We start from the raw sequence: 56607 nt of genomic DNA on the forward strand, positions 1-56607 counted from the left end.
GCGGCATGCCGACGGTCAGCCGCCGGCCCAGGTCGTAGATCGTGACGCCGGCCTGCACGGCGTCGAGCAGGCGGTCGGCGGTTCTGGCAGTGGTGCCCACGGGGTTCCTCGCGTTTCGGCTGTCGGCGTCGTCAGGCGACGACGCCACGGGCTTTCAGGTCGGCGATCTCGGCCGGGTCGCAGCCGAGCTCCTCGACGAGCAGGGCGTCGGTGTCGGCGCCGGGGGAGCGGCCGGTGAAGCGGATCCGGCCCGGCGTCTCCGACATCCGCCACATGACGTTGTGCATCCGCATCGGGCCCAGGTCCGGGTCGTCGACCTTCGTGATCATCTCGGTGGCCTGCACGTGCGGGTCCTCGACGATGTCCTTGGCGCTGTAGACCGGTGCGACGGCGGCGCCGGCCTCGGCGAAGGCCGCGGCCACCTCGTCGCGGGTCCGCTCACCGATCCACGACCCGACGTACTCGTCGAGCAGGTCCGCGTGCGCCACCCGGCCGACGCCGGTACGGAACCACGGCTCGTCGATCACCTCCGGGTGGCCCACCAGCCGCAGCACCCGCTCGGCGATCGCCTGGGCGCTGGTGGAGATGGCGACCCACGAGCCGTCCTTGGTCTGGTACGTGTTGCGGGGCGCGTTGTTCGTCGACCGGTTGCCCTGCCGCTGCTCCACCACGCCGAGCTGGTCGTAGACGGTGGGACCCGGGCCGACGGCGGTCATGATCGGCTCCAGCAGGCTCATGTCGATCACCTGGCCCCGGCCGCCGGAGCGCTCCCGGTGCCACAGCGCCATCATCACCGCCGAGGAGGTGGCGATGCCGCAGATGCTGTCGGCCAGCCCGAACGCGGGCAGCGTCGGCGGGCCGTCGGCCGTGCCGGTCAGGTGGGCGAACCCGCTCATCGCCTCGGCCAGCGTGCCGAACCCGGCGCGGGAGGCGTACGGGCCGGTCTGCCCGAAGCCGGTGATCCGGGCGATCACCAGGCCGGGGTTGACCCGGTGCAGCTCCTCCGGGCCGATGCCCCAGCGCTCCAGCGTGCCCGGGCGGAAGTTCTCCACCAGCACGTCGGCCCGCTCGGCCAGCCGCAGCAGCAGCGCCGCGCCGTCCGGCGCGGACAGGTTCAGCCCGATCAGCCGCTTGTTGCGGGAGATCTCCTTCCACCACAGGGGATGGCCGTCCTTGGTCTTGCCGTGGCCGCGCATGCTGTCACCCATGGTCGGGTGCTCGATCTTCACCACGTCGGCGCCGTAGTCGCCGAGGATCTGACAGCACAGCGGTCCGGCGAGGATCGTCGAGACGTCCAGCACGCGCAGGCCCGTCAGGGGTCCGTCACTCACCTGTTCCACCTCCCCAGTTCTGTTCCTGACCCGTCCGTCCGGCGGCACGTTGCGCCGGCGGCCGGAAACCCAGTTCGGCGGATATCTCCGCCGCCGCCGCGGCGACCAGCGCGCCGTGCGCGGCGCAGACCTCCGGGGTGAACCGGTTCTGCGGCCCGCACAGCGAGATCGAGCCGAACACCTGCCCGGTCGCGTAGCGCACCGGCGCGGCCACGCTGCCCGCGCCGTTCTGCCGCTCGCCCATGCTCACCGCGTACCCCTGGCGGCGGACCCGGCCCAGCTCGGACCGCAGCTTCGCGGTGGAGGTGATGGTGGCCGAGGTGACCGCGTCCAGCGGGTGGTGGTCGAGGTAGTCCTCGATCTCCGCGTCCGGCAGCGCCGCGAGGATCGCCTTCGACGACGACCCGGAGTGCAGCGCGTGGCTGGTGCCCAGGGACACCGACATGCGTACCTCGTGCGGCGAGAGCACCTGGTCGATGTAGACGCGGGTCCAGCCCTGCCGCACCGACAGCGTCGCGGTCTCGCCGCTGTCGCGCACCAGCCGGACCAGGTACCGGCGGGCGATGTCCGGCACGTCCAGCGCGCGCAGCGCGGCCAGTCCCACCGCCAGCGCGCCGCTGCCCAGCCGGTACCGCTTGGTCTCCTCGTTGAAGGTGAGGAAGCTGTCGGCCACCAGTTCCTTGAGGATCCGGTGCGCGACCGCCTTGGGCAGTCCCAGCTCCCGCGCGATCGTCGACACGCCGAGGGTCTCCGGCGCCCGTTCGGCGATGATGTTGACGATGTCGAGGGCGCGTCCGAGGCCGGAGCGGGTCCGGCCGGCGGTGGCGCTCTCGACAACCGCTGTGGTGATCATCTTCTCTCCTCCACTGTCGACGTAGGGCGGGATCGCCGGGCCTCAGGCGGGCGCGACCGGAGTCTTCCCGGGCGGCAGGCCGTCCGGCTGCCGGGGTCGCTCCCGCGCGATCACCAGTGCCACCGAGGCGAGCACCACGGCGCCGGCGAGCACCTGACGTCCGGACAACGACTCATCCAGCACCATCATGCCGAGCAGGACCGCCACCACCGGGTTGACGTACGCGTAGGTGGACGCGAGCTGGATCGGCGCGTTGCGCAGCAGCCACGTGTAGACGCTGAAGCCGACCACCGTGGACACGAGCATCAGGTAGGTCCACGCCAGCCAGGACCGCCCCGTCACGTCGGCCAGGCGGAACCCGCTCAGCTCACCGCTGACCACGCTGGCCACCGCCACCGCGAGACCGCCCACGAGCATCTGCCAGCCGGTGCCGACCAGGTGGTCGGCCGGCATGCGCAGCCGCTGCGACAGCGTCGAGCCCAGCGCCCACACCATCGTGGAGAGCACCACCAGCAGCATCCCGCCGAGGTGCCACCCCTGCGTCGGCACCGCGAACAGCAGCGCCAGCCCGACCACACCGCCGAGGACGCCCACGGCCGCCAGCGGGGACGGCCGCGGACCGACCACCAGCCGCAGCACCAGCACCCACAGCGGCATCCCGGCCACCAGCAGCGAGGTCAGACCCGTCGGCACGTACAGCTGGCCCAGCGCCAGCAGCGCGCTGCCGGCGCCGACCATCAGCAGCCCGCTGGCACCCACCCCGGTCCACTGCCGCCGGGGCAGCAGCAGCCCCGCCGGTCCCCGCCACAGCGCCGCCACCGCGAACAGCAGCAGCGCCGCGGCCAGGAACCGGGCCGAGGTGGCCACCAGCGGCGGAATGCTGTCCAGGGCCACCCGGTTGCCCAGGTAGGTCGAGCCCCAGATCAGGTAGACCGCGCCGAGCCCGACGGCCAGGGCCATCGGGCCGGCGGGCCGCGGCGGATCCGCCGGGTGGCGGGCCGCCGCGGGCCGGGTCACGTCAGCGGTGTCCATTTACCCGGATCGCCACCGCGGTGTTGCCCCGGAGGGCGTTCGAGTACGGACACATCCGGTCGGCCAGCTCCACCGCGCGCTCCAGGTCGGCCTGCGGGCACTGCGGCGCGGACACGTCCAGCACCACGGCGATCGCGTACCGGCCGTCGTCGGTCTGCCCGAGGGAGACCGACGCGGTGACAGTCGTCGGGCCGGGCTTGACGCCGGCCTGGCGGGCGGCGACGGCGAGCGCGCTGTCGAAGCACGCGGCGTAGCCGGCGGCGAACAGCTCCTCCGGGTCGGTGCCGGGCGCGTCCGGGCCCCGCTGGGCGGGACGGGTCAGGTCGACCCGCAGCGACCCGGTCAGCGACCGGGCGCTTCCGCCCCGGCCGCCGGACACCTCCACCTTCGCGGTGTAGACGGTGTTCGCCGGTACGACCTTCGCCTCGGACGCCGGGGTGCCGACGTTCATGCCGGCACCTCCGTTCCCAGGTCCGCGTGCACCTGCGCGGCGACCGCGTCGGCGAACGCCTCCGGCTGCTCGTCGGCCACGAAGTCGGTGCCGCCGGGGATGGTGACCAGCTCGGCGCTGGGCAGCGCGGCCCGCACCTGCGGCGTCATCCGGTCCAGCAGGTCGTCGGCGCCGTGCAGCAGCACGATGGGCAGCGCGTCCAGGGCGGCCGTGTCGACGTGGTGGTCGAACACCGCCCGGTACGCGGTGGCGTAGTCCGGACCGGTCAGCAGGTACTCGGTGACCTGGCGGTTCGCCTCCTCCGGGGTCAGCGCCGGGTACAGGCCGTACACCCGGTCCCAGATCACCTTCAGGTGCCCGCCGTCGCGGTCCGGGGAGTAGCCGGGCGCGTACGACCGCTTCTTCTCCGCCCGCTCCTGCTCGTCGTAGAGCGGGATGCCCTGCAGGATCAGCCGGTGCACCCGCTCCGGCGCCGACATCATCGCCTGCGCGCCGACGATCGCGCCGGTGTGCTGCCCGAGCAGGTGCACCTTGGACAGCCCGAGGGCGTCGGCGAACTGCCACACGCCGGCCGCGTACTCGGGGATGGACCACGGGCGCGGCGGGGCGTCGGACATCCCGAAGCCCGGCGTGTCCGGGGCGATCACCCGCAGGCCGCGGCGGGCCAGCGGCTCGATGACCGCGTCGTAGGTGGCCGAGGAGAGCGGGGACTGGTGCAGGATCAGCAGCACCGGTGCGTCGGCGTCGCCGCCGTGCCGGTAGTGCACCTGACCCCACGGCACGTCGACGTAGGCGCGGCGGGCCACGCCGCGGGCCCGGGTCACTCGGCCACCGCCAGCGCCGCCATGACCTCGATGACGTGCTTGATGCCGGCCTTGTAGTCGTCCAGCCGGATGTTCTCGTTCGGGCCGTCCACACCGGAGTCCGCGCGGGAGACGCCGACGCCGACGATGGGCCGGTCGGCGATCACGCCCTGGTTGCCGATCCACTGCGTGTACGGCTCGATCACCGGCTCGGTGCCGTACACCCGGCGGGCCGCGTCCGCGACGAGCGCGACGAACGGGTCCCGGTGGTCGGTGAGGTTGGGCCGGCTGGTCGCCATCACCTCGATGCGCAGGTCACCGAAGCCGGTCGCGGCCAGGTGGTCGCGCACGCAGCCGAGGACGCGCTCCGGGTCCTGGCCCGGCACCAGCCGGATCTCCAGCTTCGCCGACGCGGTCGACGGGATGCCCAGCGTCACGTCGTCACGCATGTCGCCACCGGCGATGCCGGCCACCGTGAGCGTCGGCACGGTCCGGATGGCCACCGCCGCGGCCTGGTCGTCCAGGTCGCCGGTGAACCGGTCGACCTGGGCCCGCTTGCGCAGGAAGTCCCCGTCGAACGCCACCTTCTCCAGCAGCGCCCGCTCCTCGTCGGTCGGCGGCCGTGCGTCGTCGGCGAAGCCGGGGATCGTCACGGTGCCGTCGGGCCGCTGCAGCTGCGCCAGGGCGGCGGCCAGCCGGGCCGTGGCGGCCGGCAGCAGCGCGGTGTTCTGGCTGGTCAGGTCGCGCGGCAGGGTCTGCGCGGTGAGGCGCAGGTAGAGCACGCCCTTCTCGGCGAGCTTGAGCAGCAGCCGGTCCTCGCCGTCGAGCCAGGAGTTCTCCCACAGCGCCGCGTCGCTGGCGAGCCGGTCGGCGTGCGCCTGCACGAACGAGCCCAGACCCGGGCTGTGCAGCCACTTCTTGCCCTCGAAGATGATCCGGTTGGTCACCGGCGGGGTGAGCCCGGCGAGCTTCCAGGCCGCCGCCGCGTGGATGCGGGACATGATGACGCCCTTGTCGTCGGCCACGCCCCGGGCGTAGAGCCGGCCGTCGTGGATCTCCGCCGCGTAGGGCGGGCTGATCCAGTCGGCGTCGTCACCGGCCGGCTCGACCTCCACGTCGTAGTGCGTGAAGTGCAGCAGCGCCTTGTCGCCCTCGCCGGCCACCTCGGCCAGCACGTACGGGTACGACTGCTCCCACGGGATGATCTCGGCCTCGCCACCCCAGCGGCGGACCGATCCGGCGATGAACTCGGCGGTGGCCTCCATCTGCTCCGGCTCCTGGCGGCGGCTGCGGATGCGGCACAGCTGCTGGAGCTCCTCGACGAACTCGTCGAAGTGGGCGTCGACGGCCGCCAGCGCGGCCGCGGTATCCGGTTTGGGCATGGTGGTCCTCACAGAAGGGGTCGGAGAGGGGGAAGTCAGTGGATGGTGACGCCGCCGTCGACGAAGATCGTCTGGCCGGTGGTCATGGCGGCGGCGTCGCTCAGCAGATAGGCGACCGCGTTGGCGACGTCCTGCGGCTGCGCCATCCGGCCCAGCGGGATGCTCGCCATCTTGTCCGCGAGGTACGCCTCGTCGCCACGTACGTCGGAGGTCATGTCGGTGGGCACGATGGTCGGTCCGACGGCGTTGACCCGGATCCGGTCGGGCGCCCACTCCAGGGCCAGCACGCGCGCCATGTGCATCACGCCGGCCTTGCTCACGCAGTAGCCGAGCGTGTTCAGCACCGCGATGTGCCCGTTCGTGGAGCCGATGTTCACCACCGCGCCGCTCGTCTGCCGCAGCGCCGGGTACGCGGCCTGGCACATCCGGAACGTGCCGGTGAGGTTGACGTCCAGGACGTCGGTGAAGTCCTGTTCGGACATCGTGGCCGCCGGCCCGCGCCGGACGATCCCGGCGTTGTTCACCAGCAGGTCCAGGCGGCCGTGGGAGTCCAGGACCTCGTCCACCAGCGCGGCGCAGGAGCCGGCCGACCGGACGTCGACCCGGTGCCGGGTGTGCGCGCCGCCGGACAGCTCGGCCTCGCTCCAGTCGTCGAGCAGGTCGGCCTGGGCCACGGTGGCCCCGCGCTGCGCGAGCGTCGCCGCGATGCGGGCCCCGATGCCGCGGGCCGCCCCGGTCACCACTGCCACCCGGCCGTCGAACCGGTTCGGGTCGGTGTTCATGTCGCGTGTCCTGCCTTTCCGGTCCGGCCACCGGCCGGGCGGGCGTTGCGCACGCCCGACCGGTGCCCCCAACACGTGACGGCGGTCCCGTCCACTGCCGTCACGCGCCGATCACCTTCGTGTCCTCGGCCCAGAAGGCCAGCCGCTTCTGCAGCAGCCGGATCACGAAGTGCGCCACCAGACCCATCAGCGACAGCACCACCAGCACGGCGAACATGCCGGCGATGTCGAAGTTGTAGTTGGTCTGCAGCAGCAGGTAGCCCAGGCCCTCCTTGGCGCCGATGAACTCGCCGACGACCGCGCCGAGGATGGCGAAGACGATGCCGATGTCCAGGCCGGCGAAGATGAACGGCAGCGCGCTGGGCAGCCGCACCATCCGGAAGATCTGCGCCTTGCTCGCGCCGAACACCGTCAGCATCTGGATCTTGTCGGCGTCGGCCGCGCGCAGACCCTCGATGACGTTCACCAGCATCGGGAAGAACGAGATCACCGCGGCCATGACCACCTTGCTGGTCAGGCCGAAACCGAACCAGACCACGAACAGCGGGGCCAGGGCGACCTTGGGCACGGTCTGGAAGGCCACGATGTACGGCATCAGCGTGGCTTCGACGATCTTGATCTGGGAGATGAACGTGCCGAGCACCAGGGCGGCGCCGACGCCGATCACGAACCCGAGCAGCGCCTCCTGCGTGGTCACCCAGAAGTGACCCCAGAACTGGTCGTCGCCGAGCTGCTGCCACAGCGACTCGACCACGCTCGACGGCAGCGGCAGGACGTACTCGTCCACGCCGAGGAGCTGGACGCCGTACTCCCAGGCCAGCACGACCACGACGAAGACCGTCGGGACCAGCCAGAGCTGGGGCTTCTCCCGCAGGTCGAACTTGCGCCGGGCGGGCCGGGCGGACGGCGCCGGTGGCTGGGCCGGCTTGCGGACCAGGTTGCTTGTTGCCATGGCTGTCCCTCGTCAGTCGATTACGCCGGCGGCGTTGAAGTGTCGGCGGATCCGTTCCACATAGACCCCGGCCCGGTCGGACGACATGATGCCGAGCTCACGCGGCCGTTCCAGGTCGATGTCCATGACCTCGGCGATGCGGCCCGGCCGCGGGCTGAGCACCACCACCCGGTCGGAGAGGAAGACCGCCTCCGGGATGGAGTGCGTGACCAGCACGATCGTCTGGTTGCTCTCCTGCCAGATCCGCAGCAGCTCCACGTTCATGTACTCGCGGGTCATCGCGTCGAGCGCGCCGAACGGCTCGTCCATCAGCAGCACCGCCGGGTCGTGCACGAGCGCCCGGCAGATGCCGGCCCGCTGCTGCATACCGCCGCTGAGCTCGTGCGGGTACTTCTGCTCGAAGCCGTTGAGACCGACCATCTCGAGCAGTTGCTGCGCGCGTTCCCGGTGCCGGCGGGGATCCAGTCGCTGGATCTCCGCCGGCACCATCACGTTGTCGAAGATGGTGCGCCAGGGCAGCAGCGTCGGTGCCTGGAACACCATCCCGACCTCGGGAAGGGGCTTCGTCACGTCCCGCCCGGCGATCCGTACCGCGCCGCCGGTCTTCGGGCTGAGCCCGGCGAGGATCTTCAGCAAAGTGGTCTTGCCGCACCCGGACGGTCCCACGACCGAGATGAACTCGCCGCGACGTACCGTCAGGTTGATGTCGCTCAACGCCAGGGTCGGTGCCGACTTCCGGGGCCGGTACTCCTTGTCCAGCCCGTCGATCTCGATCCAGGAGTCTTCCGACACCGATGCCGGAGCCTGCGTCTGCGCCCGGCGGGCCGTCGCCTTGATGGCCATCGAAATCCCTTCCGCTGTCCGCTGCTAGGCGGTGTAGTTCGCGGCCTTGCTGAGCACCGCGGCCTTGTCGAAGTTGTTCGCGCCGGAGAGCAGGCTCGGGTCCCAGAGCTTCTTCAGGTCGACGTCACCGGAGATCTGGCCGGCCTCCTTGGTGTACGCCTGGGTCTTCGCCCACTCGTCGTCGCTGATCGCGCCCCAGTCACCGAACTGCTCCGGCTCGCCGCTGGCCGGCGTGGCCGTCTTCAGCCACGCGGCGAGGCTCTCGGTGTCCGCCTTGAGCCGCTCGTCGGCGGACTTGCCGGCGAGGATCTGCGGGAAGACCTTGTAGCCGATCTTCATGGCGGCCTCGGGGTTCTTGGCCGAGAAGAGCATCGCCTTGTACGCCGCGCGCAGGAACCGCTCGTACGAGTCCTTCTTGGCGTCGAAGTCACGGGCGCCGACGCTGAAGGTGAGCGACCGGATGCCGGTGAACACGTCCGGGTTGGTCAGGTACTTCAGCTGGGTGCCGGCGTTCTCGATGACCGCGTACGCCTGGGTGTAGAGCGCCAGCATGTCGACCTTGCCGTCGTTGAGCGCGGCGGCGGCCTGCGCGCCGACGCCCACCGGCAGCAGCTCGACGTCCTTGGCCGGGTCCAGCCCGGCGGCCTTGACGTAGGCGCGGGCGTACGGGGCCGAGCCGGAGGCAAGGCTGATCACGCCGATCTTCTTGCCGCGCAGGTCCGCGCCGCCGGTGATCGGGGAGTCCGGCTTCACCGCCATCACCCACGGCCAGTTCTGCACCAGGCCGCCGATGGCCTTGATCGGCACGTTCTTCTCCACCGCGCCGAGCGCCGAGCCGGCGTCGGCGGGGGTGATGTCGCCGCTGCCGGAGGCGACCGCCTGGAGGGCCGCGACCGAGCCGTCGGCGTTGATCGTCTCGACGGTCAACTTCTCCTCGGCGAAGTAGCCGAGTTCCTTGGCGACCGCGTAGACGGCCACCTCCTCCTTCGGGCCGATCACGGCCGAGGCGATGGCCATGGTCAGCTTCGCCTCCTTGCCCTCGCCGCCGGCCTCGTCGTCGGAGCCGCCGCCGCAGGCGGAGAGAACCAGCGTGGCGGCCAGCGCCGCCGGGAGCAGTGCCCACTTCCGTTTCATATGCACACACCTCGTCGTGAGTCGGGGGAGACCGCCTCCGCCGCCGTGGCGGCGGAGGCGGGGTATCAGGCGTCGCGGCGCGACGCGACAGTTGCCGTCAGGCGTCGCGCGGCGACGCCCCAGTGCCCTCAGGCGTCGCGCAGCGACGCGACCAGTGCCAGGTCGTTGTAGACGTGCTGCTCGACGATCAGCGCGCCGTCGAGCACGAACACGTCCGCGTAGCGGATGTCCTCGAACGGCGTGCCGTCGAGCCACTCCCCGTACAGCCGCCCGAGCGAGGTCACGGTGACCCGCCCGTTGTCGTCACCCACCAGGTAGCGGTCCCGGTGCTTGCGCACCCACCGGTAGGTCCCGGTCGAGGCGGCCGCCATCTCCCGCAGCGAGGAGTACTCCCGGCCGCCCGGGAAGACCAGCCGGGCCTGCGGCGCGAGGAACGCGCCGGCCTCGTCGAGCCGGCGGTCCTCACACAGCTGCAGGTAGCTGTCGATCAGCCCGGGCGCGTCCGGTGCGCTCATCAGCCGGTCTTCTCGCTCAGCGCCGCCTCCCACTGGTCCCGCAGCGGGTGCTCCGCGGGGCCGTGCTCGGTGAGGATGCGCATCAGGCGGGCCAGCAGCGCGTCCCGCTCGCGGTCGAGGACCTGCTGCTCCTCCTCGGTGGAGGCGAACCCGTCGACGGCGCCCTCGGTCAGCACGCCGGAACGGGTCAGCAGCGCCTCGACCACACGTACCCGCTGCCGGGTCACGTGCAGCTCGGTGGAGAGCTGCAGCACCAGGTCGAGCAGCTTGCCGACCTTGGGGTCTCCGAAGTAGTCGAACTCGGTGCTCATCACGCCTCCGGCTTGGTCGCGGCCAGTACGGCCCAGGGGAAGTGCCACTCGGGACGGTCGCCCCAGCCCTGCGGCTGGACGCCGTTGCGGCGCTCGTCGAACGGGGTCCACGACACGTCGGTCAGGCCCGCCTCGGCGCAGACCTCGATCAGGTCCGAGCCGAACAGGTCGTGGAAGAACGGCTCGTTGTTGCGCTCGGCGTGCTCGTAGACGGTGGCGTCGCGCAGCGGGTCGCCGGTGAGCATGAACTCCAGGAAGCGCAGCGAGCCGCCCGGCTTGAGCAGGCGCGCCGCCTCCACGATCGTTTCCCGGATCGCGGTGGCCGGCATCTCGTGCAGCACCATCGTGCCGGTGACCACGTCGCAGCTGCCCGACTCGATGCCGGTGGCCCGGCCGTCGGCCTGCCGGTAGTCGATCGCCAGCCCGGTCGCCTCGGCCTCGGCGTGGGCCAGCCGCAGACCCGGCGCGGCCAGGTCCACGCCGATCACCTGCGCGGTCGGGTACTTGGCGGGCAGCGGCCGGGTGCTCTTGCCGAAGCCGCATCCGATGTCCACGATCCGGGTCGCCGCGGGCAGCTCGGGCAGGGCGGTCTTGGCGAACAGCGTGTGGAACTTGTAGCCGTCGTTGTCGCGCAGCATGACGATGCGCGCCCCGAACTCGTACACGTAGGCCGACATGTCGTCGGAGAAGAAGCTGCCGGGCTGGATGTGGATGTCGTAGTCGGTGTACCAGTCGGGCAGTTCCAGGTCTGGGTTCAGCTCCAGCGAGCCCTTCGGCTGCTCGGGCACCGACGTCAGCTGGTCGGTCAGCTCCTCGCGGCGGCTGAGCACCGCGTCGCCGGCGACCTTCCACAGCATCTTCTGCTGCACCCGCTCCAGGTGGCTGAACCACGGGTAGAGCGGAAGGCCGCGCAGCACCTGGCTCGCGTCGCCGACCGTGGTGGCCGCCGCGCCGGTGGCGCCGTACTCCTCGCGCAGCGCCGGGTAGACGGTGTCCGCCCAGCGCTTGCGCAGGCCGAGGACGAAGTCCACGGCGGAACGCTCATCCAGGGTGAGGCGCTCCTCGATGTCCAGCATGCGTGTCTCCTCTTCAGGTGGGGGAGGACCGGTCCGCGGCGGGCCGCGACCGGGATGGACGGGTCAGTGGGCGTACCGCACGCGATCTGCGGACGCGGTGTCGTAGCGGCCGAGGAACGCACCCGCCATGCGTCCCTCGTAGACGGCCTCGAAGGCCGTGCGGGGGGCGTTCGCGTCGCCGACGACGTGGATCCGGGGACCGTCGGGCAGCGCGTCGAGCTGCCGGTACAACTCGTCGGCGGCCTGCGGCGAGCCGGCGTCGACGACTGTGGTGACGCCCTCGACGAGGGTGTCGGCGCCGGCGAGCGGACCGCCCAGGGCGACCGCGTCGGCGCCCGCCGGGCGCGCCGTGCGCATCGGGTGCACCGCGATCCCCAGGTCCGCGAAGCGCTTGAGCAGCGCCAGCCGCGAGTACGTGGTGATCTTGGCGCTCACCGAGGCGGTGGGGGAGACCAGGTGGACGCGGGCGCCGCGCCGGGCCAGCCCTTCGGCCACCGAGGCGGCAGCCCAGGTGCCCTCGTCGTCGAGCACGACGACGGCGCCGGTCGGCCGGAAGTCGGGGTCGGTCAGCGCGTCGACGGCCTGCCAGATGTCGATCACCGGCGGGCCGCCGGGCAGCTCCCGCCGGGTGGGCCGGGAGCCGGTGGCCAGGACGACGTCCTGGTAGCCGCCGGCCAGCACGTCCTCGACGCCGATGCGGTGGTCGAGGCGTACCGGGATGCCGGCGGCCTCGACGTCGCGGGCCAGGTCGCGGGTGAGCAGGCCGAGCCGCTCCCGTCCGGGTACGCGCGCGGCCAGTTCCACCTGCCCGCCGAGGTGCCCGCGCGCCTCGACCACCGACACCTGGTGCCCGGCCCGGTGGGCGGAGAGGGCGGCCTCCAGGCCGGCCGGGCCGCCACCGACGACGAGGACCTTCCGCGCGCCGGACGGTCCGGGCAGCTCCGGCCAGGCCTGCGCCCATTCCCGCTCGGCGCCGACCTCCGGGTTGACCACGCAGGAGATCGGCAGGCTGGTCTCCAGCCGGCCGATGCAGCCCTGGTTGCAGGCGAGGCAGGCGCGTACCTCGTGCTGGCGGCCCTGCTCGGCCTTGCGGACCAGGTGCGGGTCGGCGATGTGCGGGCGGGCCAGGCCGACCAGGTCGGCCTCGCCGGCGGCGACGAGCTCGGCGGCCTCCGGCAGGCTGTCCAGCCGGCACACCGCGAGCACCGGCAGGTCCGGGAACTCCTGCTTGAACAGCGCCGCGTGGTGCCGGAACGGGGCGTGGCCGAAGCTCATGTCCGCCATCTGCGTCGCGAGCGACCAGCTGCCGTGGTAGGCGGAGTGGCTGACGTGCACGTAGGCGAGCGGGAAGTCGGCGCGCAGCTTGCCGACGATCTCCAGCACCGCGGCCGGGTCGAGACCGCCGGGCAGGAACTCGTCGGCGCTGACCCGCAGTCCGACGGGCAGGTCCGGCGCGGCGGCCAGCACCGCGGTGAGCACCTCACGGGTCAGCCGCATCCGGTTGTCGAGGCTGCCGCCGTAGGAGTCGGCGCGGGTGTTGGTGTGCGGCGAGAGGAACTGCTGCAGCAGGTGGCCGTGGCCGGCGTGCACCTCCAGGCCGTCGAAGCCGGCATCACGCATCCGCCGGGCGGCGGCGGCGAACGCCTCGACGACGACGGCGATGTCCCGGCGTCCCATCGCGTGCGGCACGTGTGAGCCGGCCGCCCACGGTACCGGTGACGAGGACCAGGCGGCGGTGCGGGTCGCGTCCCCGTTCGCCTGCCGGCCGGCGTGCATGATCTGGGCGAAGATGCGCGTGCCGTGCTCGTGCACGGCCTCGGTCACCGCCGCGTACGCCGGGATCGACGAGTCGTCGAAGCTGCCGAGGCTGATGCTGCGGCCCGCGCTCGTGGGGTGCACGCGGATCGCCTCGGTGATGATCAGGCCGACGCCGCCCCGGGCGCGCTCCGCGTGGTAGGCCACGTGGCGCCCGGTGGGCACGTTGTTCAGTCCGAAGTTGGTGGTGTGACCGGGGACGAAGACCCGGTTCCGCAGTGTGAGACGACCGAGCCGGGTGGGGGAGAGAAGAGCGAGAAGCTTGTCGTCAGGCATGCCTCGGACTTCCTGTTTCGGGCCGCACTCGGCATGGCCGAGAGCGTTCGGTTGAACCGTACGCCGTTCGATTGAGTGGAACGGTAGGGGTGACGCCGGTCTCCGTCAACAGGCTACTGATCGGTAACTTACCGAACCGTACTGCCTCTGACCTGCTGTTCCACTAGGCGGAACGCAAGCGGGCAAGGTTCGTCGATTCGTGGCTCGATCGTTCGGGCGGCCACGGGAGATGACAGTGCCGCCGCCCGGCGACCGGCCGGCGGTCCGTTTCGATCGTTCGGTCGGCCGGGTCGGCACTGTCCGGTTCGGAGGTACGCTCGCCGCGAGGCGGCCGGGTGGGACGTGCCGGCGGTGGCGGGGGTCAGGCAGCGGCGGGGCGCACGTACGGCGTGAGCAGCTCGCGGGCGAGGCCGGTGGCCGAGGGAAGGTCGAGGCCGTTCTCGATCATGCGGCTGAGGGCGTAGACGATCGACTGGATGACCTCGGCCATCCGGTTCGGGTCGCTCGCCCCGTGGTCGGCGAGAGCGGCGCGCAGCGGCGCCTCGAGGCTGTCGTGCAGGAGGCGGCTGGAGGTCGCGAGCACCTCGCTGTTGCCGACTGTCGCCATCGCCCGGGCCAGCGCGTGGTCGCCCCGGGCAACCAGTTGCAGGTTGGCCTCGACGTACGCCAGGATCCGCGACCCGGGCGTGCGGGCCTCGGCCATCCGGTTCTCGACGAAGGCCGACCACCGCGGAAAGGTGTCGGCGACGAGCACGTCGAACATGTCGGTGCGTGACTTGAAGTAGGAGTACGCGCTGGACCGGGCCAGGCCGGCGTGCCGCGCCACGTCGGCGAGGCTGGGGATCTGGTCCGGGTGTTGCGAGAGCAGGGCGCGGGCGGCGTCGAGCAGCGCCGCCCGCTGGGCGGCCCGGTGCTCGGCGACGGTTGAGGCCTGGATCTTCGGCACGCCAACCTCCAAGTCTCCGGTGCGCGCACCGGGTCCGCGTCGCGCCCTGCCGTCGCGGTCAGCTGCTCGTGGCGAGCTTGCCGTCGATCATCTCGTAGACGGTGTCACAGTACTGCAGCACGTCGTGATCGTGAGTGACCATGACCACCGCCACCGACCGCTCTCGTGCCTCCTGGGCGAGCAGCTGGACGATGTCGTGGCTGCGGGCCCGGTCCAGCGCCGCTGTCGGTTCGTCCACCAGCAGCACGGACGGCTGTGTCATCAGCGCCCGGGCGATGCCGACGCGCTGGCGCTCGCCGCCGGAGAGCTGGTGCGGCCGGCGGTCGGCCTTACCGGCCAGGCCGACGTGCGCGAGCATCTCCAGCGGGTCGCGTCCGGCGCGGTCCCGCCGCCCGCCCAGTCGCAGCGGCAGGCGCAGCTGGTCGGCAGCGGTCAGCGCGGGCAGCAGGTTGCCCGACTGGAACACGAACCCGACGTGCCGGCGGCGAAGCTCGGTGCGCGCCCGGCGGCTGGACACGGTCATGTCGTGGCCGGCCACTGTGACGGCGCCCTGATCGGGGCGGGCCAGCCCGCCGGCGACGGCGAGCAGGCTGGACTTGCCCGCGCCGGACGGCCCGACGATCGCGGCCAGCTCGCCCGGCGCGACGGTCAGGTCCACGTTGTCGAGCGCGTGCACGGTCTCCGCGCCGTCGCCGTGCCGCAGGTGGACGCCGCGCATGACCAGGCCGAGGTCGGCCGGCGCGGTGCCCGTCGTCGAGGGGGATGCTGTGGTCCGGCTGCTCATCGGTTGCCTCCCAGGGCGGTCGCCGGGTCGATGGAGGTGAGGCGGACGACGGCGGCTGCCGCGCCGACCAGGCCGAGCACGAGCAGTCCGGCCGCGGCGGCGGCGATGCTCTGCGGGTGCAGCGCGAACGGCACGTTGCCGCCGGAGATCAGCGCGCCGAGGCCGAGTCCGATCCCCATGCCGACGGCGATGGCGAGGGCCAGCAGGATCAGCGCCTGGGTGAGGGCGTCGCGCAGCACCCAGCCGGTCGAGGCGCCCAGCGCCCGCAGCACGGCGACCTCCTGCTTGCGCTGGATCGCCCAGACCGCGAAGAACGCGCCGGCCACGAGCGCCGAGATCGCGTAGAGGAAGCCCTGGATCAGCTGGAGCGTCGTCGTCTCGGCGGTGTAGCCCGGCGAGGCGCCGTAGGACTCCTCCAGCGTCAGGCTCTCCGTGCCGGCGGCCTTGTCGCCCGCGGCCAGGTCCACCGAGTCGCCGTCGGCCGCGCGGACCGCGACGGCGGTGATCTCCTGGGCGGCCTGCGCCGACACCTGCGTGCCGGCCGGCGTGCCGGACTTGACCGCCTGCCAGGTGGCCAGCGGCACGTACGCCACGTCGACGTGGCCGAAGGTGTCCTGCTGCTCGGTGACGCCGACGACCCGCAGCTTCGTGCCGAGCCGGTCCACCGTCACGGTGTCGCCGACGCGCAGGCCCGCGTCGATCGCGGTGGGGCTCACCACGATCCCGTCCGCCGGGCCGAGCCGGTCGCCCTCGCTGACCGCGGGCGACAGGAACGAGTCGGTCTCGACGCCGAACAGCGCCAGGTCGACCTCGGTGCCCCGGTCGGTACGCCCGTTGATGAGCGTGTTGCCGAACGGGGTCGCCTCCGCCACCCCGGGCTGCTCGCGCCAGGTGTCCACCGTCGAGGCGTCCACCACGCTGCGCGAGAACGCCGAGTCGTGCTGCACGCCGTGGGCGAACGCGAACGAGGTGACCGGAAGGTTCTGCAGCCCGGAGACGCCGTCGCGGACCAGTCCGACGGACAGGCCGGACAGCATCACCATCAGCACCGAGATCAGCACGATCACGGCTCCCATCAGGGCGAATCGCAGCCGCGCGAACCCCAGCTCGCGAATGGCCAGGAACATCAGCCGCCACCTCTCACATTTGTCGACACCATGTCGCGATCTTATCAACGCGATGTCGGCAAAAAGCGGGATCCGGCGCTGTCTACCCGACCACAATCCGTGACGGCGCGGCCGGTCAGCCGGGCGAGGGCAGCGTCCCGCGCTCCCGCGTCAGGTACGCCTCGATGCGGGCGAACGCCCCGGTCCACACCTCGGTGGCGAAGAAGTCGCGCAGCTCCGGGGCCGGGAAGCCGCTCTGCGTCACGGTCATCAGCGTGCCGCCGTCCTTCTCCTCGAAGGTGACCTCGACGCGGGTGGTCATCGTCTCGCCGTCCGGGCTGCTGCCGGAGGACTCGGTGACCAGGCGGTGCGGGCGGTCGATCTCCAGGAACGTCTGGGTCTCGCGGAACAGCATGTCGGGGGAGGGCCCCCAGACGGCTGTCTGTTTCCCGCCGACCCGCAGGTCGACGTCGATCTCCACGATGCCCGGCTCCTCGTCCAGGATGCCGAACCAGATCTTCTGTTTGCCGGCGTCGGTGTAGGCGTCGAACGCCTCCTCAGGCGTGCCCGGAAGCTGTCGGGTCAGGTGGATCTGGAGCGTCATGGTCACGGTCCTCCGTGGTGAGAGTGAGATAGGCGTCGAGGCCGTCCAGGCGGCGTGCCCAGAGGCGCCGGTAGAAGCTGATCCAGGCCATCGCCGTGTCCAGCGGGGCCTCGCTGAGCCGGCACTGCCGGGACCGGCCGACCTTCTGCGTCACCACGAGACCGGCGTCCTCCAGCGCGCGGACGTGCTTGCGCATGCCGGTGAGGCTCATCCCGGTGGGCCCGGTGAGCTCGCTGATGGTGGCCGGACCCGTGCCGAGCCGGATCAGGATGTCGCGTCGGGTGGGGTCGGCCAGGCTGGCGAAGACCCGGTCGAGCGTCTCTTGCTGAACCACATGGTTCACCGTACAACACTGAACCCCTTGGTTCACCATTGCCGCGCAGTCGGCGTGCATTTCGCCGTCGAGTGGTCTGACCACTTGGGGTGATCGAGGCGCGGTCCGCCGTTCGGCCCGATCGCCTCGTGCATTCGGCCGGGGCCGGCTCAGTTGCTCGGCCTGCTTGCCGGAGCCCGGTCCCGACCTGCGGGAATGTTCCCCGATTCCGGTAACGGAAAGGTCACGAGGTATTCCTGTGCCGTGCTTGCGCTCGGTACGTTCCACGAGGCATGAGGTCAGACCTCACTCCTCATGCCTCTAGCTGACGAGGTGAGTAGACCAGTGCAGGAACCCGCCCCCCGCTACGCCGGATACCGGTCCTTCGACTACCTGGTGCCGCATGTGGACTACAAGGTCTTCGAGCTCGCGCCACAGATCGGCCGGGTGCCGGAACACGACCTTGGCCTGACCGACGACCAGCGTGCCCGCGTCTCCCGGCTGCTGCGCGAGCACATGGCCATCTCGCTGCACGAGCACCCGAAGATCCTGCCGGCCGACGTGACGCAGTTGCGCGACTACAACCGCACCGGCCGCAACTCCTTCGGGTTCGAGGGCCTGGCCCGGTCCGGCATGACCGCGGTCTTCGACAACTTCATGAACGGCACCGGCTGCGTGACCAGCGAGCACGCCTGGAAGTGGGACGACGTCATCTACGACATCGGCCTGCGCTTCGCCGACGTCGCCAAGCAGGACCACGTGGTGGTGGCGACCACGCTCGAACAGATCTTCGAGGCCAAGCGCAACGGGCAGATCGCCCTGGTGGCCGGCCTGGAAGCAGCCACGATGATCGAGAACGAGCTGGACCGGATCGACATCCTCTACGGCTTCGGCGTACGCCAGATGGGCATCGCGTACAGCCAGGCGAACATGCTCGGTTCCGGCCTCTCCGAGGACCGCGACGGCGGGTTGACCCACTTCGGCCGGCGCGCGGTGGACCGGATGAACAAGCTCGGGATCGCCATCGACATCTCGCACTCCGGCGACCAGACGTCGCTGGACGTGATCGAGGCCAGCCGGGTGCCGGTGTTCATCACCCACGCCGGCGCCCGCTCGGTCTGGAACACCCCCCGGATGAAGCCGGACGAGGTGATCCGGGCCTGCGCCGAGCGGGGTGGCGTGATCGGCATCGAGGCCGCTCCGCACACCACCCTCTCCGGCGACCACCCGCACCACTCGATCGAGTCGGTGATGGACCACTTCACCTACTGCGTGGAACTGGTCGGCATCGACCACGTCGCGTTCGGCCCGGACACCAATTTCGGTGACCACGTCGGACTGCACGACAGCTTTACCCAGCACCTGGCGATCGGAAAGGCCCACGGAGTGGTGGACCACCCTCGGGTTCCGTACGTGAGTGGCATGGAGAACCCGGCGGAGTGCTTCAGCAACATCGTCGGGTGGTTGGTCACGCACGGTTACTCCGACGACGAGATCGCCAAGGTCATCGGCGGCAACATCATCCGGGTTCTTCAGGAGGTTTGGTGAACAAGACAGTCAAGGGTCGGTGGCGGCTCGCTGTCGCGCTCGGCGTGGCGGCCACGCTCGGTGTCTCCGGCTGCGGTCTGAACGAGGAGACCTCCTCCTCCAGCGGCTCGTCGTCGGACTCGGTGCTGCGGATCGGCACCACCACCGACGTGAGCAATTTCAACCCGCTCCAGTCGTTGAGCAAGACCGACTCGTGGATCCTCAACGCGATGTACCCGCACCTGCTGCGGATCGACGAGAACGCGAAGAAGTCGCCCGAGCTGGCCAAGGAGTACCGCTACGAGGACGACGGCAAGACCGCCGTCTTCGTGCTGCGCGACGACTTCAAGTGGACCGACGGCAAGCCGGTGGTCGCCGAGGACGTGAAGTTCTCCGCCGAGTCGATCATGAAGTACAAGCTCGGCAACGTCGCGGCGAAGCTGACCTGGGTCGAGTCGGTCGAGGCGCCGGACGCGACCACTGTGAAGTTCAAGCTCTCGCAGCCGTACGCGCCGTTCGCCGAGGGCGTCGGCTTCTGGATGTCGGTCGTGCCGAAGCACGTCTTCGAGCCGGCCGGTGACCTGTCCAAGTTCGCCAACGACTCCAACTGGGTCGGCGCCGGGCCGTTCGTCCTGGACAGCATCACCAAGGGCCAGCGCTACGTCATGAAGCGCAACGAGCACTACCCGCTCGCGCCGGGTGGCAAGGCCGCGGTGAGCCAGGTCGAGTACCGGGTCTACCCGGACGTGAACACCATGATGCTGGCGCTGCGCAACGGCGACATCGACATGATGGGCACCCCGGTGCCGGTCTCGGCGGCGAAGACCTTCGAGAACGACGACAAGATCAAGCTGAAGAAGGTCGGCGCACTCGGCTTCGCGCACCTGACCTACAACATGAAGAACAAGTACCTCGCCGACCAGGACGTCCGGCAGGCGCTGTCGATGGCGGTCGATACCAAGGCGATCATCTCGGCCGTGCTGCAGGGCGACGGCCAGCAGATGGCCGGCCCGATCTCGCCGATCTTCTCCGAGTACGACAACACCGAGCTGCAGCCGTACCCGTTCGACCCGGAGGGCGCGAAGGCCAAGCTGAGCGCGGCCGGCTACAAGGACGCCAACAACGACGGCTTCTTCGACGAGCTGAAGTTCGGCGTGGCGTGCGACCAGTCCAACGCCAACATCACCCGGGTCGTGCAGCTGTTCCGGGAGAGCGCGGCCAAGGCCGGCGTGAAGCTGGAGAACGAGTGCGTGGAGCGGAACACCTTCCTCACCCGCACCAAGAACGGCGAGTACGACATCGACGCCTCGCAGTGGGGTGTCTTCGACAACCCGATGGACCAGCTGCGCAGCACCTACCTGTCCAGCAACCCGGGTGGCATCAACTACAACCTGCTCGAGTCGGCGGAGATGGACGCGCTGATCAACGACGCGGCCGGCACCACCGACGTGGAGGCGTTCAAGACCAAGATCAAGAACATTGACAAGGTCGTGCACGAGCAGGCGTACCTGACCCCGCTGTACGTGGAGAACTTCCAGTTCGCCTACAACGCCAGCAAGTTCACCGGCTTCGTCCCGTCGCCGTCGGACCTGCTCGGCATGGTCACCGCGTACTCGCTGGCCCAGGTCACCCCGGTCAAGTAACCCACCCAACCAGAGGAGAGGAGGGGTCCCCCGTGGCGCGTTTCGTGCTCAGCCGGGCACTGAAGGCCGTCCTGACCGTGTGGATCGCGATCACTTCGACGTTCTTTCTGCTCCGGCTCCTGCCGGGGGACCCCACGACCCTCATGGTCGAGGGCGACATGACACCGGAGATGCAGGCGGCGCTGCTCAAGACGTACGGCCTGGACCGTCCGCTGTGGGAGCAGTACGTGTCGTACCTGCGCGAGCTGGTCCAGGGCAACCTGGGCATCTCGTTCCGTCAGATCCAGCCGGTCACCGACATCATCCTCGACCGGCTTCCCTGGACGTTGCTGCTGGCCGGCAGCGCGTTCGTCCTGACCGTCGCCGTCGGCATCCCGATCGGCGTGGCCGCCGCGGTCAACCGCGGCAAGTGGCTCGACCGCGCGTTGCAGGGCTTCGGGATCAGCGCCAACGCGCTGTTCGTGCCGAGCGTCGCGATCCTGCTGCTGGTCTTCTTCGGCGCCCAGCTCGGCTGGTTTCCGATCGGCGGGGCGATCGACCCGGACACCCGGGGCGCGGCGGCCTACCTGAGCCTGGCACACCACCTGGTGCTGCCGGTGCTCTCCCTGGTCCTGGTGCAGCTCGGCCCGTACGCGCTGACCCTCCGTACCAACATGATCGAGGTCCTCGGTGAGGACTACATCCGCGCCGCGCAGGCGCGTGGTCTCTCGGCCCGGCGTCGGGTGTGGAAGCACGGCCTGCGCAACGCGATCCTGCCGGCACTGACCCTGATGGGCCTGCAACTGGGCACCCTGGTCGGCGGCGCGGTGCTGACCGAGACGGTCTTCGCCTACCCCGGGGTCGGCCGGCTGATCTACGAGGCGGTCGGGCAGCAGGACTACCCGGTGATCCAGGGGGCGTTCATCATGCTCGCCGTCACCGTGGTGATCGCCAACGCCCTGACCGACATGCTCTACGCGGTCCTCAACCCCCGGATCCGGCTGTGAGCGCGCGCCGCGTCCCGGCGCGTCGCCCGGATCCGTTCGCCGCCACCACCGAAGGGAGGGTGCCGTGAGTGCCCCCGTGCTGACCGAGCAGGCGCTCCCGCCGGCCCCGGCCGCGCCCAGGCGGTCCTTCCTCTCCGGCTACCTGCGTCAGCCCGTCGTGGCGCTGTCGGTGCTGGTGCTGCTCGTGATGGCGGTGCTGGCGGTCTTCGCGCCGCTGATCGCCGACGAGCCCGCCGGCGCCGGCGCGGACGTGCTGCAACCGCCCTCCGGGGCGCACTGGTTCGGCACCGACGACCTCGGGCAGGACATCTTCGCCCAGGTGGTCTGGGGCACCCGGACCAGCATGGTGATCGGCCTGGCCGCCTCGCTGCTCGCCATCGTGCTGGGCACCGCGATCGGGCTGGCCGCGGCGTACTTCCGGCCGTTCGACGCGGTCGCCACGGTGATCACCGACGTGATGCTGGCGCTGCCCACCCTGCCGCTGATGATCATGCTGGCGGCGGTGGTGAGCCCGAGCGTCACGACGCTGACCCTGATCATCGGGTTCTTCGCCTGGCCCGAGGTGGCCCGGCTGATCCGGTCACAGGGCCTGGTGATCAGCGCGATGCCCTACATCGACGGTGCGCGGGTGCTCGGCGCCACCGGCTGGCGGATCGTCACCCGGGAGATCCTGCCCGCCGTCGTCTCGCTGATGGTGGTCAGCGTGCTGCTCACCGCCTCCCGGGCGGTGATCTCCGAGGCCGGCCTGAGCTTCCTCGGGCTCGGCGACCCGGACGCCTGGTCCTGGGGACGCATCCTGCTCAACGCCCAGCGCAGCGGCACGATCGCGATCGCCTGGTGGCAGACGCTCTTCCCGTCCCTGGCGATCCTGTTCCTGGTGCTGGCGGCGACCCTCGCCGGAACCCGGTTCAACGACACCCGCGACCCCCGTCGCAACGGAGGCTGACCATGCGACTGCCCGAGAGCTTCTACCACAGCGTCCGTGGCCGGCTCGCCGAGGCGCTCGAACAACGAGGGCTGGACGGGTTCCTGGCCACCTCGCCGGCGGAGGTCGCCTTCCTCAGTGGCTTCTTCTACATCGCCACCGAACGTCCGGTGTACCTCTGGCTGCCGCGGACGGGGGATCCGCTGCTGGTGATCCCGCGCCTCGACGAGGAGTACGCGGCCCAGCAGGGCGTGACGGTCCAGACCGTCACGTACTTCGAGTACCCGGGCGTGGTCACCGCCGAGGAGACGCTCGCCTCGGCGCTGTCCCGTCCGGGCGGTCCGGTCCGCCGTATCGGCGTGGGCGCGGGCCTTTCGGTCGGCGCGTTCCGGGCGCTGTCCCGGGCCATCGGCGGGGCCACGCTGGAGACCACCGACGCGGTCGCCGAGCTGCGGCTGCGCAAGTTCCCCGAGGAGATCCCGTTCCACGAGGCGGCCGCGCGGATCTGCGACGAGATGCTGGCCGCCGGACGGGCCCTGATCGAGGAGGCGCTCGCCGCCGGGCGGCCGCTGCCGCGTGAGGACGAGATCGCCCGGCACGTGATCGGCTTCGGCACCGACCGGATGTACGCCGAGTACGACCTGGTCGTCTACACCACCAAGCTGGCCGGCGGGCTGGTCTACGCCGGCCCGAACTCCGCCCTGCCGCACGGCCTGCCGACCCGTCGGCGGCTCCAGCCGGGCGACACCCTGATCCTCTCCCTCGGCGCGGCGGTGGCCAGCCGGTTCGTGGAGAGCGAGCGGACGTTCGTCATCGGCGAGCCCACCGCCGAGCAGGTGCGCTACTACGAGGCCGACCGGGAGGCGCAGGAGGTGGGCACCCAGGCGATGATCGCCGGGCGTACCTGCGCCGAGGTCAACCGGATCTGCCTGGACGTCCTGCGGGACCGGGGCCTGGGCGACTACATCCGGCACCGGCAGGGCCACGGCATCGGGCTGCAGAACCACGAGGCGCCCTGGGTCGAGGACGGCGACCACACCGTGCTGGCCCCCGGGATGCTGCTGTCCAGCGAGCCCGGCGTCTACGTGCCCGGCCACGCCGGCTACCGCATCTCCGACACGGTCCTGGTACAGGACGACGGCCCGCGCCGGCTCACCCGGTACCCGCGTGACCTGGCGTCCAACATCATCGAGGGGATCCGATGAGAATCAACGGAGCGGAACTGGTCGTCGAGGCGTTCGGCCCGGTCGACGGCCCGGCGATGATCGTGCACCACGGTGCGCCGGGCCTCGGCTCCCGCCAGGAGCCGAAGCGCTCGTTCGGCCCGTTCGCCGACCGCATGCGGGTCATCGTCTTCGACGCCCGCGGCTCCGGCGAGTCCAGCGACGACGAACCGTTCACCCACGAGCAGTGGGTGGCCGACGTGGACGCCATCCGCGCGCACTTCGGCTACGAGACGATCGTCATGGCCGGCGGCTCGTACGGCGGGTTCATCGCCATGGAGTACGCCATCGCCCACCCGGAGCGGGTCTCCGCGCTGGTGCTGCGGGACACCGCCGCGGACACCGCGCACGACCACCTCGCGGTGGAGCGGGCCCGTAACACCGACCGTTCGGTGATCCCGGAGTGGGTCATCGACCGGATCGGCACCGGCCGGTTCGAGAGCAACGAGCAGTTGCGCGAGTACTGGAAAGCGATCCTGCCGCTCTACGACCACCAGCACGACCCGGCAAAGGACGAGGCGCGGCTGGCCGCCACCCGGTTCCACTACCGCACCCACAACGCCGCCTTCGGGCAGAACATGCCCCGCTACGACCTGAAGCCGAAGCTGCCGTCGATCACGTGCCCGACCCTGGTGACGGTGGGCCGGCACGACTGGCGTACCCCGGTGGCCGCCTCGCAGGTCATCGCGGACCTGGTGCCCCGCGGCGAGCTGGTGGTCTTCGAGTCCTCCGGCCACTCGCCGCAACTGGAGGAGCCGGAGCTGTTCCAGCAGGTGGTGCGGGACTTCCTCAGCCGCGCCGGAGTGCTCCGATGAGCCTGCTGGAGATCGCCGACCTGAAGGTCGCGTTCCCCGGTCCGACCGGGCCGGTCAACGCGGTGAACGGGGTGTCGCTGCGGATCGAGTCGGGGCAGACCCTGGCCATCCTCGGTGAGTCCGGCTCCGGCAAGAGCGTCACCGCGCAGGCGGTGACGGGCATCCTCGACGTGCCGCCGGCGACGGTCAGCGGCTCGGTCCAGCTGCGGGGCCGGGAACTGCTGACCCTGTCACGCAAGCAGCGGGAGCGGGTCAGCGGCGAGGAGATCGGGATGGTCTTCCAGGACGCGATGGCCGCGCTCAACCCGGTCTTCACCGTCGGGCACCAGATCGTGGAGGTGCTGCGGGTCCGGCGGGGCATGTCCCGGGCCGACGCCCGCCGCCGCGCCGTCGAACTGGTCGACCGGGTGCGGATCCCGGCGGCCAAGGACCGGATGCGGGACTATCCGCACCAGTTCTCCGGGGGCATGCGCCAGCGCATCATGATCGCGCTGGCCATCGCCCTGGAACCGGACCTGCTGATCGCGGACGAGCCCACCACCGCGCTGGACGTGACGGTGCAGGCCCAGGTGATGGAGTTGCTCGCGGAGATCCAGCGGGACAGCGGAATGGGCCTGCTGCTGATCACCCACGACCTGGGGGTGGTCGCCGAGGTCGCCGACGACGTGGCGGTGATGTACGCCGGCCGGATCGTCGAACGGGGCACCGTCGAGCAGATCTTCGCCGGTCCGGCGCACCCCTACACCGAGGGGCTGCTCAACTCGATGCCCCGGGTGGACCGGCGCGACGAGCAGCTCTACGCGATTCCCGGCGCTCCGCCCAACCCGGCTCGGCTCCCTGCCGGCTGCCCGTTCCACCTGCGTTGCCCCCGGGCCACCGACGAGTGCCGGGTCGTCCTGCCGCCGCTGCTGGCGCTGCCGGCCGATCGCGCCAGCGCCTGTCACCACCACGAGGAGGTGCTCGATGCCACCCGGCGATGAGGTCGTGCTGCGGGTCGAGAACCTGGTCAAGCACTTCCCGGTCAAGGGACGGGTCCCGTTCACCTCCGGCGGCGTGGTCAAGGCCGTCGACGGTGTCTCCTTCGACCTGCGCCGGGGCGAGACGCTCGGCGTGGTGGGCGAGTCCGGCTGCGGCAAGAGCACGCTGGCCCGCATGCTCGTCGGGCTGGAGCAGCCCACCTCCGGCGCGGTGCGCTTCGGCACGTCAGTGGTGCACCAGGCCAGGGGACGGGAGCTGCGGGCCCTGCGCCGGCGGATCCAGATCGTGCTCCAGGACCCGTACACGTCGCTGAACCCCCGCCGCACGATCCGGGAGATCCTGCTCCAGCCGTTCGAGATCCATCCGGACGTGCTGGACCGCCGGCGCCGGATCGAGCGGATCAAGGAGCTGCTCGACCTGGTCGGTCTCGACCCCGGCCTGCACCTGGACCGCTACCCGCACCAGTTCTCCGGCGGGCAGCGCCAGCGCATCGGCATCGCCCGGGCGCTCGCGCTGAGCCCCGACGTCATCGTCTGCGACGAGCCCGTCTCCGCCCTGGACGTGTCGGTCCAGGCGCAGGTGGTCAACCTCCTGGAGCGGCTCCAGGAGGAACTCGGCGTGGCGTACGTCTTCATCGCCCACGACCTGTCCGTGGTGCGCCACATCTCCGACCGGGTGGCAGTGATGTACCTGGGCAAGCTCGTGGAGACCGGCCCCGAGGTCAGCCTCTACGAGTCGCCCCGGCACCCGTACACCCGGGCGCTGCTGTCGGCGGTGCCGGTGCCGGACCCGGCCGGCCGGCAGGGGCGGCAGCGGATCCTGCTGGCCGGCGACCCGCCCAGTCCGGTGGATCCGCCCTCGGGCTGCCGGTTCCGGACCCGTTGCTGGCAGGCGGCCGACACCTGTGCCACCACCGAACCACCGCTGGCCGCCGGCGCGCATCCGGTCGCCTGCCACTTCCCGCTGGCCGCGTGACGGCCGGCGATCGTCCAAAGGAGAAGCGTCTTGCTGCAAGAACCCGCCCCCCGGTACAAGGGTCACAGGTCGTACTCGTACCTGGAGCCGCACTCGGACTACCGGGTGTTCACGCTGGCCGAGGAGATCGGCCGGGTGCCGGAGCACGACCTCGGCCTGACCGACGCTCAGCGTGCGCGGGTGACGCGGCTGCTCACCGAGCACGCCGCCATCTCGCTGCACGAGCATCCGGTGGTCCTGCCGGCCGACGTCAGCGAGCTGCGGGCCTACAACCGCACCGCCCGCCAGCGCACCGGATACGAGGGGCTGGCGCGCTCCGGCCTGACCGCCGTCTTCGACAACTTCATGGCCGGCGCCTCCTGCGTGACGAGCGAGAACGGCTGGAAGTGGAACGACCTCGTCTACGCCCTCGGGATGCGGATGAGTGACCTCTACAAGCAGGACCACGTCTTCCTGGCCACGTCCCTGGACGACATCCACGCCGCGAAGCGGGACGGCCGGCTGGCCCTGGTCGCGGGCCTGGAGTGCAGCAGCCCGATCGAGAACGAGCTGGACCGGATCGACATCCTCTACGGCTTCGGCGTACGCCAGCTCGGCATCGCGTACAGCCAGGCGAACATGCTCGGCGGGGGCCTGTCGGAGAAGCACGACGGCGGGCTGACGCACTTCGGCCGCCGGGCGGTGGACCGGATGAACAAGCTCGGGATCGCCATCGACATCTCGCACTCCGGCGACCAGACCTGCCTGGATGTCATCGAGGCCAGCCGGGTGCCGGTGTTCATCACCCACGCCGGCGCCCGCTCGGTCTGGGACACCTCCCGGATGAAGCCGGACGAGGTGATCCGGGCCTGCGCCGAGCGGGGTGGCGTGATCGGCATCGAGGCCGCCCCGCACACCACGCTCTCGCAGGCGCACCAGCACCACTCGATCGAGTCGGTGATGGACCACTTCACCTACTGCGTGGACCTGGTCGGCATCGACCACGTCACGTTCGGCCCGGACACCATGTTCGGCGACCACGTGGGGGTGCACGACACCTACGCCGGCAACTACGCCCACGACGCCGGGAACCGTCCGCAGCACCCGCGGGTGGAGTACGTGTCCGGGCTGGAGAATCCGGGCGAGGCGTTCGGGAACATCGTGGGCTGGCTGGTGGCGCACGACTACTCCGACGACGAGATCGCCAAGGTGATCGGCGGCAACACCATCCGGGTGCTGGAGCAGGTGTGGTGAGGCCGTGCCGGTGATCGTCCGAGCGGACGTGGACGAACTACACTCCGTACGCCGACGCGGCGGCGGGCAGTGATGAGGTGAGGGCGGATGGCTCGGCGGGAAACCGCGCTACAGGCGGCGCACGGCCGGCTGCGGCAGCTGATCGGCAGCGAGTTCCGGTCGGGTGAGAAGCTGCCCAACGAGCGGGACCTGGCCGATCGTCTGGAGGTCAGCCGCGCGACGGTGCGCGAGGTGCTGGGGCAGCTCGCCGCCGAGGGGGTGGTGACCCGGACCTGGGGGATCGGCACCTTCGTGCACGACGACGCCGAGCGGGTGCCGGTGTCCATCGGTGACGTCACCGCGCTGCGGGACCGGATCACCGCCACGGGTCACCGTCCGACGCTTCAGGACGCGTCGGTCAGCCGGGCGAAGTGCCCGGCCGACTGCGCGCGCGTCCTCGGACTGGAGCCGGGCTCGCCGGTGTGGCGGGTCGACCGGCTCTTCGCCGTGGACGGGGTCCCGGCGGCCTGGATCCGTGATCACCTGCCGCTGCGGTTCGACGGCCGCGACCTCGACCCGTCCGGGCTGCTCAGCATCGACCTGGACATGTTCGAGTTCCTGGCCAGCGCGACCGGTATGCCGGTGCGGCGGGCGGAGATCGAACTCACCGCGGTGCTCGCCGACGACGAGGCCACCGAGCGGCTCGGCGTGGCGGTCGGACATCCGCTGGTCACCGCGACCCAGGTCGGTTACGGGACGGGCGGAGCGGCGCTGTTCCACGGCCACATCACGGTTCGCACCGACGTGTTGACGCTTCGGATCAGCCGCGGCGGGGCTCCGGAACCCGCCCCGCCGGCCGGGTAGCCGGCGGCCCCGCGACGCGGGGTCGCGGGGCCGCCGTCCGGACGTCACCGGGGTCGGGGTACGCCGGTCAGGTGAGTGTGCAGGACTGGCCGTTGAGGGTGAACGAGCTGGGCCGCCCGGCGTTGCCAGTGTGCGTGGCCTGGAAGCCGATGGTGGTCGAGCCGCCGGCCGGGATGGCCGCGTTGTAGGAGACGTTGCGCGCCGTCACCTGGCCCGAGGAGGGGGAGTACGAGGCGTTCCAGCCGGAGGTGATGGTCTGGCCGCCGGGCAGCGTGAACGCCAGCGACCAGCCGTTCACCGCGGTCGAGCCGGTGTTGCTGATGGTGATGTTCTCGGTCAGGCCGTTGTTCCAGGCGTTCAGCTCGATGCGCACCGAGCAGGCGCCGGTGCCGGGCGGCGGCGTGGTCGGTCCCGGCGGCGGGGTGGTGGGGCCGGGCGGGGGCGTGGTCGGCCCCGGCGGCGGAGTGGTCGGTCCCGGCGGGGGCGTGGTCGGCCCGGGCGTGCTGGTCAGGCCGAAGAAGGCGATCGCCGCCGCAGCCATGCCGGACGACGGCAGGCTGTGCCCGGCGCCCTGGATGCTGTACGCCTCGACCTGCACGGTGCCGGTGGAGTCGGCGTAGCGCCGCCGGTTCCAGCCGGACTGCGGCGTGTCGGTGGAGGTCGGGTTCTGGCTGAGCCCGAACACGTTCGTCCACTGCTCGATCGTCTCCTGCAGCAGCGAGTACGGCACGAGCGTGTCGTTGGTGCCGTGCCACAGCTGCACGCGGGGACGCGGCCCGGTGTAGCCGGGGTACGCCTGGCGGACCGCGTCACCCCACTGCTGCGGGGTGCGGTTCATGTTCCCGCCGGTGCACTGGCTGGACCCGGGCGGGTAGTCGGAGGCGCCGGCGAAGCAGTTGAACGGCACCCCCATGAACGCCGCGCCCGCCTTGAAGACGTCCGGGTAGAGCGCCAGCATGTGGTTGGTCATCATGCCGCCGGACGAGCTGCCGGTGGCGTAGACCCGGTCCGGGTCGGCGCCGTACTGCTGCTGCACGTAGCGGACCATCGAGATGAGCGACACCGGGTCACTGCCGCCGCCGCGGCGCTTGGCCGCGTCGGACCAGGTGTCGAAGCAGTTGCCGAACCCGGCCTGCTGGGTGGCGCTGGGATAGATCACGATGAAGCCGTACCGGTCGGCCAGCCCGGCGAACTCGCTGCCGGAGTAGAAGCCGGGGCCGGAACCGCCGCAGCCGTGCATGGCCACCACCGTGGCCGGCCGGGACGGGCGGTTGTCCGGCACGTAGACGTGCATGCGCATGCGCCCGGGGTTGTCGCCGAAGCTGGTCACCTCGGCCAGCGACGCCGCGTACGCGGGTTGCACGGTGGGGATCACCAGGCCGGCCGCCACCAGCGACGCGGCCAGGGCCACCACCATCTTGGCTCTGATTCTCACGGAGACTCCTTCGATCGCCTGTGTGCAGGCGGGAATGAGCGGTCACGCGCCGCGCCGGCCGCCCGGACGGCAGCGGTGTCGCGCCTCGCTCACGGAATGTGGCTTGCCCGGCCCGGCTCCGCGCTCATATGGCACATAGTGTTCCCGTCGGGCGGTGAACTGTCAATCGAAGCACGCCGATACGCTGCGGCGGCGTTCGTCTAGAGTCGATGCTCCGTCCCTGAGCCGAGCCCGGAGCGCGTGTGCCAAGCCCGTTCGACATCGAGGAGATCTACCCGGACGAGGCGCCCACGCCACGGCTGCCCCGGCGGCAGGCCGGCACCTCGCCGCAGAGCGTGGCGGTGACCCTCCTGGCCGACTACACGCTGCGTACCCGGGCCCCGCTGCCGTCCGCCGCGATCGTCGAGCTGCTCGCCGAGACCGGGGTGACGAGCGCCGGCGCGCGTACCGCGATCAGCCGGCTGGCCCGGCGCGGCGTGCTGGAGGGCAGCCGGCAGGGCCGCAACAGCTTCTACCGGCTCAGTCGTGGCGCCGCCGCCGACCTCTCCGCCGGCGGGAGCTGGATCGTCGCCTCCACCGCCGACACGCAGGCGTGGGACGGGTGCTGGACGGTGGTCGCGTTCTCGCTGCCGCAGGACCGCGGCACGCAGCGCCGCGCCCTGCGCGGGCAACTGCGCTGGCTCGGCTTCGCGCCGCTGTACGACGGGCTGTGGATCTCCCCGTACGAGCTGGCGGAGCCGGCCCGGTCGCGACTGGCGCAGCTCGCGCCCGGCGCGGTCACCGTGTTCCGGGGCCGGCAGGACGCGCTCGACGTGACCGGCCAGCGCGCCCCCGTCGACGCCTGGGACATCGCCGCGATCAGCGCCCAGTACGAGGATTTCCTGCGCCGGTGGACCCCGCTGGCGTCCCGGCTGGAGTCGGTCGACGGTCCGGCGGCGGTGCGGGCCCGCACCGAGGTGATGGACACCTACCGGCGGTTCCCCACGCTCGACCCGCGGCTGCCGCTGGAGCTGCTTCCGGCCGGATGGCTGCGCCGGCCGGCCCGGGACCTGTTCACCGCCGTCTACGACGGACTGGCCGAACCCGCGCAACGGCACGTGCGGGCGGTCGTCGCGCGGTTCGCCGATCCGGTGCCGCCCGGCATCCAGGCGCACACGACCGCCGACATGCTCGCCGGCGTACGCGAGGACGCCTGCGGGGCGGGCCCGGACTGACCGCCGGACGTCCCGTGGACACATCGGCGCCGGTGAGTCTATGGTCACGGGACTGCGGTGACCGCGAGGAGTGGCCATGAGCGTCCGCGTCTCCCTCGACGAGCTGCTCGGCGACGAGGTGCGGCGCGACCCGTACCCCTTCTACGCCCGGCTGCACGAGGCGGGGGAGGCGGCCCGGCTTCGGCCGGGCGACCCGCACGCGCTCGTCGTGCACGGCTACGAAGCGGTCAACCGGGTGCTGCGCGACCCGGTGTTCCGGGTGCTCGGCGCCGACTACCTGGACCGGGCCGGCGTCCGCTGGCGCCAGCACCAGGTGACCCGGATCCTGCAGTCGTCCATGCTCAACGCCGCCGAACGCGACCACCTCCGGGTCCGGCACCTGTTCTCCCAGGCGCTCACCCCGCGCCGGGTCGCCGCGCTGGAACCGGCCATCGGGCGCATCGCCGACGACCTGCTCGACCGGCTCGCCGAGGCGGGCGCGGACGGCCGGCCCGTCGACTTCATGGCGCGCTTCGCGCTGCGGCTGCCCAGCGACGTCATCGGCGAGCTGCTGGGCGTGCCGGAGGAGGACCGGGAGTGGTTCCCGCCCCGGGTCCGCGCGTTCGACGCGGTGCTGGAGATCGGCCGCCGGTCCATGCGCGAGGTCCGGGCCGCCAACGTCGCGGCGGCGGAGCTGACCGCGTACTTCACCGACCTGGTCGCCGCGCGCCGGGCGACCCCGCGTGACGACTTCGTCTCCGCGCTGCTGCGCGGCCTGGACGACGAACCCGGCCGGCTGACCGCCGACGAGCTGCTCGCCAACCTGATCATCATGTACAACGCCGGGTTCCGGACCACCGCGAACCTGCTCGGCAACGGGCTGGTGCTGCTCACCGAACGGCCGGACGCGCGGGCCGCGCTGCGCGCCGACCCGTCGCTGGCGGCGTCCTACGTGGAGGAGATCCTGCGGTACGAGCCGCCGGTGCACTTCGCGGTCCGGTACGCCGCGGCGGACACCGAGGTCGCCGGCCTGCCGGTGCCGGCCGGGCGGACGGTGGTCGTGCTGACCGGCGCGGCGAACCGGGATCCGCGCCGCTTCCCCGACCCGGACCGGTTCGACCCGTCCCGCGCCGACAACCGGCACCTGGCGTTCAGCGCCGGGCCGCACTACTGCTTCGGGGCGACGCTGGCCCGGGCCGAGGGGCGGCTGGTGCTGCCCCGCCTGCTGGACCGCTTCCCGGCGCTGACCGCCGAACCGGGGCCGCGCCGCGCGCTGATGCTGCGCGGGTACGACCGGCTGCCGGTACGGCTGACCGATCGGGTGCCTTGTCAAACCAACCTGATCGAGTAAGGTCGATGCTACGCGGAGTGTCCGCTCCGCGCCTCACAGGTTCCGTCGAGCAGGTCGAGCGCGCCGCCAGGCACCGTGGAAGGGAAACACCGGACATGACCGATGAGATCCGCGCGTTCCTCCTCGCCGCACTGACCGAGATGAAGTACGACGTCGGCGACGTCGACGACGACACCGTCTTCGGCCCGGCCGGGCTCGACGTGGACTCCCTCGGCCTGGCCGAGCTCGCGGTGCGGGTGGAGGACCGGTTCGGGGTCGCGTTCGACGACGACGAGGCGGAGGAGTTGGCGATGATGACAGTCGGCGAGTTCAGCCGCGCGGTCGCGGCGCGGATCGCCCCGGCCTCGGCGCACTGACCGATGCCAGGGCACGGCACCCGGCCGCGTCACGCCCCGGCGCGCCGGTTCCGGTGAGCGTGCGCGAACGGGTCACGGTCACCGGCATCGGGCTCGTCAGCCCGGTCGGCGCGACCGCCGCCGAGGTGTTCGACGCGGTCTGCGACGGCCGCTCCGGGCTCACCCGGCCACCGCACGACCATCCGCTGCACGGCGTCGTCGACGTCGCCGCGTTCGCCCCGGCGATCGATCCGGCCACCGTGCTGCCCGGCCCGGAGTCCCGCGTCGTGGACCGGTCGATAGTCATGGTGCTGCGCGCGGCCGAGGACGCGCTCGCCGACGCCGGACTGCGGATCGGCCACGACGTCGACAGCCACCGGGTGGCGGTCGTCGTCTCCGGCGTCGGCGGACTGTCCACGCTGGAGGAACAGGTGCTCGCCCGCGCCGGGCGCGGACGGTTCGGGGTCAGCCCGTACATGCTGCCCGGCACGCTGCCCAACATGGGCGCGGCCCGGATCGCGATCAAGTTCGGCATCCACGGCTACACCTCGTCGATCGGCACGGCGTGCGCGGCCGGCGCGCAGTCGATCGGCGAGGCGCTGCGCATCCTGCGCGCCGGCGACGCGGACGTGGTGCTCGCCGGATGCGCCGAGGCGCCGCTGTTCCCGACGTTCGCCGACGCGTTCGGCAACGCCCGGGCGCTCGCCCGCGGCTGGGCCGACCCGGCCGCCGCGAGCCGCCCGTTCGACCGCCGCCGCAACGGGCTCGTCCTCGGCGAGGGCGCCGGGGTGTTCGTGCTGGAACGCGCCGCGCACGCCGCCGCGCGCGGCGCCCGCCGGCACGCCGACGTGCTCGGCTGGGGCGCCACCAACGACGCCCACCATCCGACCACGCCGCGTCCGGACGGCGCCGGCGCGGCCCGGTGCATGCGCCTGGCCGTCCGCGACGCCGGTCTGGAGCCCGCCGACATCGGGTACGTCAACGCGCACGGCACCAGCACCCGGGCCGGGGACGCCGCCGAGCTGGCCGCGCTCGCCGACGTCTACGGCGCGGAAGCGCCGCCGCTGAGTTCGACGAAGGGCGTCACCGGGCACATGCTCGGCGTCTCCGGCGTGATCGAGGCGGCCATCGCGGTCGAGGCGCTGCGCCGCGGCCTGCTGCCGCCCACCCGCAACCTGGACGAGCCGGAGCGCGACGGCGAGGTCGACCACATCCGTGGGCGGGCACGCGCGACGACGGTGGACGCGGTGCTGTCGAACTCGTTCGGCTTCGGCGGCCACAACGTCAGCCTCGTCCTGGCGCGGCCCGCCTGAGCGGCGGGTCAGCGGAGCGTGATCACCGTGGCCGCGTCGTACGCGGCGACGGCGACGCTGAAGTGCGGGCGCAGCATGTCGGCCACGTAGTCCAGGTCGGCGACGAGCGGCACCGGCAGCAGAGCGCGCTGGTCCAGGCCGGTACGGGAGGCGACCAGCTCGATCCGGTCGGCCTTGAGCAGCCCCCGGGTGAGGAACGCCGGCAGGTCCTCGGGGAGCAGGCAGCGCCACATGTCGACGTTGACGATCAGGTCCAGCGCGCCGGCCTTGAACTGCTGGAGCACGGTGCCGAGCAGGTGGGAGTTCGTCCCGCCGACCGGCGCGTCGTGGTCGAACGTGTGCGACCCGGGGCCCAGGTCGAGCGCGGACACGCCGTTGCCGACGACCAGCGCGGCGCTCGTGGCCAGCTCGTCGCGCAGCGACCCGGGCAGCACGTCCGGCCGGCCCAGCCCACCGGAGCGGTACGCCTCGATGGCCGCGCCGTAGAGCCGGATCCGGCCCAGGTGCCGGCCGAACGTGTTGATCCCGTACAGCACTTCGACGTCGTAGCGCAGGTGCTTGCGCAGCAGGTACTTCATGTTGTCCATCGAGGCGATCCCGTTGGACGTCTTGCGGAAGTGCGGGAGGTGGTAGGAGAGCGCGTCGACGTCCAGCCGGAACAGCTCCGGCGGGGCGCCGTGCAGGTGGAACACCCGGTAGAAGAACTCCAGGTCCTCGAAGCCCCACTTGACCATCGCCTCGTCGAAGCCACCGACCCGCCGGAACGACTCGTGGTCCACCGACGCGTTGTGGGTCAGGCCCAGCACCCAGGGCGCGCTCGGGAAGTCGCCCATCCGCTGCGGGAGGGCGATGTCCTCCAGCCGCGGGTCGCCGCGCTCGGCGTCCAGCATCGCCGGCACGACCGGCTCGCCGCGGCGCAGCGCGTCCGCGCCGGCCCAGTCCAGGTCGTACCGCTGGCCGAGCAGCACCCCGGGCCGGCCGGCGCGCCCGGCATGGAAGTCGCGGTGCCGCTTGAGCAGCGTGGGATGCGCCACCGTGTCGGCGTCCAGGAACATCAGCGTGGCCGCGCGGGCCCGGGCCGCCGCGGCGTTGCGGTTGGCGCTGCGACCCCGGTTCCGGTCGCTGCGCACGTACTCGATCCGCAGCCGGCCCCGGTACGCGTCCACCACCGGGCCCAGCGCGACGGCCGACCCGTCGTCGCCGACGACGACCTCGAAGTCGGCGGCCGGCAGCGTCTGCCGGGTCAGCGAGCGCAGCGTGGTGTCGAGCGCGGACGGGTTCTCGTGCGCGGGCACCACCACGCTCAGGCTGGGCCGGTCCGCTGTGGGCATGCTCAGCGCGCGGTGGAGTTGGCGGTGATGTAGTCGGCCAGGTCCCCGAGCGTCGCCATCCGGTCCTCGTCCAGCTCCTCGACGTCGATCTGGATCTCCAGCTCGTCCTCCAGCGCCAGCAGCAACTCCAGGCCGAGCGAGGAGCTGAGGCCGAGCTCGTCCATCAGCTGGGTCTGCTCGGTGACCGGCGCGTCCGGCCGCAGCATGCGGGTCAGCAGCACGGTCAGGCGGTCCACGACCTGGTCCCGGGGCGGCGCGTCGTGTTCTAGCACCGGGGCTCCCACGGGTCGATCACGCGCTCCAGCATGGAGTCATCAGAGCAGGGGAGATCGGTGAGTGTCAACGGGTGCGATGGTGGTCACGGGCAGTCACCGAGGTCGGTGCGACACTCGACGGCGTACGGCTCGTCGCCGGCCAGCGCCACCGCCACCGCGTACCCCTGTGGCGCGACCAGGTCGGCGAGCCGGTGCCGGCCGGCCGGGTCGGCGCACTCGACCACGTCGGCCCGGTCCACCGGCATCCCGAGGTTGGGCCACAGCCGGCCCCCGGCCGCCTTGACGGCCGCCTCCTTGCGGGCCCACAGCCGCACGAACCGCCGCGCCCGGGCGGCCTGGTCGGGGCCGGCGGCGACGTGCCGCGCCTCCCGGGGGTGGAAGAAGCGCGCGGACGCCGGCACCGGGTCCCCGCCCGGCACGACGTGCTGGATGTCCACCCCGACCGGGCGGCCGTCGCTGAGCGCCACCGCGACCAGATCGCCGGAGTAGGACAGGCTGGTGTGCAGGCCGCGCCACGGCCCGGTCAGCGCCGGTTTGCCGTACCGGCCGCGGCGCCAGGTCAGCGCCGCCGGTGGCGCGCCCGTGGCCCGCCCGGCCAGCACGCGCAGCGCGCCGTGCGCCACCGTGAACCGGTCCCGCAGCCCGTCGGCGGCGAGCCGCGCGGCCCGGGCCCGCTCGGCCGGGTCGAGCACCGCCCGGTACCGGGCCAGCACGTCCGGCGGCGCCCCGGCCGCAAGCACCCAGACCCGTACGGCGTCCCGCATGGACGGCAGCGTAACGGTGCGCCGTCGCGTTGACACACACCGATGCCCGTTGCTCTCATTGACCGGTGTTCGCGCAGACGGTCCAGGCCCACGTTCCCGTCGCGTTCGCCGGGCCGGGCGCCGGCGTCGCGCCCCTGACCTGGGGGCAGAAGGCGATCATGCAGGACATGCGGGAGACCGGCTGGACGCACAACGTCAGCGGCGCCCACCCGGTGCCGCCGGGCGTCACGGTCGAGCAGGTGGCGGCCGAGTTCGCCGCGCTGATGGCCCGGCACCCGGCGCTGCGGATGCGGCTGGGCGAGGGCGACGGCGGTCCGTGCCAGGTCGTGTCGGCCACCGGCGAGACGGTCCTGGACGTGGTGGACGTGCCCGACGACGCCGACCCGGCCGACGTGGCCACGTTCGCCTACGACCTGGGCCACGCCCGCCTGCTGAGCCACTACGACCTCTACCGCGACTGGTCGGTGAAGATGGCGGTGATCCGGCACCGGGGCGTCCTGGTGCACCGGGTGCTCACCATCGACCACCTCGTGGTCGACGGCACCGCCACGTCGCTGCTCCTGGCCGATCTGGGCCTCGCCGGCCGCCCGGTGCGCCGGGTCGCCGACCCGCGTACCGTGCAGATCCTCGACCTGGGCCGGCGGGAGGAGACGCCGCCGCTGCGCCGGGTCAGCGACCGGGCCGTGCGGCACTGGGCGGAGCACCTGCGGGACATCCCGCCGCTGACGTTCGGCGAGCCGGCCGCCGGTGGGCGCCGGGGGCACCGGTACTGGCACGGCCGGTTCAGCTCACCGGCGGCGTACCTGGCGGTGCGGGCCATCGCGGCGCGGACCCGCACCGACACCTCGCGCGTGCTGCTGGCGGTCATCGCGGTCGCGATCGGCCGGGCCACCGGCGTCAGTCCGCTCACCGCCAAGCTCATCGTCGGCAACCGGTTCCGGCCGGGTTTCGCCGAGGCCATCGCCCCGCTGAGCCAGAACGGCGTGCTGCGCGTCGACACCGCCGACACCACTGTGGACGAGGTGGTGACGCGTGCCCGCCGGGCCGCGGTGTCGGCCGGGAAGTACGCCTACTACGACCCGGCGCAGCTCGCGGAGGTCTCCGACCGGCTGGACACCGAACGCGGATACCCGGCCCGGATCAGCTGCCGGATCAACGACCGGCGGGTGACCACGCGGCAGGCGGCCGACGTCGGGCTGCACGACGACCCGGTGACCGCCGAGCGGATCCGCCGCCGCGCCGACGAGACGTTCCTGGTCTGGGACGGCCCGCTGGACCACCTGCCCGAGCAGGTGTTCATCACCGTCGAGGACCAGCCGGAGACGGTCTACCTCCAGGTCATCTTCGACTTCGGCTGCTTCACCGAGGAACAGGCGGAACGGTTGCTGCGCGGCGTGGAGGAGGTGGCGGTGGAGGCGGCCCTCGACCCCGCCGCCCCGACCCGGGTGATCCCGGGATCGGCGGGCGGCTGACCGGTCACAGCGCCGGTCACGCGTCCCAGGTCACCGGCAGCGACTCCAGGCTGCGCACCACCAGACCAGGCCGGAACCGCAGCTGCGACTCGTCGACCGCGAGCCGCAGCCCGGGCAGCCGGCGCAGCAGGCCGCCGAGCGCCTCCTGCAGCTCCATCCGGGCCAGCGCCGCGCCGAGGCAGTGGTGCGGGCCGGCGCCGAAAGCCAGGTGCGGGTTGTGCGCGCGGGTCAGGTCGAGCGTGTCCGCGCCCGGGAACACGGTGGCGTCCCGGTTCGCCGACGCGATCGCCGGCAGCACCGCGGCGCCGGCCGGCAGGCGTACGCCACCCAGCTCCACCTCCTCGGTCGTGACGCGGGGCAGCAGCACCCCGTTGTCGCCGAGCTGAATGAAGCGGGACAGCTCCTCGACCGCCCGGGCCACCGCGACCGGGTCATCGCCGCGCAGCGCGGCCAGTTGCTCGGGGTGGCGGGCCAGTACGAGCAGGAACAGGTTGAGCTGGTTGGTGGTGGTCTCGTGCCCGCCGACGAAGATGCCGGCGGTGACCGAGACCAGCTCCCGCTCGGTGAGGTCGTCGTGCTCGTCCCAGACCGCGATGAGCGCGCTCATCAGGTCGTCGCCGGGCTCGCGGCGGCGCTGCTCGATCAGCTCGCGGAACGCCTCCAGCGCGGCCCGGGGCGCCTCCGGGTCGGCGTCCCAGTCGCCGACGAGCGCGTCCGACCACTGACGTACCCGCTCCCGGTCCCGCTCGGGGATGCCGAACAGCGTGCTGATCACGGAGATCGGCAGCGGGCCGGAGACGTGCGTGATCAGGTCGGCGGGCGGACCCGCGGCCACCAGGCCGTCGATCATGGCGTCGACGAGCGCCGCGACCCGCGGGCGCAGCTCCTCCACCCGGCGGACGGTGAACGCGTGCGACACGGCCCGGCGCATCGTGGTGTGCCGCGGCGGGTCCATCCCGATCAGCGAGTCCTCGGCGAGCGAGCCCAGCTCCCGGGTCGGGCGGTTCGGGCCGGCCGCGGCGGCCCGGCTGAACCGCTGGTCGGTGAAGACGCGGCGCACGTCGGCGTGCCGGGTGGCCAGGTACGCGCACGCCCCGTCGGGCAGCTCGACCCGGGCCACCGGGCACGTCTCGCGCATCCGGGTGTAGTCCGGCGACGGGTGGTAGATCGTCGGAGCCGGCGCGAGCGGGTACGGGATGGCCGGCGGGTCCTGCGTCATCTGCGACTCCTCAGATCGGGCCGCCCCGGGCCAGGGCGGCGAGCGTCGGCACCAGGTCGGCGGGGGCGGGCATGGCGTGGACCCGGTCGCGCATCAGCGCCGCCGCGCGCCGCCACGGGCCGTCGGCGATCAGCTCGCGGACGAGGTCCCGCACCGCGGCGGCGGTGGCCTGCTCGCGGGTCAGCCAGGCGCCCGCGCCGGTGGCCGCCAGCCGTTCACCGTTGAAGTGCTGGTCGCTGACCTGCGGCAGGACGAGCTGCGGCACGCCGTACGCGAGCGCGGTCATGGTGGTGCCGGCCCCGCCCTGCTGCACCAGCGCGGCGCAGGTCGGCAGCACCAGCCGCATCGCCAGCGGCCCGTCGGCCAGGCGGACCCCGGCCGGCACCGGCCCCAGCGCCTCGCGCTGGCGCGGCTCGACCACGACGACGACCTCCACGTCCGGCCCGGCCACCGCGTGGATCACCCCGGCCAGGTCGAGCCGGTCGTCCAGGCCCGCGCCGGCCATCATGGTGCCCGCCGTGACGCACACCCGGGGCCGGTCCGCCGGGCGGCGCAGCCAGGGCGGCAGCACGGCCGGGCCGTTGTACGGCACGAACCGCACCGGGCGGCCGGGGCGCCGCATCGGCACCTGCATCGGCGGCGGCACCGGGTCGAGCGTCAGCACTCCGTCCAACGCCACCTCGGCGGCGGCGAGCCCGAACCGGGCGGCGAGCGGCCCGACCACCGACTCCGGGTCGAGGCGCAGCGTGGTCGAGGAGTCCGGCCCCCACAGGTTCAGCACGCCGGGTACGCCGAGCGCGGCGGCGGCCACCGGCGCGGCCAGGTTGAACGGCTCCCAGAGGATCAGGTCCGGCCGCCAGGACCGGCCGAAGGAGACCAGCTCGTCGAGCACGGCGTCGGCGAAGCGGACCACCCCGCCGTCGGCGGTGATCGCCGGCTCCAGGGCGTCCGCCGTGGCGGGCCCGTCGAGCGGCGCCACCGCGCCGATCCGGCCGGCGAACGCGGCGGCGAAGTCGACGTCGGCGCCCAGCGGCACGGCGGCGAGCCCGGCCGAGCTGATCGCGGCGACCATCGAGGGGTGGCTGGCCACCCGCACCTCGTGGCCGGCGGCCTGGAGCGCCCAGCCGAGCGGGACCAGGCCGTAGAAATGCGACCGCCAGCCCCACGTCGACATCAGAATTCGCAGAGCCGCAGTCAAATCCCACCAATCCGCGCGTGAAACGGCAGTCCTGGCCAACCGATGCTAGGTGATGGAAGCGGTACGCGGAAGGTCGCGGACGACCGCAATGAATATTGACGCCGGGCTAACCGATGCTGGAGTCTTAGCCGGTGCCCGAGGTGGACCGCGATCGGCAGGCGGTGGTGCGTTGAGCGTCAATTCCGGGTTGCGTTCCTATCCGTTCGAGCCATTCACCGGCGATCTTCCGGCCGAGCTGCTGGAGATGGTCGTGACCGAGCCGGTCAGCCGGGTGCGGCTGCCCGACGGGCGGGCCGCCTGGCTGGTGCTCGGCTACGAGCAGTGCTGCACCGTGCTGGCCGACCCCCGTTTCTCCCGGCTTCCGCTCGGCGCCACCGCGACGCCGGACGGCGGCGGTCCCCGCGAGTTGAACATGGACGGTCCGCCGCACGCGGCGGTGCGCCGGGTGGCCGCGCGCGCGTTCACCGCCCGCCGCATCGAGACGTTCCGTCCCCGGGTGCAGCGGCTGGTGGACGAGCTGGTCGAGGCGATGCTCGCCGGCCCGCGCCCGGCCGACGTGGTGGCCGGGCTGGTCGCGCCGCTGCCGGTGTTCGTGGTGTGCGACGTGCTCGGCGTGCCGGCCGCCGACCGTCCCCGCTTCTACGCCTGGATCGAGGGGCTGAACTCGGTCACCGCGTACGGCTCGGCCGACGCCGCGACCGCGCAGGCCCAGCTACGGGACTACCTGGCCGGTCAGCTCGCGCGCAAGCGGGCCGAGCCCGGCGACGACCTGCTCTCGGCCTGGGTCCGCGGCACGCACGAGCTGGCCGACGCCGAGCTGGTCGAGCTGGCCATGGGGGTGCTGCTCGGCGGGCTGGAGATCAACTCGACGAGCGCCGGCCTGCTCGCGCTGTTCCGGCACCCGGAGCAGCTGGCCAAGCTGCGCGCGGCGCCGGAGAAGCTCTCCGCGGCCACCGACGAGATCCTGCGCTACACGTCGGTGAGCGCCATGTTCCGGGTGCAGGTGGTCCGGGAGGACCTGGTCCTCGGCGGCGTCGGCATGCGCGCCGGGGACTGCGTGATGGCGGTCCCGTGGGCCGGCAACCGCGACCCCCGGTTCTTCCCCGAGCCGAACGTCTTCGACATCGACCGCAGGCCCGACGCCCCGCACCTGACCTTCGGCTTCGGGCCGCACTTCTGCCTCGGCACGGCACTGGGCCGGATGCAGGTGGAGCTGTCGCTGGGCGCGCTGCTGACCCGGATGCCGGCGCTCGCGCCGGCGGTGCCGCCGGCCGAGATCCCGTGGCGGCACGACCGGATGAACGGCGGCATCGCCTCGTTCCCGGTGACCTGGTGAGCGGCGGTCAGTAGCTCTCCACCGCGTTGACCCGGCCCGGCCAGTAGCGCTCGCCGGGCGCGGGCACGTAGTGCTCCCAGCGCGGCGGGTTCCCGGTCGGGTGGTCGCCGAGCACGGTGATCCGCTGCCCGCGGCGCAGCCCCTCGTAGTCGTTCACCGCGTAGTGCTGGGTGACCCGGTTGTCCCAGACCGCGACGTCCCCGGTCCGCCAGCGGTAGCGGCAGGTGAACTGGGGACTCTCGGAGAAGGCGAACAGGTGCTCCAGCAGCGCGTCGCTCTCGTTGCGGGTCAGCTGCGGGATGTGCGAGGTGAACAGCCGGTTGACGTACAGCGATCGACGCCCGGTCTCCGGGTGCACCCGGACCACCGGGTGTTCGGCCCGGCTGGTGAACTTGGTGCCGATCCGGATGACGTGGATGGCGGTCAGCCCGTCGAGCAGGTCACGCATCGGCGCGGAGAGCGCCTCGTAGACCCGGCACTGGTTGGTCCACATGGTGTCGCCGCCGACCTCGGGCAGCTGGACCAGGTGCAGGATCGAGGCGATCGGCGGGCTCTGGTGGAACGTCATGTCGGTGTGCCAGACGTCGACCTTGCCGCCGTCGGCGGAGTCGATGACGACGATCTCCGGGTGCCCGTCCAGCCGTGGCAGATAGGGGTGCAGCTCGACCTCGCCGAAGCGGCGGCCGAACGCCACGTGCGCGGCCGGCGTCAGCCCGGTCTGGCCGGCGAGGAAGACCACCTGGTGCTTGAGCAGCAGGTCGTGGATCAGCGCGAAGCCCTCGTCGGTGAGCGTGTTGAGGTCGATGCCGTGAACCTCGGCGCCCAGCGCGCCGGAGACGAGCCGGACCTCGGCCGCGATGGATGTGGTCATCGATGATCCCTCCGGTCTGCGCGCCACGGCTGGTCCGCGAATTGTTCCACGCCCGTGAATGTCCTCACCAGCCGTCGTCGTTGACTCACCCGGCGTACGCCTGGAACCATTCGGTGCCGGCGGGGGCGGCGAGGCCGGCCCGCGACGTGGAGGAGGCGCGGGTGGCGATCGATGCCCCGATCGAGGGTGACGCGGCGGAGCGGCTCGACCGGCTCACCGACCTGGCCACCCCGTTCGCGGTCCGTACGGCGGTGACCCTGCGCGTGCCGGACCTGATCGCCGACGGCGTCACCGGTCTGGCCGAGCTGGCCGGCGCCGCCGGGGCCGACGCCGCCGCGCTGGGCCGCCTGCTGCGCTACCTCGCGCACCGGGGCGTATTCGTCGAGGTGTCGCCGGACGTCTTCGGCCTGACCGACGTCGGCGAGCTGCTCTGCGACCGCGAGGGCGGTGGCCTCGGCGCCTATCTGGACCTCGGCGGCCTCGGCGCGCGGATGGACCTGGCCTGGGCCGGTCTGCCGCACGCGATCCGCACCGGCGGGCCCGGCTACCGCGAGGTGCACGGGCGGGACTTCTGGGCCGACCTGGACGCGCACCCGGACCACCGGGCCTACTTCGACGCGCTGATGCTCAGCCAGCAGCGGTTCACCGCGCCGGAGGTCGCGGCGCTCTACCCCTGGCGCGAGGCGGGCCACGTGGTGGACGTGGCCGGGGGCGCGGGCGGGCTGCTGCGGGAGGTGCTGGGCGCCCATCCGCACCTGCGGGGCACGCTCGTCGACCGCCCCGAGCCGGTGGCCACCGCCGCCGCGACGTTCGCCGAGTGCGGCCTCGCCGACCGGGTCGAGACCGTGGTCGGGGACTTCTTCGCCCCGCTGCCGCCCGGCGCCGACGTGTACGTGGTCTCGCGCGCGCTCACCGACTGGAGCGACGCCCACGCCACGGCGATCCTGCGGCGCTGCGCCGAGGCGGCCGGAGCGGCCGGCCGGGTGCTCGTCATCGAGGTGCTGCCGACGGTGCCGCACGTGCCGCACCTGTCCGCGTACGACCTGCGGATGCTGGTGCTCGTCGGCGGCCGGGAACGCGGGTTGCCCGAGTTCGCCGCGCTGGCCGCCGCCGCGGGCCTGTCGCCCCGGCGCACGTACCACGGCGCCGACGGGCTCACGCTCATGGAGTTCGCCGCCGGCGCCTGAGGGCGCGTCGCACCTGTCCGGTGCCGTCCCGTGCGCCCGATCATTGACGTATATGCATCGACATGGCGGCCCTGGGTGGAAGGGCGGTTTTCTCTGGGCATCGGTCAATGTGCTGAGAAATGCGGTCACGACATTTGCCGCCACCCATATCTGCTCGCATTTATCAATGGTTGTTCGCGGGGAGGGCGGCCGGTAACGTCTCGCGTGGCGACTAGCCGATCCCTCGCGAAAGGGTCGACGCGTCATGACGGTTGCTGGCTCCACGCGATATCCGCCCTTCATCGACGACCTCGCCCGCAGCGAATCGGGACGGCTGCTGCGCGCCGAACTCGGACGGCGGTGGCCCGAGACACCCGACCAGCTCGACGCGATAGTGCGCTACGCGCTGCTGCCGGCGGGCAAGATGCTGCGCCCGATGATGACGCTGCACGCGGCCGAGGCGGTCGGCGGATCTCCCCGCGACGCGCTCGCCGCCGCGCTCGCCACCGAGTACCTGCACGTCGCGACGCTCGTGCACGACGACATCATCGACGCCGACACGCTGCGCCGCGGCCGCCCCGCGGTCCCGGTGGCGTACGGCATCCCCGGCGCCATCGTGGCCGGCGACCACCTGATCTTCCACGCCTTCCGGGCCGTCGTGGAGGGCGCTCCGGACACCCCCGCCGGCCCGGTCGTCGCCGCGGTGGCCGCGCTGGCCGAGGCGGGACAGGACCTGTGCCGGGGGCAGGCGCTGGAGGCGCGGCTCGTCGGCGACCTGGACGCGGGCGCCCGCTGGTATCCGGAGATGATCCGGCTCAAGACCGGCGCGCTGTTCCGCGCCGTGTGCGAGATCGGCGCGCTGCTCGGCGGCGCGGACCAGCCGGTTGCCGCCGCGCTGGCCCGGTACGGCGAGCACCTCGGGATGGCCTTCCAGATCCGCGACGACCTGCTGTCCTATCTGGCCACCCCGGAACAGACCGGCAAACCGGCGTCCAGCGACCTCAACAACGGCCGCCCCACCCTGCCGCTGCTGCTGGCGTACGACGCGGTCACCGACGCGACCCGGGTGGAGCTGCTGGCGGTGCTGCACCGGCGCGGCGCCGGTCCCGGCGACGTCGAGTGGGTCGCCGCGCTGCTGCGCGACGTCGGCGCGGTCGACGGCGCCCGCCAGCGGATGGTGGGGCACGCCGAGCGGGCCCGCGCCGAGCTGGCCGTGCTCACCCCGTCCGCGGGCGCGGACGTGCTCACCGGCATCGCGGCCTGGATGACGAGCGGGACGGCGTGAGCACGGCCGCCGCCGTGCGGGCACTGCGGGCCCACGTCGAGACCTGGCGGCCCTACACCCTCTGGTACGTGGGGCTGGTCGGCCTGGCCGGCGCCGCCGTGGCCGGCGGCCCGCACCATCCGTGGGTGCTGCTGTCGGCCTGGGCCGCGCCGACCGCCGGCTGGCTCGGCGGCCACTATCTCGGCGACTACTTCGACAGGCACCTGGACGCCGGCAGCAAACCGCACCGGCCGATCCCCTCCCGGCGCCTCGGCGCGGGCACCGCGCTCTGGTGCGGTTGGGCCTGTTTCACGCTGCTCGGCGTCCTGGCCGTGCTGGGCGGGTGGGGCACCACCGCGGCGGCGCTGCTGGCCGGGTGCGGCATCGTCGCGTACAGCAGGTGGTTCAAGGCCCGTGGCATCGCCGGAAACCTGGTCCGGGGCGCGCTCGGCGCGGTCGCGCTCGTCTACGGCGCGCTCGCCGCCGGCCTCGCTCCGGACCGCGCCTCGGCGACGCCGGTGCTGCTCGCGCTCGTCGTCGCGTTCTGGTCGCACGACGCGATGTCCAACCTGGTCGGCGCGTTGCGCGACATCGACGGCGACCGCGCGGGCGGTTACCGGACGCTGCCGGTGGGGCGGGGCGTGCCGTTCGCGGTGCGGACCGTGCTGGCGCTCTACGCCGTCGCGATCGCCGCCGCCGTGGCCGCCGGGCTGCTCGCCGGCCGGGACGCGCGGACCGCGTACCTGATCACCGTGCTCGTGGTCCTGCTGACCGGCGTGGTGGCACTGGCCCCGCTGGTGCGCCGGCGCGGCGGCATGCCGGTCGTGGTGGCGCTGCGCGCGCACTCGGTCCTGGTGGTGGAGCGGGTCGCGCTGGCCTCCGCGGCGGTCGGGCTGGGCCTCGGCGTCGCCGTGCAGCTCGCGCTCGCGCTGCCGATGGTCGCGCTGACCTGGGTCGCGCAGCGCGCCATGCGTGCCCGGCACGAACTCGGTCCGCCGGTCGCGGGCCTGACCCTCGCCACCCGCAGTCGAGTACCGGTGGAGGACGCGCCATGACCACTGTGACCACCGAGGCCGTCGGGAAGGCCGTCACCGCCGGCGCGGAGGCGCTCCTGCGCCGGCGCCGCCCCGACGGCGCGTTCGGCGACGACCCGCCCGCCTCGGTGCTGGGTACCGCGGGCGCGGTGGCCGCGCTGCACGCCGCCGACCCGTCCGGCTGCGCGGACCTGGTCGGCGCCGGAACCGCGTGGCTGCGCCGGCAGCAGCACGACGACGGCGGCTGGGGCGGCGTGGTGGGCGCCGGCACCGAGGTCGTGCCCACCGCCGTCGCGATCGCGGCGCTGGCCCTGACCGCGCCGGCCGACAGCGCCGGGGCGATCGCGGCGGGCCGGACCCGGCTGGCCGCGCTGGGCGGCGTCGACACCGTCACCGACCCGGCCATCTCCTTGCTCTGCCGCCAGTTGCTCACCATGGCCGGGATGACCGCCGAGGCGGGCCCGCTGCGCCGGCTGCCACTGGAGATCGTCCTGTTCGACCGGGTACGCCGGCAGCGCCTGTCGTTCCGTACCGCGCCGTTCATCGGGCTCGCCCTGATGCAGGCCGACCTGCTGCCCACCGGCCGCCTGCGCCGGGCCACGCTGGGCCGGGCCCGGCCGGTGGCGCTGCGGCTGCTGCGGTCCATCCACGACCACGAGGGCGGCACCGGCGCGCTCAGCGAGGACCCGTGGCCGGCCGCGCTGGTGCTGCTCGGCCTGGCCCGCAGCGGCGAGGCGCCGGACATCGCCCGCGCCGTCGTCGGCTGGCTGCGCCGGGCGGTACGCCCCGACGGCGCCTGGGACGCGGTCACCAACCTGGACCTGACCCGGACCGGGTACGCGGCGACCGGGCTGATCGCGGCCGGCTACGCCGACGACCCCCGGTTGCGCGCCACCCGGGAGTTCCTCCACGCCGGCCGCAAACCGGAGGCGTTCGAGGTGCTGGACGTGCCGCCGGGCGGATGGAGCTATTCGAACGCGCGCGGCTGGCCGGTGACGCTGGAGTCCGCCGAGATCCTCTCGGCGCTGGCCGGCTTTCCCGGGGCCGACGCCGACCCGGTCCTGCGCGACGGACTGGCGTGGCTGGTCGGCCGCCAGGACAGCCGCGGCTCGTGGAGCCTGTGGGTCCGTGACACCCGGCTCGCCAACGACGGTCCGTGCCCGGCCATCACCAGCCAGGCGATCCTCGCGCTGCACGACGCCGGCCACCCGGACGACCATCCGGCGATCGCCCGGGCGGCGGCCTGGCTGCTGACCCGGGCCGCGCCCGACGGCACGTTCGAGAACCTCTGGTACCGCGACCACACCTCCGGCACCGCCGTCGTGGTCGCCGCGCTGTCCCGGGTCGGGCACGCCCGGCACGAGGTGGTGCGCCGGGCGGCCCGGTGGCTGCGCGACACCCAGTTGCCCGACGGCTCGTGGGGGCCGGGCGACGGCACGGCGGGCTCGGTCGAGGAGACGTCCTGGGCCGTCCAGGGTCTGCTCGCCACCGGCGACCCGGACGCCACCGGGGCGGTGGACCGGGGCGTGGCCCGGCTGGTCGCCGCCGCCGGACCGGACGGGAGCTGGCCGGCGGCCCGGGTGTGCAACTACATCCGCCACCACATGCGCTATCCCAACGCCGTGATCACCCAGGCGCTCGCGCTGCGGGCACTCGGCGAGTACCGCCGGGCCGCCGCCGCGCGGCCGGACGTGGCGCCGCCGGCGGTGACCCGATGACCCCCGACGTGGTGGTGGCCGGCGCGGGCGCCGGCGGCCTGGCCTGCGCCCGCGCGCTCGGCGCGCTCGGCCTGCGGGTGCTGGTGCTGGACCGGCAGCGCACCCCGGCGTCGATTGCCAAGGGCGAGATCCTGCAGCCCGAGACGGTACGCATCCTCGACTCCTGGGGTCTGCTGGACGCGCTGCGGGCCACCGGCGCGCGCCCGGTCGGGCGGCTGGCCATCCGTGACCCGGCCGGCGAGCCGTTGCTCTGCCTGGACTACGCGGGGCTGCCCGGCGCGTACCGGCAGATCCTCTGCGCCGACTACGGCGACCTGCGCCGCGTGCTCACCGACCGGCTGCCGTCCGCAGCGCGCATCCGGTGGGGAGCGCGGGTCACCGGCGTCCTGCGCGACAGCGACGGGCGCATCGGCGGCGTCCGGTTCGTCGCCGACGGCGCCGAACAGGAGATCCACGCGCCGCTGGTGGTCGCCGCCGACGGCATGTCGTCGCCGCTGCGCCGCGGCGCCGGGATCGCGGTGCGGCGCCAGGAGTACCCGCACGGCCTGGTCGCCTTCGACGTGGCCGGCGCCGACGTGGCCGAGGAGGTGTCCGCCTACCGCACCGGCCGGGGACTCTGCCTGGTCTACCCGCTGCCGGGCGGGCGGTGCCGCCTGTACGCGCAGGTGACGCCGGACGAGTTCCGGGGGCGCGTCGACCTGGGCGCGTGGTGCGACCGGCTGCTCGCCGACGTGCCGGCGATCCGCCCGCTGGGCGCGGCGCTGCGCGCGAGCCTGGACCGGCGCCAACTGCTCGCGGTCTACCGGCTGCGCAGCGCGCGCCTGGCCGTGCCGGGGCTCGCGCTCGCCGGCGAGGCCGCCCACGCGGTGCACCCGATGGCGGCGCAGGGCGTCAACAGCTCCCTCGGCGACGCCGAGACGCTCGCCGCCTGCCTGGCGGCCGAGGGCGGCGCGCCGGAACCGGCGGCGGTGGACCGGGCGCTGCTCGCCTTCGAGGCGGCGCGGCGGCCCCGCCTGGACCACGTCGCGACGGTCAGCCACAACGCCTCCCGCATGATCACCGCGGTGTCCGGGCTGCCGAAGCTGCTCGGCGCGCGGATGATGCGCCGCACCGCCGCCAACCCCCGCCTGCTCGGGCTGACCGCCGGCAACCTCTCCGGCACCGACGTCCGGCCGCTGTCCGCGGTCGACCGGCTGTACCAGCTCGGGCTCCTGGCCGACCGGCGAGCGCACACCCCGCCGGTCCCGTCGGAAAGTGAGCGACCATGACGCCTGGCACCGCCGTCGGGACGCACCCGCCGGCCGACCTGTCCATGAACGAGACCCCCTACCCGCCGCTGCCGGGGGTGCGGCGGGTGGTCGCCGACGCCGCCGCGGCGCTGCAGCGCTACCCGGACCGCACGTCGGCGGCGCTCGTGGCCGCGCTGTCCCGGCGGCTCGGCGTGGGACCGGAGGCGATCCTCGTCGGCCCCGGCTCGGCCGGACTGTGCCAGCACCTCGTGCAGTCCCTCGGGCCCCGGCCGGACGTCGTCCACCCGGCCCTGTCGTTCGAGGGCTACCCGCTGATCATCGGCAACGCCGGGGCCCGCGCCGTGCCGGTGCCGATGGACGGGTACGGCCACGACCTGCCCGCGATGGCGGACGCGGTGACCGAGCGGACCCGCTGCGTGCTGCTGTGCAACCCGAACAACCCGACCGGGGCGGCGCTGCGCCGCGACGACGTCGAGGCGTTCCTGGACCGGATCCCGGCCGACGTGCCGGTCATCGTGGACGAGGCGTACCGCGAGTTCGTCACCGACCCCCGCTCGCCGGACGGGATGGACCTGTACCGGGCGTACGGCAACGTCTGCGTGCTGCGCACGTTCTCCAAGGCGTACGGGCTGGCCGCGCTGCGCGTCGGGTACGCCGTCGTGCCGCCCCGGCTCACCCGGGCCGCCGCGCTCACCGGGGCGGTGTTCTTCCCCTCCGCGCTCGCCCAGGCGGCGGCGGTGGCGAGCCTGACGCCGGAGGTGGACGCGGAGCTGACCCGGCGGTGCACGGAGCTGGTGGCGGAGCGTACCCGCCTGGTCGGCGCGCTGCGCGGCCTCGGGCTCACCGTGGCGCCCAGCGAGGCCAACTTCGTGTGGCTACCGCTGGGAGAGCGGGCCGTGCCGTTCGCCGACCGGGCCCGGGAGACCGGCATCCTGGTCATGGCGCTACCCGGCGCCGGGGTCCGGATCACCGTCGGTTCCCCGGAGGCGAACGAGCGGCTGCTCGCGTTCGTCCGCGCGGCGCTCGCCGACGGGCTCTGACCGGCCGGCCGGCGCCAGCGCGACCACGCTCAGGTAGTTCAGGCCGGGCTCGTAGTCGGCCACCACCACCGGCCGGGGCCGCGCCGCGTCCCCGGCGAGACGGTCCAGCAGCGCCCACCAGACCCCGGTGGACGGCTGCCTGCGCGGCCCGGTCGTCATCGCGGCGCCGCCGTGGCCGGGCCACACGGCGGCCAGGTCCGCGCCGAGCACGACCGCGACATCGGTACGTCCGGCCGTCAGCTCGCCCACCTCGGCCGCCGCGAGCGCGGCCACGTCGCCGGCGTCGACGTCCACGTGCTGGCGCAGCGCGGTCACCCGCGCGCCGCCGCCGAGCCCGATCAGCTCGGGACCGCCGGCCGCACCATCGCTGTCGCCGCCGGTCGCGCCGTCGTCGGCGAGCGCGTCGTAGAGCATGGCCACGGCCCGGTGGCGCGCCGGTACGGGCACCGCCGCGTCGTACGGCAGCACCGCCTGCTCGACGGTGAGCACCAGGGCGCGGCGGCACCCGTACGCGCGGGCGATCCGCAGCCCGGTGAACGCCGCCGCCGAACCCTGGTCGCAGAGCGCGAACGACATCGGCGTGCCCGGGCAGACGTGACTGAGGTACGCCGCGGTGGCCCGCCCGGGCAGCATGTCGTGCACGGCGAACGCCAGCACGAGCAGGTCCACCGGCTCGTCCGGCGGCACGACGGCGGGGATCAGCTCGGCGGCCATCTCCCCGTACGACTGGCCCAGCGCCGCCGCGGGCGCGTCGAACAGGCCGCCGGGCACACGCAGCCCGTACGGCCGGGTCAGGTCGGCCAGGTAGCCGGCGGCGCGCTCGCGCAGCACGGGGTCGCCGAGCAGCGCGGCCGGACCGGTGAACGTGCGCCGCGCGGCCCGCAGCAGGCGGAGTCCGGTCTCCATGGTGGCCTCCGCCGCTCAGTGCTCGAAGACCATGGCGGCGAACGTCGCGCCGTCCCCGGCGCCCACCGCCGCGACCAGATAGCGGTCACCGGGCCGGAGCAGGTCGCGCTGCCGGGCGGTGCGGTAGTTGACGAACGCGTCGGCGCAGAACACGTGCCCGGTCTCGGTGACGTTGTCCAGCAGCACCCGGTCCAGCGGCAGCCCGATCAGCCGGCACAGCCGCTTCCAGGTCATCAGGTTCACGTTGTGCGGCAGCACCAGCCGCAGCTCGGACAGCGTCGTGCCGGACCGCTCCAGCGCCCGGCCGATCACCTCGGCCAGCGCCGGCCGGTACGCCCGCTGGAACCGCGCCGGGGACTCGCCGCCGGCCACGTCGAACTCGCCCCGCTGGTGGCAGGCGTACGCGAGCAGCCGGTCCCGGCCGCCACCGGCGCTGAGCAGGCAGGCCGAGGCGCCCTCGCTGAACACCGACGTCTCCGGGATGAACTGGGCGTCACGGGTGAACGCCTTCTCGCCGGTCAGCACCAGCGCCAGCGGCGGACCGTCCGGCGTGTCCGGTTCGGACGCGAGCAGCCGCCCGGCCACGTCGATCGCGGCGAGCGCGCTGGCGCAGGACTGCTGGGTGAGCGTGAACGCGAGCGCGTGGCCCAGCCCGAGCGCGCGGCACACCTCGTGCAGCGGGTTGACCGGGTAGGGGGTGACCACCGGGAAGGCCCGCCCGTACACCACGAACCGCACCCGCCGCCGCAGCGTGTGCAGCGCGGTGAGGCCGTGCGCGGCGCGCAGCAGCAGGTCGGTCAGGGACAGCCCGGGGTCGCGGCGGACCTCGGTCAGGCCGTGGAAGCGGCGGAACAGGCGCACCTGCATGTCGCTCAGGCCCAGTGGCGCGGCCAGGCTCTCGACCGGCACCCGGCGCTGCGGCAGGAACACCGAGACGGCCTCGATGGCCGTCATGCGCGAACCGTCACGACACGGATCAGATCAGTGACGCCGATGGATGTCAACGCGCGTGCGATCATATCGACGTGGCTCGCTTCCTGTTCGTCGTCCTGCCGGTGGAGTCCCATCTGAACGCGCCGGTCGCCATCGTCCAGGAGCTGGAGGCGGCCGGGCACGAGGTGGCCTGGGTCGGGCCGCGCAGCGACCTGCGCCCGCTGGTCGGCCCGGACGCCACGCTGTTCCCCACCGGCAAGCGCTACTACCGCTCCGACGACGCGGCCGGGATGGCCTCGGTGCGCAGCCTCTGGGAGGGGCACGTGCTGCCCGCGAACCGGTTCATCCGCGACGCCGCCGACGCCGCCGTCGAGCGGTACCGGCCGGACGTGGTGGTGGCCGACCAGTACGCGCTGGCCGGCGCGCTCGCCGCGCACCGCCGCGGGCTGCCGTGGGCGACGTTCTGCGTCGGCATGCTGGAGCTGACACCGCCGACCGAGGAGATGCCCGAGTTCACCGGCTGGGTGGACGCCCAGGTCCGCCGCGTGTGGGCGATGACCGACCTGCCCGTGGACGAGACGATCGACCTGCGCTTCTCGCCGTACCTCGTGATCGGCCTGACCACGACGGCGCTCACCGGCCCGGCGCCGCTGCCGCCGGGCTGCGTGCTCACCGGGCCGGCGCTGGGACGGCGGCCGAACGCGCCCGCGTTCGCCTGGGAGGCGTGGGATCCCGGCCGCCGGCACGTGCTGGTCACGGTCGGCACGATGGCCGAGCACCTCGCCGCCGACTTCTACCGGCGGATGACGGCGGCGACCGCGCCGCTCGCCGACCGGGTCCAGGTGATCCTCACCGCCGGCGCCGGACTGGTGCCCGACCCGCCGCCGCACGTGCTCGTCGCGCCCCGGGTGCCGGTGCTCGCGCTGATGCCCCGGCTCGACGCCCTCGTGTCGCACGGCGGGCTGGGCACCGTGTCCGAGGCGCTGGCCCACGGTGTGCCGGTGGTGGTCGCGCCGATCCGGCACGACCATCCGGCGGTGGCGCGGCAGGTGCGCCGGGCCGGCGCCGGACTGGAGGTCTCCTTCGGCTCCGCGACCCCGGCGGAGCTGACCGCCGCGCTGAGCGCGGTGCTCGACGAACCCGCGTACCGGGCGGGAGCGCGCCGGGTGGGGGAGTCGTTCGCGGCGGCCGGCGGCGCCCGCGCGGCGGCGGCACGTCTCGCCGTGTTGGCACGCACGGCTCCCGACACTGACGCATCGATCGTTGTCCAACCGTCGGGGCCGAACTAGCCTGACCTGACGCACCCGCGCCGGCGTCGCGCCGCACGAGGAGGCTCGATGATCGAGGCCACCGGCCTACGCAAGTCCTTCCGGGTCGGACGTGGCCGCGGCGCCACCACTGTCGAGGCGGTACGCGGCGTCGACTTCGCGGTCCGGCGCGGCGAGATCGTCGGATTCCTCGGCCCGAACGGCGCGGGCAAGTCCACCACGCTGCGGATGCTCGCCACGCTGATCCGGCCCAGCGGGGGAGCGGCCACCATCGCCGGGGTCGACCTGCTGCGCTCGCCCGCGCAGGTGCGGCGGCGGATCGGCTTCGTGGCGCAGGCCAGCGGCACCTACGACGACTCGACCGCCCGGCGGGACCTGGTGCTCCAGGCCCGGATGCACGGGCTGTCCAAGTCGGTGGCGCAGGAACTGGCCGCCGGGGCGATCCGCGCGTTCCAGCTCGACGACTTCGCCGACCGCAAGATCAAGACGTACTCGGGCGGGCAGCGCCGCCGCCTCGACGTCGCGCTCGGCGTCATCCACTCGCCGCAGGTGATGTTCCTGGACGAGCCGACGGCGGGGCTCGACCCGCCCAGCCGGGTCCGGATGTGGCAGGAGGTACGGCGGCTGCGCGAGGAGGGCATGACCATCTTCCTCACCACGCACTACCTGGACGAGGCCGACAGCCTCTGCGACCGCGTCTCGATCATCGACGCCGGGCGGATCGTGGCCGAGGGCACCCCGTCGGCGCTCAAGCGCGAGATCTCCGGCGACGTGGTCGCCGTCGACTTCGCCGCCGCCGACGTCGCGGACGAGACCGGCGGCGACCTGCCGGCCGCGACGAAGCTGCTGGCCGAGGCGCCGTACGTGCACGCGGCCGAGCCGGTCGACGGCACGCTGCGGCTCTACGTCGACAGCGCCGCCACGGCCATCCCGCAGGTCATGCGGGCGCTCTACGACCGGGGCATCGAGCCCGGCGCGATCGAGGCCCGCCGGCCCAGCCTCGACGACGTGTTCCTGGCCAAGACCGGCCGGTCGCTCGCCGAGTGACCGGACGCCGAGAGGAGTACGGCGTGAAGCTCGTCCGCGACACCTGGCTGATCTTCCAGCAGGAGGCCGGCCTGATGGTGCGCAACCCGGTTATGGTGGCGTTCAGCCTGGCCCAGCCGATCACCTACCTGATCCTCTTCGCGCCGTTCCTCAAGGTGGTGATGGTCGACCGGGGCGCCTCGACCTACGCCGACGCGTACCGCATCTACGTACCCGGCCTGTTCGTGGCGATGGGCCTGTTCGGCGGCCTGTTCGCCGGTTACGGGCTGCTCAGCGCGCTGCGCGCGGGCATCATCGACAGGTGCCGGGTGACGCCGGTGAGCCGGACCGGCCTGCTGCTGGGCCGGGCGCTGATGCACGTGTGCCTCAACGTGGTGCAGGCCATGGTGGTCACGCTCGTGGCGCTGCCGTTCGGCCTGCGGGTGCACCTGGCGAACCTGCTGGTGTCGTACGCGCTGCTGTCGGTGATGGTGCTGCTGAGCACCTCGATCTCGTACGACATCGCGTTGCTGGTCCGCAACGAGAACAGCCTCGGCGTGCTGGTGAACACCGTCGGGCAGCCGGTGTCGCTGCTGGCCGGCGTGCTCATCCCGCTCGTGCTGGCGCCGATGTGGATCCAGCGGGTCGCGGTGTGGAATCCGTTCGCCTGGGCCACCGACGGCATGCGGGCGCTGTTCGCCGGCCAGATCACCCAGAGCGTGGTCTGGCAGGGCGCGCTCATCATGTCCGGGCTGGCCGCGGCGAGCCTGTTCTGGTCGTCGCGGCTGTTCAACCGCGACGTCTCCTGACCGAGCGTACATCGAGCATTGTCTCAGCGTGGCGGGCGCTCTAGCCTGATCGTGTCCCCGCCCGGCGGCCGGTACGCCGCCGGCGCGGCCGTGACGTGTGTCAGCTGAGGAGGCGACTCGTTTGGGTGCCGACAACTTCCGCGCGACGCTGGCGGCCGACATGGAGCTGGGCGCGGGCAACGTGCTGCTCCGGCTGGCCGAGCACGGCGCCGACATGGACATGCCCCGGGTGACGTTCGACGTCGACGTCGACGGCATCCCCGCCTGGACGCCGCTGTCGCTCGCCACCCTGACCGAGCGGGTCGCGGCGCGGGCGGCGTGGTTCCGGGCGCGCGGCGTCCGCCGGGCCGACCCGATCGCGGTGTACGTGACCTCGGCGCCGGACGTGTTCCTCAACTTCCTGGCGCTGACCTGGCTCGGCGCGATCCCGGCGCTGATGAACGGCAACATGCCGATCGAGCTGGCGGCCGAGTTCGTGCGGCGGCTGCGCGCCGCCGGGGTGGTGGTCGACGCCGACCACGCCGCCCTGGCCGGGCACGACCTCGGCGCGCCGGTCCTCGGCGACGCGGCGCAGACCGGCGCGGGCGACCCGGCGCAGGCCCCGCCGCACCACCGGCACCACCCGCAGGACCCGGTGGTCATCACCCACTCCTCGGGCACCACCCGGGTGCCGGCGGCGATCGTCCACTCGCACCACGGCCTGTTCGCCGCGATCCGCGCGGTCCGGCTCACCGAGTCCCGGCCGTACGGCGAGGTGCGGGAGATGTCCGCGCTGCCGGCCGCGCACGCCGCCGGCATCATCACGCTCAACCAGGCGCTCTGCAACGGCTACCAGCTGCTGTGCCTGTCCGCGCAGGGCGGCCCGTTCGCGCGCAGCGCCGAGACGATCCTCTCCGCGATCGAACGGTGGCGCCCCACCGGCGTCTTCGGCTTCGCGGTGACCTGGTCCGAGCTGGCGCGGGTCGACCTCACCACCCGCGACCTCAGCTCGGTGCGCAACTGGTTCAACACCGGAGACTGCGCGCACGAGTCGCACGTACGCCGGCTGGTCGCGGTCGGCAGCCATCCCACGTACACCCGCGACGGCATGGTGGACGCCCCCGGCTCGAAGTTCGTCGACATGCTCGGCTCCACCGAGATGGGGCACGGCGCGTTCCGGATCACCCACCGGCTGGGCAGCGACCGGTACGACCGCTGTGTCGGCAAGCCGTACCCGTTCGCCGAGATCGCGCTGCTCGACGTGGAGACCGGTGAGGAGGTAGCGCCGGGGCAGGTGGGGCACGTCGGCCTGAAGTCGCCGACGCTGGCGCTCGGGTACTGGAACGACTCGGTCACCACGTACCGCACCCGGCTGGGCGGTTACTACCTCACCGGCGACCTGATGTACCGCGACGAGGCCGGCGACTACCACCACGTCGACCGGGCCAGCGACGCGGTCGACCTGGGCGGCGGGACCTGGCTGTACACCGCGCTGTCCGAGGAGCGCGTCCTGCGGCACTGCCCGGACGTCCGTGACTGCACTGTGGTCGCGGCGGCGGCCGAGGACGGCACGACCGTCACCGACGTGCTGCTCCTGCTCGCCGAGGACGCGGATCCGGCGCGCGACCGCACCGACCGGGTCCGGGCCGCGCTGGGCCCCGCGG

At 73.0% G+C, this 56607-nt stretch carries 55 protein-coding genes (2 of these 55 running past the window's edge); 26 read left to right on the forward strand and 29 right to left on the reverse strand.

The window, feature by feature from the left end:
- The 20 genes from KBX43_RS01180 to KBX43_RS01275 all read right to left on the reverse strand — a co-directional run.
- Positions 1-100: the 5' portion of a cyclase family protein gene (locus KBX43_RS01180; RefSeq protein WP_210882453.1), read on the reverse strand. It extends 740 nt beyond the left edge of the window; only the first 100 of its 840 coding nucleotides appear in the window; the start codon lies at positions 98-100; its stop codon lies off the left edge, out of view.
- Between the two features lie 31 nt (positions 101-131).
- Positions 132-1331 carry a CaiB/BaiF CoA-transferase family protein gene (locus KBX43_RS01185; protein WP_043330005.1) on the reverse strand — a complete coding sequence of 400 codons (1200 nt, stop codon included), beginning with the start codon at positions 1329-1331 and terminating at the stop codon, positions 132-134.
- A complete protein-coding gene (locus tag KBX43_RS01190) occupies positions 1324-2184 on the reverse strand; it encodes an IclR family transcriptional regulator (protein WP_043323194.1) in 861 nt (286 codons plus the stop codon). Before KBX43_RS01190 ends, KBX43_RS01185 begins: the two co-directional genes overlap by 8 nt.
- A gap of 42 nt (positions 2185-2226) precedes the next feature.
- A complete protein-coding gene (locus KBX43_RS01195) occupies positions 2227-3216 on the reverse strand; it encodes an EamA family transporter (RefSeq protein WP_210882455.1) in 990 nt (329 codons plus the stop codon).
- Complete coding sequence (locus KBX43_RS01200) at positions 3203-3667, reverse strand: Ohr family peroxiredoxin (protein WP_043323200.1); 465 nt, start codon at positions 3665-3667, stop codon at positions 3203-3205. The genes KBX43_RS01195 and KBX43_RS01200 overlap by 14 nt, the downstream gene beginning before the upstream one ends.
- The gene (locus tag KBX43_RS01205) at positions 3664-4491 is read right to left on the reverse strand and encodes an alpha/beta fold hydrolase (RefSeq protein ID WP_064445582.1); all 828 of its coding nucleotides are present in this window, start codon (positions 4489-4491) and stop codon (positions 3664-3666) included. Before KBX43_RS01205 ends, KBX43_RS01200 begins: the two co-directional genes overlap by 4 nt.
- The gene (locus KBX43_RS01210) at positions 4488-5852 is read right to left on the reverse strand and encodes a M20/M25/M40 family metallo-hydrolase (RefSeq protein WP_166456224.1); all 1365 of its coding nucleotides are present in this window, start codon (positions 5850-5852) and stop codon (positions 4488-4490) included. The genes KBX43_RS01205 and KBX43_RS01210 overlap by 4 nt, the downstream gene beginning before the upstream one ends.
- A 35-nt stretch (positions 5853-5887) precedes the next feature.
- Positions 5888-6634, reverse strand: coding sequence for an SDR family NAD(P)-dependent oxidoreductase (locus tag KBX43_RS01215; protein WP_043323206.1), 747 nt, complete (start codon positions 6632-6634; stop codon positions 5888-5890).
- 100 nt (positions 6635-6734) lie between these two features.
- Positions 6735-7586, reverse strand: a complete 852-nt coding sequence (locus KBX43_RS01220) for an ABC transporter permease (RefSeq protein WP_043323208.1) — start codon at positions 7584-7586, stop codon at positions 6735-6737.
- Between the two features lie 12 nt (positions 7587-7598).
- Entirely contained in the window at positions 7599-8429 is an 831-nt protein-coding gene (locus KBX43_RS01225) for an ABC transporter ATP-binding protein (RefSeq protein WP_083297008.1), read from the reverse strand.
- 24 nt (positions 8430-8453) lie between these two features.
- Positions 8454-9563 (reverse strand): ABC transporter substrate-binding protein, encoded by a 1110-nt coding sequence (locus tag KBX43_RS01230; protein WP_043323209.1) that lies wholly within the window; start codon positions 9561-9563, stop codon positions 8454-8456.
- 128 nt (positions 9564-9691) lie between these two features.
- Complete coding sequence (locus KBX43_RS01235) at positions 9692-10078, reverse strand: hypothetical protein (protein ID WP_043323211.1); 387 nt, start codon at positions 10076-10078, stop codon at positions 9692-9694.
- Positions 10078-10389 (reverse strand): hypothetical protein, encoded by a 312-nt coding sequence (locus KBX43_RS01240; protein WP_064445583.1) that lies wholly within the window; start codon positions 10387-10389, stop codon positions 10078-10080. The genes KBX43_RS01235 and KBX43_RS01240 overlap by 1 nt, the downstream gene beginning before the upstream one ends.
- The gene (locus KBX43_RS01245) at positions 10389-11465 is read right to left on the reverse strand and encodes a class I SAM-dependent methyltransferase (protein WP_064445584.1); all 1077 of its coding nucleotides are present in this window, start codon (positions 11463-11465) and stop codon (positions 10389-10391) included. The genes KBX43_RS01240 and KBX43_RS01245 overlap by 1 nt, the downstream gene beginning before the upstream one ends.
- A gap of 63 nt (positions 11466-11528) precedes the next feature.
- Positions 11529-13556, reverse strand: coding sequence for an FAD-dependent oxidoreductase (locus tag KBX43_RS01250; protein WP_210882457.1), 2028 nt, complete (start codon positions 13554-13556; stop codon positions 11529-11531).
- Between the two features lie 361 nt (positions 13557-13917).
- A complete protein-coding gene (locus KBX43_RS01255; RefSeq protein ID WP_043323222.1) occupies positions 13918-14502 on the reverse strand; it encodes a TetR/AcrR family transcriptional regulator in 585 nt (194 codons plus the stop codon).
- A 58-nt stretch (positions 14503-14560) separates the two neighbouring features.
- Positions 14561-15286 carry an ABC transporter ATP-binding protein gene (locus tag KBX43_RS01260; protein ID WP_069088408.1) on the reverse strand — a complete coding sequence of 242 codons (726 nt, stop codon included), beginning with the start codon at positions 15284-15286 and terminating at the stop codon, positions 14561-14563.
- Entirely contained in the window at positions 15283-16413 is a 1131-nt protein-coding gene (locus tag KBX43_RS01265) for an ABC transporter permease (RefSeq protein WP_210869381.1), read from the reverse strand. Before KBX43_RS01265 ends, KBX43_RS01260 begins: the two co-directional genes overlap by 4 nt.
- A 115-nt stretch (positions 16414-16528) precedes the next feature.
- On the reverse strand, positions 16529-16996 hold the full coding sequence (locus tag KBX43_RS01270) for an SRPBCC domain-containing protein (RefSeq protein ID WP_069088410.1): 468 nt from the start codon (positions 16994-16996) through the stop codon (positions 16529-16531).
- Positions 16950-17330 (reverse strand): metalloregulator ArsR/SmtB family transcription factor, encoded by a 381-nt coding sequence (locus tag KBX43_RS01275; protein ID WP_176722809.1) that lies wholly within the window; start codon positions 17328-17330, stop codon positions 16950-16952. The genes KBX43_RS01270 and KBX43_RS01275 overlap by 47 nt, the downstream gene beginning before the upstream one ends.
- A gap of 324 nt (positions 17331-17654) precedes the next feature.
- Between KBX43_RS01275 and KBX43_RS01280 the strand changes: the two genes are divergently transcribed.
- The 10 genes from KBX43_RS01280 (at position 17655) to KBX43_RS01325 (ending at position 28457) form a co-directional block, all read left to right on the forward strand.
- Complete coding sequence (locus KBX43_RS01280; protein ID WP_043323232.1) at positions 17655-18857, forward strand: dipeptidase; 1203 nt, start codon at positions 17655-17657, stop codon at positions 18855-18857.
- The gene (locus tag KBX43_RS01285) at positions 18854-20479 is read left to right on the forward strand and encodes an ABC transporter substrate-binding protein (RefSeq protein ID WP_069088411.1); all 1626 of its coding nucleotides are present in this window, start codon (positions 18854-18856) and stop codon (positions 20477-20479) included. The genes KBX43_RS01280 and KBX43_RS01285 overlap by 4 nt, the downstream gene beginning before the upstream one ends.
- A gap of 32 nt (positions 20480-20511) precedes the next feature.
- The gene (locus KBX43_RS01290; protein ID WP_043323238.1) at positions 20512-21465 is read left to right on the forward strand and encodes an ABC transporter permease; all 954 of its coding nucleotides are present in this window, start codon (positions 20512-20514) and stop codon (positions 21463-21465) included.
- Positions 21466-21529: 64 nt separating this feature from the next.
- Positions 21530-22411, forward strand: coding sequence for an ABC transporter permease (locus KBX43_RS01295; protein WP_223200978.1), 882 nt, complete (start codon positions 21530-21532; stop codon positions 22409-22411).
- A 2-nt stretch (positions 22412-22413) separates the two neighbouring features.
- Positions 22414-23595, forward strand: coding sequence for a Xaa-Pro peptidase family protein (locus tag KBX43_RS01300; RefSeq protein ID WP_210869383.1), 1182 nt, complete (start codon positions 22414-22416; stop codon positions 23593-23595).
- Positions 23592-24428: an alpha/beta fold hydrolase gene (locus KBX43_RS01305; RefSeq protein ID WP_043323247.1), complete on the forward strand. Its 837-nt coding sequence runs from the start codon at positions 23592-23594 to the stop codon at positions 24426-24428. The genes KBX43_RS01300 and KBX43_RS01305 overlap by 4 nt, the downstream gene beginning before the upstream one ends.
- The gene (locus tag KBX43_RS01310; RefSeq protein WP_043323248.1) at positions 24425-25408 is read left to right on the forward strand and encodes an ABC transporter ATP-binding protein; all 984 of its coding nucleotides are present in this window, start codon (positions 24425-24427) and stop codon (positions 25406-25408) included. The genes KBX43_RS01305 and KBX43_RS01310 overlap by 4 nt, the downstream gene beginning before the upstream one ends.
- A complete protein-coding gene (locus KBX43_RS01315) occupies positions 25392-26381 on the forward strand; it encodes an ABC transporter ATP-binding protein (RefSeq protein WP_043323250.1) in 990 nt (329 codons plus the stop codon). The genes KBX43_RS01310 and KBX43_RS01315 overlap by 17 nt, the downstream gene beginning before the upstream one ends.
- 30 nt (positions 26382-26411) lie before the next feature.
- Entirely contained in the window at positions 26412-27614 is a 1203-nt protein-coding gene (locus KBX43_RS01320) for a dipeptidase (protein WP_198033260.1), read from the forward strand.
- 87 nt (positions 27615-27701) lie between these two features.
- Positions 27702-28457 carry a GntR family transcriptional regulator gene (locus KBX43_RS01325; protein WP_064445588.1) on the forward strand — a complete coding sequence of 252 codons (756 nt, stop codon included), beginning with the start codon at positions 27702-27704 and terminating at the stop codon, positions 28455-28457.
- 67 nt (positions 28458-28524) lie between these two features.
- Here KBX43_RS01325 and KBX43_RS01330 read toward each other — a convergent pair whose 3' ends face one another.
- On the reverse strand, positions 28525-29892 hold the full coding sequence (locus KBX43_RS01330; protein ID WP_082930904.1) for a PHB depolymerase family esterase: 1368 nt from the start codon (positions 29890-29892) through the stop codon (positions 28525-28527).
- Positions 29893-30134: 242 nt separating this feature from the next.
- On the opposite strand from KBX43_RS01330, the gene KBX43_RS01335 reads away from it, so the two are divergent.
- From KBX43_RS01335 to KBX43_RS01350, 4 genes are all read left to right on the forward strand, one after another.
- A complete protein-coding gene (locus tag KBX43_RS01335) occupies positions 30135-31106 on the forward strand; it encodes a PaaX family transcriptional regulator C-terminal domain-containing protein (protein ID WP_064445590.1) in 972 nt (323 codons plus the stop codon).
- A gap of 76 nt (positions 31107-31182) precedes the next feature.
- Positions 31183-32436 (forward strand): cytochrome P450, encoded by a 1254-nt coding sequence (locus tag KBX43_RS01340; RefSeq protein ID WP_113972977.1) that lies wholly within the window; start codon positions 31183-31185, stop codon positions 32434-32436.
- Positions 32437-32531: 95 nt separating this feature from the next.
- Positions 32532-32792: an acyl carrier protein gene (locus tag KBX43_RS01345; RefSeq protein WP_030499102.1), complete on the forward strand. Its 261-nt coding sequence runs from the start codon at positions 32532-32534 to the stop codon at positions 32790-32792.
- 53 nt (positions 32793-32845) lie between these two features.
- Positions 32846-34084: a beta-ketoacyl synthase gene (locus tag KBX43_RS01350; RefSeq protein ID WP_210882459.1), complete on the forward strand. Its 1239-nt coding sequence runs from the start codon at positions 32846-32848 to the stop codon at positions 34082-34084.
- An 8-nt stretch (positions 34085-34092) separates the two neighbouring features.
- Here the strand turns inward: KBX43_RS01350 and KBX43_RS01355 are convergent, their stop codons facing one another.
- The 3 genes from KBX43_RS01355 to KBX43_RS01365 all read right to left on the reverse strand — a co-directional run bounded on the left by KBX43_RS01355 (position 34093) and on the right by KBX43_RS01365 (position 36454).
- Positions 34093-35415, reverse strand: coding sequence for a glycosyltransferase family 2 protein (locus KBX43_RS01355; protein ID WP_069088417.1), 1323 nt, complete (start codon positions 35413-35415; stop codon positions 34093-34095).
- Between the two features lie 2 nt (positions 35416-35417).
- Positions 35418-35687 (reverse strand): phosphopantetheine-binding protein, encoded by a 270-nt coding sequence (locus tag KBX43_RS01360; protein WP_030499105.1) that lies wholly within the window; start codon positions 35685-35687, stop codon positions 35418-35420.
- 86 nt (positions 35688-35773) lie between these two features.
- Positions 35774-36454, reverse strand: a complete 681-nt coding sequence (locus KBX43_RS01365) for a 4'-phosphopantetheinyl transferase superfamily protein (RefSeq protein WP_210882468.1) — start codon at positions 36452-36454, stop codon at positions 35774-35776.
- Between the two features lie 65 nt (positions 36455-36519).
- Here KBX43_RS01365 and KBX43_RS01370 point away from each other — a divergent pair, with 65 nt between their 5' ends.
- Entirely contained in the window at positions 36520-37926 is a 1407-nt protein-coding gene (locus KBX43_RS01370) for a condensation domain-containing protein (RefSeq protein WP_210882470.1), read from the forward strand.
- Positions 37927-37942: 16 nt separating this feature from the next.
- Here the strand turns inward: KBX43_RS01370 and KBX43_RS01375 are convergent, their stop codons facing one another.
- Positions 37943-39145 (reverse strand): cytochrome P450, encoded by a 1203-nt coding sequence (locus KBX43_RS01375; protein ID WP_210882472.1) that lies wholly within the window; start codon positions 39143-39145, stop codon positions 37943-37945.
- Between the two features lie 10 nt (positions 39146-39155).
- Positions 39156-40319 (reverse strand): nucleotide disphospho-sugar-binding domain-containing protein, encoded by a 1164-nt coding sequence (locus KBX43_RS01380; RefSeq protein ID WP_210882474.1) that lies wholly within the window; start codon positions 40317-40319, stop codon positions 39156-39158.
- Between the two features lie 193 nt (positions 40320-40512).
- On the opposite strand from KBX43_RS01380, the gene KBX43_RS01385 reads away from it, so the two are divergent.
- Complete coding sequence (locus KBX43_RS01385; RefSeq protein WP_064445596.1) at positions 40513-41679, forward strand: cytochrome P450; 1167 nt, start codon at positions 40513-40515, stop codon at positions 41677-41679.
- 7 nt (positions 41680-41686) lie between these two features.
- Here KBX43_RS01385 and KBX43_RS01390 read toward each other — a convergent pair whose 3' ends face one another.
- A complete protein-coding gene (locus KBX43_RS01390) occupies positions 41687-42550 on the reverse strand; it encodes a TauD/TfdA family dioxygenase (RefSeq protein ID WP_210882476.1) in 864 nt (287 codons plus the stop codon).
- Positions 42551-42711: 161 nt separating this feature from the next.
- Here KBX43_RS01390 and KBX43_RS01395 point away from each other — a divergent pair, with 161 nt between their 5' ends.
- From KBX43_RS01395 to KBX43_RS01420, 6 genes are all read left to right on the forward strand, one after another.
- On the forward strand, positions 42712-43737 hold the full coding sequence (locus KBX43_RS01395) for a methyltransferase (RefSeq protein WP_043330014.1): 1026 nt from the start codon (positions 42712-42714) through the stop codon (positions 43735-43737).
- Between the two features lie 244 nt (positions 43738-43981).
- Complete coding sequence (locus tag KBX43_RS01400) at positions 43982-45001, forward strand: polyprenyl synthetase family protein (protein WP_210882484.1); 1020 nt, start codon at positions 43982-43984, stop codon at positions 44999-45001.
- On the forward strand, positions 44998-46035 hold the full coding sequence (locus tag KBX43_RS01405; protein WP_064445599.1) for a UbiA family prenyltransferase: 1038 nt from the start codon (positions 44998-45000) through the stop codon (positions 46033-46035). Before KBX43_RS01400 ends, KBX43_RS01405 begins: the two co-directional genes overlap by 4 nt.
- Positions 46032-47732 carry a prenyltransferase/squalene oxidase repeat-containing protein gene (locus KBX43_RS01410; protein ID WP_064445600.1) on the forward strand — a complete coding sequence of 567 codons (1701 nt, stop codon included), beginning with the start codon at positions 46032-46034 and terminating at the stop codon, positions 47730-47732. Before KBX43_RS01405 ends, KBX43_RS01410 begins: the two co-directional genes overlap by 4 nt.
- Positions 47729-49000, forward strand: a complete 1272-nt coding sequence (locus tag KBX43_RS01415) for an NAD(P)/FAD-dependent oxidoreductase (RefSeq protein ID WP_210882491.1) — start codon at positions 47729-47731, stop codon at positions 48998-49000. The genes KBX43_RS01410 and KBX43_RS01415 overlap by 4 nt, the downstream gene beginning before the upstream one ends.
- Positions 48997-50022 carry a histidinol-phosphate transaminase gene (locus KBX43_RS01420; protein ID WP_209962338.1) on the forward strand — a complete coding sequence of 342 codons (1026 nt, stop codon included), beginning with the start codon at positions 48997-48999 and terminating at the stop codon, positions 50020-50022. The genes KBX43_RS01415 and KBX43_RS01420 overlap by 4 nt, the downstream gene beginning before the upstream one ends.
- Here KBX43_RS01420 and KBX43_RS01425 read toward each other — a convergent pair.
- Both KBX43_RS01425 and KBX43_RS01430 read right to left on the reverse strand, forming a co-directional pair.
- Positions 49927-50928: a 2-hydroxy-acid oxidase gene (locus tag KBX43_RS01425; protein WP_210882493.1), complete on the reverse strand. Its 1002-nt coding sequence runs from the start codon at positions 50926-50928 to the stop codon at positions 49927-49929. The genes KBX43_RS01420 and KBX43_RS01425 overlap by 96 nt on opposite strands.
- A gap of 15 nt (positions 50929-50943) precedes the next feature.
- A complete protein-coding gene (locus KBX43_RS01430) occupies positions 50944-51882 on the reverse strand; it encodes a 3-oxoacyl-[acyl-carrier-protein] synthase III C-terminal domain-containing protein (protein WP_064445604.1) in 939 nt (312 codons plus the stop codon).
- 71 nt (positions 51883-51953) lie between these two features.
- On the opposite strand from KBX43_RS01430, the gene KBX43_RS01435 reads away from it, so the two are divergent.
- The 4 genes from KBX43_RS01435 to KBX43_RS01450 all read left to right on the forward strand — a co-directional run.
- Positions 51954-53150, forward strand: coding sequence for a glycosyltransferase (locus KBX43_RS01435; RefSeq protein WP_210882495.1), 1197 nt, complete (start codon positions 51954-51956; stop codon positions 53148-53150).
- A gap of 48 nt (positions 53151-53198) precedes the next feature.
- On the forward strand, positions 53199-54176 hold the full coding sequence (locus KBX43_RS01440) for an ATP-binding cassette domain-containing protein (RefSeq protein WP_210882509.1): 978 nt from the start codon (positions 53199-53201) through the stop codon (positions 54174-54176).
- Positions 54177-54199: 23 nt separating this feature from the next.
- Positions 54200-54964 carry an ABC transporter permease gene (locus tag KBX43_RS01445; RefSeq protein ID WP_030499122.1) on the forward strand — a complete coding sequence of 255 codons (765 nt, stop codon included), beginning with the start codon at positions 54200-54202 and terminating at the stop codon, positions 54962-54964.
- 121 nt (positions 54965-55085) lie between these two features.
- Positions 55086-56607: the 5' portion of a class I adenylate-forming enzyme family protein gene (locus KBX43_RS01450; protein WP_082930905.1), read on the forward strand. It continues 131 nt past the right edge of the window; 1522 of the gene's 1653 nt are visible here — the first part of the coding sequence; the start codon lies at positions 55086-55088; the stop codon falls past the right edge of the window.

The sequence above is a fragment of the Micromonospora sp. C41 genome (genome assembly GCF_018070485.1).
Taxonomy (GTDB): domain Bacteria; phylum Actinomycetota; class Actinomycetes; order Mycobacteriales; family Micromonosporaceae; genus Micromonospora; species Micromonospora chalcea.

Bases quoted from the DNA above. Each gene is read 5' to 3' on its own strand.
- KBX43_RS01200 (WP_043323200.1), bottom strand. From the start codon at position 3,667: ATGAACGTCGGCACCCCGGCGTCCGAGGCGAAGGTCGTACCGGCGAAC.
- KBX43_RS01190 (WP_043323194.1), bottom strand. From the start codon at position 2,184: ATGATCACCACAGCGGTTGTCGAGAGCGCCACCGCCGGCCGGACCCGC.
- KBX43_RS01230 (WP_043323209.1), bottom strand. From the start codon at position 9,563: ATGAAACGGAAGTGGGCACTGCTCCCGGCGGCGCTGGCCGCCACGCTG.
- KBX43_RS01215 (WP_043323206.1), bottom strand. From the start codon at position 6,634: ATGAACACCGACCCGAACCGGTTCGACGGCCGGGTGGCAGTGGTGACC.
- KBX43_RS01375 (WP_210882472.1), bottom strand. From the start codon at position 39,145: ATGACGCAGGACCCGCCGGCCATCCCGTACCCGCTCGCGCCGGCTCCG.
- KBX43_RS01355 (WP_069088417.1), bottom strand. From the start codon at position 35,415: ATGCCCACAGCGGACCGGCCCAGCCTGAGCGTGGTGGTGCCCGCGCAC.
- KBX43_RS01305 (WP_043323247.1), top strand. From the start codon at position 23,592: ATGAGAATCAACGGAGCGGAACTGGTCGTCGAGGCGTTCGGCCCGGTC.
- KBX43_RS01310 (WP_043323248.1), top strand. From the start codon at position 24,425: ATGAGCCTGCTGGAGATCGCCGACCTGAAGGTCGCGTTCCCCGGTCCG.
- KBX43_RS01380 (WP_210882474.1), bottom strand. From the start codon at position 40,319: ATGTCGACGTGGGGCTGGCGGTCGCATTTCTACGGCCTGGTCCCGCTC.
- KBX43_RS01400 (WP_210882484.1), top strand. From the start codon at position 43,982: ATGACGGTTGCTGGCTCCACGCGATATCCGCCCTTCATCGACGACCTC.
- KBX43_RS01315 (WP_043323250.1), top strand. From the start codon at position 25,392: ATGCCACCCGGCGATGAGGTCGTGCTGCGGGTCGAGAACCTGGTCAAG.
- KBX43_RS01195 (WP_210882455.1), bottom strand. From the start codon at position 3,216: ATGGACACCGCTGACGTGACCCGGCCCGCGGCGGCCCGCCACCCGGCG.
- KBX43_RS01260 (WP_069088408.1), bottom strand. From the start codon at position 15,286: ATGAGCAGCCGGACCACAGCATCCCCCTCGACGACGGGCACCGCGCCG.
- KBX43_RS01420 (WP_209962338.1), top strand. From the start codon at position 48,997: ATGACGCCTGGCACCGCCGTCGGGACGCACCCGCCGGCCGACCTGTCC.
- KBX43_RS01240 (WP_064445583.1), bottom strand. From the start codon at position 10,389: ATGAGCACCGAGTTCGACTACTTCGGAGACCCCAAGGTCGGCAAGCTG.
- KBX43_RS01425 (WP_210882493.1), bottom strand. From the start codon at position 50,928: ATGGAGACCGGACTCCGCCTGCTGCGGGCCGCGCGGCGCACGTTCACC.
- KBX43_RS01325 (WP_064445588.1), top strand. From the start codon at position 27,702: ATGGCTCGGCGGGAAACCGCGCTACAGGCGGCGCACGGCCGGCTGCGG.
- KBX43_RS01390 (WP_210882476.1), bottom strand. From the start codon at position 42,550: ATGACCACATCCATCGCGGCCGAGGTCCGGCTCGTCTCCGGCGCGCTG.
- KBX43_RS01235 (WP_043323211.1), bottom strand. From the start codon at position 10,078: ATGAGCGCACCGGACGCGCCCGGGCTGATCGACAGCTACCTGCAGCTG.
- KBX43_RS01340 (WP_113972977.1), top strand. From the start codon at position 31,183: ATGAGCGTCCGCGTCTCCCTCGACGAGCTGCTCGGCGACGAGGTGCGG.
- KBX43_RS01270 (WP_069088410.1), bottom strand. From the start codon at position 16,996: ATGACGCTCCAGATCCACCTGACCCGACAGCTTCCGGGCACGCCTGAG.
- KBX43_RS01410 (WP_064445600.1), top strand. From the start codon at position 46,032: ATGACCACTGTGACCACCGAGGCCGTCGGGAAGGCCGTCACCGCCGGC.
- KBX43_RS01245 (WP_064445584.1), bottom strand. From the start codon at position 11,465: ATGCTGGACATCGAGGAGCGCCTCACCCTGGATGAGCGTTCCGCCGTG.
- KBX43_RS01345 (WP_030499102.1), top strand. From the start codon at position 32,532: ATGACCGATGAGATCCGCGCGTTCCTCCTCGCCGCACTGACCGAGATG.
- KBX43_RS01220 (WP_043323208.1), bottom strand. From the start codon at position 7,586: ATGGCAACAAGCAACCTGGTCCGCAAGCCGGCCCAGCCACCGGCGCCG.
- KBX43_RS01265 (WP_210869381.1), bottom strand. From the start codon at position 16,413: ATGTTCCTGGCCATTCGCGAGCTGGGGTTCGCGCGGCTGCGATTCGCC.
- KBX43_RS01415 (WP_210882491.1), top strand. From the start codon at position 47,729: ATGACCCCCGACGTGGTGGTGGCCGGCGCGGGCGCCGGCGGCCTGGCC.
- KBX43_RS01250 (WP_210882457.1), bottom strand. From the start codon at position 13,556: ATGCCTGACGACAAGCTTCTCGCTCTTCTCTCCCCCACCCGGCTCGGT.
- KBX43_RS01430 (WP_064445604.1), bottom strand. From the start codon at position 51,882: ATGACGGCCATCGAGGCCGTCTCGGTGTTCCTGCCGCAGCGCCGGGTG.
- KBX43_RS01440 (WP_210882509.1), top strand. From the start codon at position 53,199: ATGATCGAGGCCACCGGCCTACGCAAGTCCTTCCGGGTCGGACGTGGC.
- KBX43_RS01365 (WP_210882468.1), bottom strand. From the start codon at position 36,454: ATGCGGGACGCCGTACGGGTCTGGGTGCTTGCGGCCGGGGCGCCGCCG.
- KBX43_RS01225 (WP_083297008.1), bottom strand. From the start codon at position 8,429: ATGGCCATCAAGGCGACGGCCCGCCGGGCGCAGACGCAGGCTCCGGCA.
- KBX43_RS01300 (WP_210869383.1), top strand. From the start codon at position 22,414: ATGCGACTGCCCGAGAGCTTCTACCACAGCGTCCGTGGCCGGCTCGCC.
- KBX43_RS01210 (WP_166456224.1), bottom strand. From the start codon at position 5,852: ATGCCCAAACCGGATACCGCGGCCGCGCTGGCGGCCGTCGACGCCCAC.